The following is a 56,363-nucleotide window of genomic DNA, read 5'->3' on the forward strand; positions in this document are numbered from 1 at the left end:
AGGAGGGCGTCTTAAACGGAGCTCCTTTTAGCTACTTTAATATTGTATCTTCAAATCCTCCGATGATCTCCCTTTCTATTCAACGTTTTGAAGGGAGCCAAAAGGATACAGCGAGAAACATTTTGAACAGCAAAGAATTTGTGGTCCATATCGTTGATGAACAAAACGTTGAAAAAATGAATTTAACGGCCGCCAGCCTACCACCAAGTCAAAGTGAAGTTCAGTTAGCGGAGTTAACCCCCGTTGAAAGTATGAAAGTCTCGGTGCCGGGCGTGATAGAAGCAAAAGTGCGTATGGAATGTGTTCTGGAGTATTCATTAGAGTTGGGAGATAAGCACTCTGACGGATGCGATTTTATGATAGGCAGAGTCGTTCAATATCATATCGAAAGCGGCATCTATGAAAATGGAAAAATCGATCCAAGAGGCCTCGGCGCCATCAGTCGTTTAGCCGGGCATGATTACGCAAAGATTGGCGAAATCTTCACCAGAAAAAGACCGAAGTAATATAACCATCCATAATATCTCGAAATTGAGATTTATTAAATTGAAATGTTTTAAGTTTATTCTAGCAAGGAATAATAATGGCAGCGAAACACTTCAAGGGGGTGGTTCTTAAAAGGTTTGCCGAAAAGAAAACAAAAAAGCAGGTGTGAAAACATGGGATTTTTAGACAAACTATTTAGAAAATCAAAGGAGCTGGATCATATGTCAAATGTAAAATTAGCTGTAGTTTTTTATAGTATGGGCGGAACAAACTATCAATTAGCCAAATGGGCTGCAGAAGGTGCAGAAGAAGCAGGTGCTGAAGTCAGAGTTTTAAAAGTACAAGAATTGGCTCCGCAATCAGCCATTGAGGGAAATGAAGTGTGGAAATCCACTGTTGATGCAACAAAGGACATTCCAGTCGTATCCTCAGAAGATATAGAGTGGGCAGATGCTATTATATTCAGTACACCAACACGCTTTGGCAATATGGCATCCCAAATGAAACAGTTTCTAGATACACAAGGCGGACTTTGGGCAAACGGAAAGACAGTAAATAAGGTTGTAAGCGCAATGTCCTCCGCTCAAAATCCACATGGTGGTCAAGAAGCAACAATCTTGTCCTTATATACTTCAATGATGCACTGGGGAGCTATTATTGCTTCTCCTGGATACACTGATCCTGTCCTCTTCGGGGCTGGCGGAAATCCATATGGAACGAGTGTTACAGTCGATCAAAACGGGAAGATGATTGAAGACGTGGAAGCTGCAGTGAAACATCAAGCTAAACGCACAGTGACAGTAGCTGAATGGGTTAAAAAGGGCAATCAACAATAATTGAAATTTAATATTTTTAAAAGAGCCAATCATTTGGCTCTTTTTTTGTATGTGCCCAGCTGATAGTTGGTTCGGCATGCCGCTTCGTCTTCATTTGACTGCGAACACACCATGATATACGCGGCATAAAGAGTAAGATATCCGACATATCCTTTAACGATGCCATTGATTTCGCAATTGCAATGATAAAATTTTTTCTATTACATTTTAAAAAAATGAAACTTTAAGTTCATATGAACGTAAACATAAGTGAAATGATTTTATTTAGTCATACGATCAATCAACAAATGCAAAAGGGGTGAAACAAAAGTGAAAGTCATGATTGGTTCGATCATATTGCTATCCATTATAGGGTTTGGCGTATGGCTTATGTTAAGCCCGCTTTTTAAAAAAGTCGGAAGCGGGGCGAGCAAAATAAAGAAAACGCTGGAGGATGACAAAGATGAATGAAAAACAACCAAAGAAGAATAAAAACAAAACGCTGCTCGGCGGAATCATTGTCGCTGTTGCTTTAATTATCGGAGGATTCACAGCTTCCTTGTTCATCGAGAAAATTCCGAACGGATATGTCGGCGTCGTTTATTCTCCGAATGGCGGGGTGAAATCGGAAACGCTTGATCAAGGCTGGCATTTAGTCGGACTGTTTGACAAAGTCACAAGATATCCGGTGCGGATGCAGACTGTAAACAATCAGGATATTCAAGTGGCTACTTCTGACGGCAAAAACATCTCAATGGACATCGCCTACAACTATGTCGTTCAGCCTGATAAAGTCGTAGAATTGTTTAATAAATTCGGAGCGGTCGATATTGAATCAATCGAAAACAGCTACTTGAAAACAAGGCTGTGGGACGCTGCAAGAAAGTCGATTTCCAAATACTCCGTCATTGATACATACGGACAAAAATCATCTGATGCCGCCGCAGAAATCCAAAAAACATTTGCAGATGATATGAAGGGGCTCGGCTTTGTCATTGACGATTTAACACTCGGTGTGCCAAAGCCTGATAAAGCGACCCAGGAAGCGATTGACGCGCGCGTGAAGTCTTCGCAGGAACTGGAAAGAACGCAGACAGAGCTGAAGATCGCCGAAGCGGAAGCGAAAAAGAAAAAGATCGAAGCCCAAGGTATTGCCGAGTATAATGAAATTATTAAAAAATCGATGTCAGATGAAATGATCAAGTATCAATGGATCCAAAAATGGGACGGAAAAATGCCTAAAGCGACAGGATCGAATTCCCTGATCCAGATTCCGACTGATGAGAAAGGAAAATAAAACTAAAAAATCCCTTGCTAAGGGATTTTTTTCGTCTCGGTCGCCCGTATATAATAGTGTTAACAATCGCTTCTGGACAGGGGGGAGATGATGTTTGCTCCGGATGCCATTCTCCGTACGTGGAGAAGATTCGACGCTTTTCCGATGGAAACGCTGACAAAGGCATGGTTTTATCATCAGGGAGGGGATCAGAAACAGCGGAACGTCTCAATGATGAAGGAACACCACCAAGAGTACGGCATTGCCGGCAATTGCTTTGACCTTTCGATTTGGCTGCTGGACGAGTTTACAAAAGACGGAGTGGAAGCTTTTCCGATCGGCCGTTCGTTCAAAACAGAACGCGCGCATGCCGCAGTCATCGCGCTTGATGAAAGAGGACGGCGCTTTTTATGTGATCTGGGAGATCAATGGCTGCAGCCGATTCTGATCGACTGCGAATGTGAAGATTATACCAGTGAAAAGCTGGACGGTTTTTTCCCGGCAGCACAAATTCAAGTCAAGCCGACAACCGGCGGAGTTAAGGTTCTTTACCATCGGCCGAACGGAAAGGTGTCAACTCAAGACTACTCTACAGACCCTGTTGACATGTCCGTTTTTTGGGAGGCGGCTGAATACTCGCAAGCGGCATTGAAGCCTGCGCCATTACTGGAATGCAGAATTCCGTTTCAACATGAAATCGCGCATTGGGAATTCAGCGGCTGGGACATATATCTTAGCACGAGCAAAGGATTATACAGAGAAGCGAAGCCGGACACAATCGAAGGCTGGACTGAGAAAATCCATGATGTCACTGGATACGATAAAAATGTTATCAAGAAAGCGTTGGAGATTTATCAAACCCGCGCATGATCTTAAACCTTGAAAAAAACTCATTTTATACATATCATGTGGAAAGAGGAGAGGATAAGATGAGCCATTATGACCAGCAATACAATGCTATCATTCAAAAAATTATTGAATCAGGGATCTCCGATGAAGAATATCAGGTCCGGACGAAGTGGGATTCAGACGGAACGCCGGCTCATACACTGAGCATCATGAGCGAAAAAATGCGGTTTGACAATTCGGAAGTGCCGATTTTGACGACGAAGAAGGTGGCGTGGAAAACGGCCATCAAAGAGCTGCTTTGGATCTGGCAGCTGAAATCCAATGATGTCCAAGTTCTGAACGATATGGGGGTTCATATTTGGGATCAATGGCGGCTTGAAGACGGCACAATCGGAGCAGCCTACGGCTATCAATTAGCGAAGAAAAACAGAACGGTTAACGGGCAGAAAACCGATCAAGTGGATTATTTGCTCCATCAGTTAAAGCATAATCCGTCTTCACGCAGGCATTTGACCATGCTGTGGAATCCCGATGACTTGGACGGCATGGCTTTGACGCCCTGCGTCTATGAGACGCAATGGTATGTGAAAGAAGGAAAGCTCTCTTTGGAAGTAAGAGCGAGAAGCAATGACATGGCGCTTGGCAACCCGTTCAATGTGTTCCAATATAACGTCTTGCAGCGCATGATCGCCCAAGTCCTCGGTTATGAGCTGGGCGAATACATCTTCAATATCGGCGACTGTCACATTTATACCCGTCACATCGATAATTTAAACATTCAGATGAAACGCGAGCAATATGAAGCGCCGAAGCTGTGGATCAACCCGGACATCAAAAACTTTTATGACTTTACAATCGATGATTTTAAATTAATTGACTATAAGCACGGCGACAAGCTGACATTTGAAGTTGCCGTATAAACAGGCGGATTTTCCGCCTGTTTTTTTGTTGTGTGAATGAATCATTTTTAAAAAATACAACGATGAAAAAATTTGCATATCCGGCTGCCGCATGTTTCCTGATGGCAGCCGTGTATACGTTTAGAGCGGACGCAAAAAGCACATGCAGTTTTTCACGGGTATGACCCGAGCATTTAACTTACGTTTATTTACACAATCTAAACGTCTTTTTCACAAAGAGCCCGAAAAGCAAAAACAATTCTCTCTTAATCTGTTAGTGACACCAGCATATACAAGAGGAGGTTGTTTTTGTCATGATCAAAAAATGGGCGACTCATCTGCTGTTTTCCGCATTGGTGCTGCTTGGGCTTTCGGGAGGGGCTGCATATTCTTCTCAGCATGCCGAAGGCGTTGCAAGGTATGATGACGTATTGTATTTTCCGGCATCGCGCTATCCTGAAACCGGTGCTCATATAAGCGATGCGATCAAAGCGGGCCATTCAGATGTCTGCACAATTGAAAGATCTGGAGCGGATAAGCGCCGTCAGGAATCATTAAAAGGGATTCCGACTAAGCCGGGCTTTGACCGTGACGAATGGCCGATGGCCATGTGTGAAGAAGGAGGAAAAGGAGCGTCGGTCAGATATGTCAGCTCATCGGATAACCGCGGAGCCGGCTCCTGGGTCGGGAACAGGCTGAGCGATTACGCTGACGGGACGAGAATTTTGTTTATCGTTCGATAAAAGGGAGACAATGAAAAATGTTTCCTCAAGGAAACATTGTTGTTGACAAGAAAACTCGTTTGGGGGATAATGGTAATGTAAGCATATGATCAATCCCTCTGTTTCAGGCTCGCATCCTTCATTCCGTCTGGATGTGGGCCTGTTTTTTCGTGCGAAAAAAAACCGCCGACCGGCGGTTTTGCTGATGAGTCCGTTTTTTAATGAACCGTGCGGAATACGCCAATGACTTTTCCGAGAATCGTCACATTCTGGAGGATGATCGGTTCCATCGTCGGGTTTTCCGGCTGAAGGCGGATATGGGTTTCTTCCTTGAAAAACCGCTTAACAGTCGCTTCGTCGTCTTCGGTCATCGCAACGACGATATCTCCGTTGTTTGCGGTGTTCTGCTGTTTGACTATCACATAATCCTGATCAAGAATTCCGGCATCTATCATGCTTTCGCCCATGATCTCCAGCATAAAGACATGCTCATCCGGCGGCGCCAGGCGGTCTGGAAGCGGAAAGTATTCCTCAATGTTTTCGACTGCGGTAATCGGCGTACCGGCCGTCACCTTTCCGATGACCGGGACATTGACAACCTGGTTTTTCGGAATGTGAATTTCTTCCTCTGTATCGAGAATTTCGATCGCTCTCGGCTTCGTCGGATCCCTTCTGATCAATCCCTTCGTTTCAAGCCTTGCCAAGTGGCCGTGTACCGTTGAACTTGACGCCAGGCCGACCGCTTCTCCGATCTCCCTGACGGAAGGCGGATAGCCTTTGCGTTTCACTTCTTCTTTAATGAAACGCAAAATATCAAGTTGTCTTTTTGATAGCTTCGTCATTTTTTGCACCTCAAAACGTCGATTTTAGCTAGATTATAGCATGTTTTTCCTTTGAGTACAAACATAGGTTCGAAAAAAACGATTGACAGAAACATTTGTTCGTATGTATACTGAAATCATAAAACCGAACAAACATTCTGGGGTGATGGATATGAAAAGAGAATCATTGATTTTTGTCAGTCTGTTTACTGCTGTGATCAGCTGCTGTATTCTGTTTGTGTCTTTTGCCGGTAAAATCGAAGAAAGAAAGCAATATGTTAAAATAGAAGTGCAGGAAGGCGATACATTGTGGGAGCTGGCCGACCGGATCAAAGGCGGAAAACCCGCTGACAAACAAAAATTCATCGAATGGGTCGCCGATAAAAACAATCTGCCGACCTCCGTTATTAAACCGGGCGATGTTTTGGTCCTGCCGGTAGCCAAACAGCACTCCGATCAATATCAGCTTGCAGTTGTAGAATAAATGATTGAGGGGATTTCCATGAATGCGATTATTTACACCAGGGTAAGCACTGCGAAGGAGCAGCAGGAAACCTCATTAAAACGGCAGGCTGAAGAGCTCCAGTCGCTTGCCGCCGAGCACGGGATGAACGTCGTGAACGTCATTTCCGAACAGGCGAGCGGATATGAGATGGACCGCGACGGCGTCTTCGATCTGCTCGAGGAAATCAAAACATCAGACATTGACGCAGTTTTAATACAGGATGATACGCGACTTGGAAGAGGGAATGCCAAAATTGCCCTTCTTCACTGTTTATATAAAGAAGGCGTTCAAATCTACACGCTGGCTCACCGGGGAAAACTTGAGCTTTCCGAAGCGGATTCGATGGTTTTGGAGATTGTCGGCATTGTCGAAGAATACCAGCGGAAAATACATAACCTGAAAATTAAGCGGGGAATGAAGAAGGCGATCGAAAACGGCTACCGCCCGGAGAGGAATCTGAAACACCGCAATGAAGGCGGCGGGAGAGAGCGGATCGAAGCGCCTCTTTCAGAAATCGTCAGGCTCAGGGAGAACAAGCTGACGTTTGCGGAGATTGCAGCCGTGTTGAGAGGGTTCGGATACAGCATTTCAAAAGCAACCGTTCACCGCCGCTACCAGGAGTATAAGGACGGCCTTGCAGACTAATCTGTTGTCAAACGAAAGCGGATTTAGTAGTATGATGGATATATACCGAATCAAAGGAGTATCTTATGATTTCTAATGAAAAAATAGCCAGAATTAACGAGCTTGCCAAAAAAGCAAAGAGCGGATCTTTAACAGACGAAGAAAAAGCAGAACAGCAGAAGCTTCGCCAGGAATATCTTCAAGGCGTCCGCGCGTCTATGAAAAACACGTTGAAAACTGTGACGATTGTTGATCCTGAAGGTAATGATGTGACGCCTGAAAAGCTCAAACAGGAAAAAAGAAACCGCCGATTGCATTAATTTGGGGAATACGCCGATATCGTATTCCCTTTTTGTATATACTACAATTTAAAATGAAGGCAAAGATTCGTCATTTTTCACTGCTTTTGAGCTGAAATGGTTGTGAAAACCGATGGGTAGATTTATGATAAGAAAGTAGAGTCCATACAGGAAGGGGATCATAATGAAAACGATTGAATTAAAATCTGTCGCAACAATACGAACACTCTCCATAGACGCGATTGAAAAAGCTAAATCCGGTCACCCCGGCATGCCGATGGGGACTGCTCCGATGGCTTATGCGCTTTGGACAAAAATGATGAATGTCAGCCCTGAAAATCCGAATTGGTTTAACAGGGACCGTTTTGTGCTGTCCGCCGGACACGGATCAATGCTTCTGTACAGCATGCTTCACTTAAGCGGATATGACGTTTCAATTGAAGACCTCAAGAATTTCCGCCAATGGGGAAGCAAAACGCCTGGACATCCGGAATTCGGACATACTCCGGGTGTAGATGCGACGACAGGCCCGCTTGGCCAAGGAATCGGAATGGCTGTCGGAATGGCGCTTGCTGAACGTCACCTTGCGGAAACTTACAACCGTGACGACTATCGCGTCGTTGATCATTATACATACAGCATTTGCGGTGACGGAGACTTGATGGAGGGAATTTCATCGGAAGCGGCTTCGCTTGCGGGACATTTGAAACTCGGCCGTCTCATCGTGCTTTATGATTCAAATGACATTTCGCTTGACGGTGAATTAAACCGCTCATTCTCTGAAAATGTGAAGCAGCGTTTTGAAGCGATGAATTGGGAAGTGCTTTATGTTGAAGACGGCAATAACATTGCCGAGATTACGGCGGCCGTCGAGAAAGCGAAACAAAATGAAAAGCAGCCGACATTAATTGAAGTGAAAACAACGATCGGTTTCGGCTCTCCAAACCGCGCGGGAACATCCGGCGTTCACGGTGCTCCGCTTGGCTCAGAAGAGGCGAAATTAACGAAGGAAGCGTATGAGTGGACATACGAAGAAGATTTTTATGTCCCTTCTGAAGTGTACGAACACTTTAACGAAACAGTGAAAGAAGCGGGCAAGAAAAAAGAGGCGGAATGGAACGAGCTGTTCTCCGCATACAAGAAAGCCCACCCGGAACTTGCCGAAGAGCTTGAACTTGCGATGAAGGGCGAGCTTCCTGAAGGTTGGGATCAGAAAGTACCTGCGTATGAGAAAGGAAGCAGCCTTGCTTCGCGTGCATCCTCAGGGGAAGTATTAAACGGAATCGCACAACAAGTGCCGTTCTTCTTTGGCGGATCCGCTGACTTGGCCGGCTCCAACAAAACGACAATCAAAAACGGCGGAGATTTTTCAGCGAGAGATTACGCCGGCAGAAATATCTGGTTCGGTGTACGTGAATTTGCGATGGGAGCAGCTTTGAACGGAATGGCTCTCCACGGTGGCCTTCGCGTATTCGGCGGAACGTTCTTCGTTTTCTCCGACTATCTGAGACCTGCGATCCGTCTTGCTGCATTAATGGGGCTTCCTGTCACATATGTGTTTACACATGACAGCATTGCCGTCGGAGAAGACGGACCGACTCATGAGCCGATTGAACAGCTGGCATCACTTCGTGCGCTGCCGAACTTGTCCGTCATCAGACCTGCAGACGGAAATGAAACAGCAGCAGCCTGGAAACTGGCGCTTCAATCAAAAAGTCAGCCGACTGCGCTTGTGTTGACACGTCAAAACTTGCCGACAATCGATCAGTCTCCTGAAGCAGCTTATGAAGGCGTTGAAAAAGGTGGATATGTCGTTTCGAAAAGCCAAAACGAAAAACCGCAAGCGATCTTGCTTGCGAGCGGATCTGAAGTTGGCCTTGCGCTTGACGCACAAAGCGAGCTGAAAAAAGAAGGCATTGACGTATCCGTTGTCAGCGTTCCGTCTTGGGATCGTTTCGACAAGCAGCCGGCCGAATATAAAAACGCTGTCCTTCCAACTGATGTGACAAAGCGTCTCGCAATTGAAATGGGATCACCGCTCGGATGGGAGAGATATACCGGCACTGACGGGGACATTCTCGGAATCGACCATTTCGGTGCTTCAGCTCCCGGCGAAACGATCATGAAAGAATACGGTTTTACGCCTGCGAATGTAGTTGACCGGGTGAAAAAACTGTTAAATCGCTAATCGGGGCATATGAAAGAGAATGATCTGCGGATCATTCTCTTTTTTTCATTTCGACAAAATTAGTCGCTTCTTTTATCATCATCAGACAATTATTTCTAACCCCCTTTTGTATAATAGAAAGCATATATTCTTCGATACAGGGGGATGAGACAGTGATGGAACGCCATTATTATACGTATTTGATAGAAGAGGAATTTGCCAGCCATTATTTTGGAAGAGAGTCTGTCATGTTCAAGCTGTTTTACGATTATCATTGGACGAGCCCCGATCAAAAGTCTCCATTAGCCGCCAAGCAGATCGAGTTCATTACAAAACCGATTCCCGCAGCCCATATACACAAAAGAATGAAAATGAACCTCTGCCGGGAAGACTATACACAAGTTGACTATGTATACAGATTGATTGTTCCAAAAGGAAGCGCTTCTTTTATTATCAAAGACCGACATATTGAGATTTTGGCGAAGGGTCCATTCGATGCCGAAACGGTTTTCTTTGAGGTTTTGCGGAAAGTAAGTCCGTGTTTCCTTGCGATGGATTTTAATATGAAACGTTACGGCTGGCTGAACCCTGTGAAAGAAAGAAATTTTGTATAAAAAAAAGATTTTGGACTGTAGATGTTGTATAATAGCGTTTGGTTTAGTACACTTTATACGAGACAACATGAAGGAGGAAATTAAATGGATTTATGGGTTGTCATCCTAGTGGGCGTTTTAGCATTGCTCGCAGGTGTTGCACTCGGATTTTTTATTGCTCGTAAATATATGATGAACTATTTGAAAAAAAATCCGCCAATTAATGAACAAATGCTGCGCATGATGATGATGCAGATGGGTATGAAACCATCCCAGAAGAAAATTAATCAAATGATGAAAGCCATGGAAAATCAAACGAAATAATACGAATGCGATTATGACATAGAAGGAACATGGTTATAAAATAAAAAACCCGCTTCCGGGTTTTTTATTTTGATCTATGATTATTGTGTATGTCCGAGAGATAGTTTTTGGTATTCCAAAAGAAGGATATCCAGCTGCTGGCTGTGCTGAATGGTGATATGTGAAGTCATGCCGTTTGTCATGACGATTTTTAGCAGCTCTTTTCTTTTTTCCTCAATTTCATGAAGCAGATTTTCTTTCATCACAGGAATTTATCCTTTCTTCTGTAAAAATCATCTTTTTGTTGCCTACTAAATGTTATTATATCCATATATAGGTTCCTTTTCAATTCTGAAGGTGATAAGGGTAAATTGTCAAAATTGATTATATAAAGAAATTCGTGAAACCAACATCCTTTTTTGTGATATGTTAGGAAATTGAAATGTAATTGTCATATCAAATGATTTTCTTTCATAGTATTCCAAAAAATAGAAGGGAGAAAGAGATGGCTGATATCAACTATATTCTCGCTTTCGGTGCAGGGTTTCTATCGTTTATTTCGCCATGCTGCCTGCCGCTGTATCCCGCTTTTTTATCATATATTACAGGTGTCAGCATGAGTGAAATCCATTCTGACAGACTTATGTTTCAAAAAAGGAGCCTGATACATACAATCTTTTTCCTGATTGGCTTTTCGATGATCTTTGTGGCTCTCGGCTACAGCACATCGCTTGTCGGGTCCTTTTTTAAGGATTATCATCAGCTCATCAGGCAGCTTGGTGCGGTATTCATCATCTTTTTTGGATTTGTCACACTGGGGGTTTTTAAGCCTGAATTTTTAATGAAAGAAAGGCGCCTCCATTTTAAAAACAGGCCCGGCGGCCTGCTCGGTTCTGTCGGAATCGGAATGGCATTTGCTGCCGGCTGGACGCCCTGCACCGGTCCGATTCTTGCAGCGGTCATCACACTCGCCGGAACGAACCCGATGTCGGCCGTGCCTTATATGGTGCTTTATGCGCTTGGATTCAGCCTGCCGTTTCTGCTCCTGTCTTTTTTCATGACAAAGATGAAATGGCTTCGAAAGCATCAGCTCATCATCATGAAGATCGGCGGAATTGCAATGATTGCAGTCGGAATCCTGCTGTTCTTTGACTGGATGACGAAAATCATTATCGTACTGTCAGGCCTGTTCGGCGATTTCAGAGGCTTTTAGATACCTGGCTAAGGACCGCCTTGGTTTTTTGTTATAATAGGACTTATTCACAGCAAAATTGAATAATGATGTTGGAGGGGAGTATGACAAGGGTTTTAATTGTTGATGATGCAAAATTTATGAGAGATAAAATCAGAGAAATACTTGAAACAGAAGACTTGCAAGTCGCGGGTGAAGCCGGGAACGGGGAAGAAGCTGTTTTGCTTTATCAAGAGCTGCAGCCGGACTTGGTTATCATGGATATTACAATGCCTGTGAAAAACGGGATTGAAGCTTTAAAGGACATGATCCAGCTGAACCCGAAGGTGAAAGTGATCATGTGTACGGCCATGCGGCAAAAGCGAATCGTTGTTGAAGCGATCGAAGCCGGAGCCAAGGACTTTATCGTCAAGCCTTTCGAGGAGACGAAAGTCGTCGAAGCGATTCGCCACGTGCTGGGAAATCCTTGCAGCTGAAAAACCTGAACATGGTTTTTTTCTTCGTTTTGGAGTATAGTAACAAGTAGAGAAATTAGCTTTAGAAAAAGGGATGATATGTATGATGATCGTCGTTTCATCTATACTTGCCGTCGTGATGGCCGTCATTGTCATGGCTGTCAGAATCAAGTCATCTGAAAAACCGGCTACGGCCAAAAAAATTATACTGCCTCCGATTTTTATGAGCACCGGTGCTCTCATGTTTTTATTTCCGATGTTCCACGTGACCGGTGCCGAATTTTTGGAAGCTCTCACAGTGGGCATGATCTTTTCTATTTTCTTAATTAAAACCTCAAAATTTGAAATCCGCGATGATAAAATCTATATTAAACGCTCCAAATCGTTTGTGTTTATTTTAATTGCGCTGCTCGTCATCCGGATCGCGATGAAGAGCATATTAAGCACAACGATCGATTACGGCGCACTGAGCGGAATGTTTTGGATTCTGGCTTTCGGGATGATCGTTCCTTGGCGGATTGCCATGTTTTTATCGTTCAGAAAGCTTTCAAGCCAGATTGAAGCGTCAAATCACATACAGGTCAATTAAAACAAAACCTTTCCTTCTTTCAGGAAAGGTTTTGTTTATTTAAAAAGCTCTTGATAGGAAGAGTGATCAATGTTCTTTTCTTTTAAACGCTTTACGAGGAACTTATGGTCTTTTTTCGGTGTGGCCATAATATAGCCTCTGACGATTAAATCCCGGTCGATTGCACCTGCTTTTTCCTTTAATGCGAGTTCTCCGATCTTTCCGGCGATTTTCGCTTTTGCTACATCGCGAAACAGTTCGGGTACGGGAGAAACTAATTCTTCAAGCAGTTCTTTTTCTTCTTCATTCCACAAATGCCTTGTCTGTTCAATATAATAATCCTGCCAGTCCAGCTCAGATTTCCCATCTTCTTTAGGCAGCCTTTTTAAAAATTTTCGAAACATGAAAAAACCGCCGATTGACAAGAGGACGATCATGATGACGATCCAAGCGAGCATCAGCCATAAAAACCATCCTTCCAGCATCTCTCATCACTCCTTTGTCTATAACCTATTTTACATGAAGGCGTTTTAGAAGAACATAGAAAAAATAATATAAAATGGGACACCGGCCTGATCAAAAGAGGTGCTAGAACATAATCTATTGTATAGCAATTCCCTAATCGGCCATAGAGAATTGCTAGCGGATATTTGACGAACGAACGGAAAAAACCCGGATGGCAAAGTGTTTTACGCGCTGTCCGGGTTCTGCTTGTTGTGCATGTATGATATAAAAGGAATATGAAATGAAAGCGAAACTTCATCTTGGCTTGCTTCCTTATTGATTTTAACTGCAAGAATGCTGTTCTCGCATTCCGCTTCGATCTGTTTGTCATTCAAAAAGAAAGGAAGCATCAGCGATTTTTCGTAATGCTGTTCATCGGTTTTAACCGCAAGCTTGAAATCGTAGCCGGAAAACGTCATGTCAAGGTGCCGGGCATTCAAGCGGCTTAAATCTGCTTCGATTATATATTCAGTGCTCGTTTCATAAAGGTCGATCGGAAAAGTCTCATCATAGAGGAGAAAAGGGTCGTCAACAAACTGTTTCATCCATTCTTTATCAAAATCTGCGGAATCGAAACGTTTTGTATTTGTCATTTGATCATTCCTCCATACCTAGCCTTACCGTTAGATTATGCACAGCTGTGAATTCATGTGAAGGAGGCGATTCGAAGGGGGTTGCATCGCCAGAGAGGTAAAGTAAAAAACCGCGCCGTGAAAGACGCGGAAAATGTTACATATCGTGACTGGAATTATGTTTTTGTCTCGTATGGTTCCGGTTTTTAACTTTTTTGCTTCCGCTCAAAGGCTCTGGCTGCCCAGGCTGAGCTCCTTTCGGTGCGTTTTTGCGCATATCTTTGCCGTCGTTTTTATTTGTCAATGTCTTAACCTCCTAAGCCATTCATGAAGGATTTTTAGGATTTATTGATTGGTCTTCCGTTTTTTGTTGTTTTGGCGTTCCGCCTCAGTGAGAATATGCTGGTCATCTTCAATATATCCCGCGCCGTTTCCTTGGCGTTTAGCATTGTTCATTCCATTGATGACATGATTTGCTTTTCGTTTGGCCAATTTCGATCACCTCAGACTGTAGTATAGCCTTAGCGGGTGTATTGTATAAAAAAATGTATTTCCAGTAAAATAAACTTTTTTCCTTGTATAAGGCATTCTTATTGAATTTAATAAAAACATTGATATTTACTTATGTTTAAAATTGTTTTAAGATTAAATTGTGAGAAAATTGTGGTGAAATATGCCGATTTTTCTGGCGTATGATCTTGATCTTTAAAGGGGGATTTTGGAGAAATGGCGAATCAGCAACAAGTCGCAAAAAAAGACGCTTTTCAATCAAGAAAAACGTTTACAGTACAAGGCAAAACGTACAGCTATTATTCTTTAAAAGCATTAGAGGATCAAGGAATCGGAAACGTATCAAAACTGCCTTATTCCATTAAAGTTTTGCTCGAATCCGTTCTTCGTCAAGTAGACGGGAGAGTCATTACAAAGGAACACGTTGAAAACTTGGCAAAATGGGGCACTGCCGAATTAAAGGATATTGACGTTCCTTTCAAACCATCCCGCGTTATTTTGCAGGACTTTACCGGCGTTCCAGCCGTTGTAGACCTTGCTTCATTAAGAAAAGCGATGGCTTCAGTCGGCGGAGATCCGGATAAAATCAATCCTGAAATACCGGTAGACCTTGTCATCGACCACTCCGTACAAGTTGACAAAGCGGGTACGGAAGATGCATTGACAATTAATATGGACCTTGAATTCCAACGAAATGCAGAGCGTTACAAATTTTTAAGCTGGGCTAAGAAAGCGTTTAATAACTATCAGGCTGTTCCCCCTGCTACAGGTATTGTTCACCAGGTGAACCTTGAGTATTTGGCAAACGTTGTCCATGCTGTGGAAGAAGACGGCGAGATTGTCGCTTATCCTGACACGCTTGTCGGTACTGACTCCCATACAACGATGATCAACGGAATCGGCGTTCTCGGCTGGGGCGTCGGCGGAATTGAAGCTGAAGCGGGCATGCTCGGCCAGCCTTCATATTTCCCTGTACCTGAAGTAATCGGAGCGAAGCTTGTCGGAAAGCTGCCGAACGGCACGACGGCGACGGACTTGGCGCTTAAAGTAACACAGGTGCTGCGTGAAAAAGGCGTGGTCGGAAAGTTCGTCGAATTCTTCGGACCGGGTGTTGCAGAACTTCCGCTTGCAGACCGTGCGACAATCGCAAATATGGCTCCTGAATACGGCGCGACTTGCGGTTTCTTCCCTGTTGATGAGGAAGCATTGGAATACATGCGTTTAACAGGCCGTGATGAAGAACATATCAATGTGGTGAAAGAATATTGCCGTCAAAACGGATTGTTCTACACGCCTGATCAGGAAGATCCCGTTTTTACCGATATCGTTGAAATTGACTTGTCAAAAGTTGAAGCGAATCTTTCAGGTCCGAAGCGTCCTCAGGATCTCATTCCGCTGACTGACATGAAAGAGACATTCCACAAGCATTTGGCAAGCCCTGCAGGGAACCAGGGATTCGGTTTAAACGCGAGTGAGGCTGACAAAGAAATCAAATTTAAGCTTGAAAACGGCGAAGAAGCCGTCATGAAAACGGGTGCGATCGCGATTGCGGCGATCACCAGCTGCACAAATACATCAAACCCTTATGTCTTAATCGGTGCGGGCCTTGTTGCTAAAAAAGCGGTTGAACTGGGATTGAAAGTACCGAACTATGTGAAAACATCCCTGGCTCCGGGTTCAAAAGTCGTAACAGGCTACTTAGTCAATTCAGGCCTGCTTCCATATATGCGCGAGCTTGGATTTAACATCGTCGGATACGGCTGTACGACATGTATCGGGAACTCCGGACCGCTTGCGCCTGAAATCGAAAAAGCGGTTGCCGAAAATGACCTGCTGATTACGTCTGTCCTTTCCGGAAACCGTAACTTTGAAGGCCGGATTCATCCGCTTGTCAAAGGAAACTATCTGGCGTCTCCGCCGCTTGTCGTAGCCTATGCATTGGCGGGCACGGTAGATATTGACCTGAAAAACGAACCGATCGGCGTCGGAAAAGACGGTCAAAACGTATACTTCAACGATATTTGGCCGACGATGGACGAAATCAACTCCGTCGTGAAGCAAACCGTTACTCCTGAGTTGTTCAGAAAAGAATATGAGCGCGTGTTTGATGACAATGAACGCTGGAATGCGATTGAAACAACGGATGAAGCCCTGTATAAATGGGATGAAGAATCCACTTACATTCAAAACCCGCCGTTCTTTGAAAACATGTCAGTTGAGCCTGGTACGGTTGAACCGCTTAAAGGCTTGCGCATTGTCGGCAAATTCGGAGATTCTGTCACGACAGACCATATTTCTCCTGCGGGAGCGATCGGCAAAGACACACCAGCCGGAAAATATCTGCAGGAAAAAGGCGTTTCTCCTAGAGACTTCAACTCATATGGTTCAAGACGCGGAAACCATGAAGTCATGATGAGGGGAACATTCGCCAACATCAGAATCAAAAACCAGATCGCTCCGGGTACAGAAGGCGGTTATACAACGTATTGGCCGACCGGAGAAGTAATGTCCATCTACGATGCCTGCATGAAGTATAAAGAAGACGGCACAGGTCTGGTCGTCATTGCCGGAAAAGACTACGGAATGGGTTCTTCCCGCGACTGGGCGGCAAAAGGAACAAATCTGCTCGGCATCAAAACCGTCATTGCAGAAAGCTTTGAAAGAATTCACAGAAGCAACCTTGTGCTGATGGGCGTTCTTCCGCTTCAATTTAAAGAGGGAGAAAACGCTGAAACGCTCGGTTTGACCGGGAAAGAAACGATTGAAGTTGACGTGAGTGAGACGGTTCGCCCGCGGGATCTCGTTCAAGTCAAAGCGATTGCCGAAGACGGCACAGTCAAGTCGTTTGAAGCTGTTGTACGCTTTGACAGCGAAGTAGAAATCGATTATTACCGTCACGGCGGAATCCTGCAAATGGTGCTCCGCAATAAAATGAAACAGTAATTGAATGAGGAGAGAAAGCCTTTAGCTTTCTCTTCTTTTTTCAGCGTGATCCTGAATTGGAGGTTGCCGATGATGAAAAAATTGCTGGCTGCCGCGTTTCTTTTCGTTTTGGCCGGTCTTGCGGTATGGAACTTCACAGGGCAAAAGGAAGCCGAAATCGGCATTGCGAAAGGAGACAAGGCGCCTGATTTTACGCTTCCGTCTTTAAAGGATGGAAACGAAGTATCTTTATCAGACTTTAAAGGAAAAAAAGTGCTGTTGAATTTTTGGGCCACCTGGTGTAAACCGTGTGAAATAGAAATGCCTGCAATGGAAGAACTCCAAAACGAAAATCAGGACATTGCTGTTTTGGCCGTCAACTTTACCTCTTCCGAGAAAAACGAAGAGTCGGTCAAAACGTTTGCCGAAAGGCACGGTTTACATTTCCCTATCGTCTTAGATCGAACGGGCATCAATGCGAAATACGAGATTTTTTCGTATCCGACAACATTTATTATTGATGAAAACGGAATGATTCAAGATATCGTCCTTGGGACGATGTCGAAAAAGAATATGGAAGAAAAGCTGGGATTATAAAAAATCCCGGCTTTTTTGCTTATATCGCCCAAAAAATGGTGAAAATGAAAACAAGCTGGAGGTGATTCAACATGAAAAAAACGAAAAGGCGGACATTTGAAGAACTTGTCTTGGAAAACAAAAAGGAGCTCATGACCAACCAGGAGTTTCTTGATCGGCTGGAAGATAAGCTTGAAGAGAAATTTAAGCTGAAGTGACTTTTTAAAAATCGATTCATGTTTACGCTCCTTTTTGAGAATCCTAATGCTGAAAAGGAGGGATAGACATGCCGAGGGAACATGACAAACAGTCTAAATTTGCCCCAAGCCATCTTGGGACAAAACCGGTAGAATATAAGCGCAACAAAGGAAAAAAGATGCATGATAAATCAGGAGAAACGCCGATCATTATGCAGACAAAGGGCGAGTAAAGAAGAAAAGGAGGCAGAGACCCGCATGACACACCAAAAACATCATCCGGATGACAGATCAGACAACGTGGAGAAGCTTCAAGACATGGTGCAGAACACAATCGAAAATATCGAGGAGTCTGAGGAGCAGCTGTCTTTTGCCAACCAGGCGGAACAGGAGCAGATCCGCGAAAAAAATCAACGCCGAAATGAGAGCATTGAGGCGATGCGCAATGAAATCCATGACGAGGCGGAAGACCGCGAAAACGGATATCATCAATAAACCAGGGCGACCTGGTTTTTTTGCATGAAGCCGTCTGTCGTGTTTTTGCCCATTCTATATGCTAAGATTGGATTATATATATTGTGAAAAGGGAGTAGAGGAATTTGTACGTCTCAAAAAAAGAAATAGAAGTCCGCTATGCCGAAACAGACCAAATGGGCGTCGTCTATCACGCCAATTATTTGATTTGGATGGAGGTTGGACGGACGGCTTTAATTAAAGAACTCGGCTTCTCTTACGCCGAAATGGAGAAAGACGGCATCCTGTCGCCTGTCGTGGATATCAATGTCCGCTACGTCAAACCTCTTCGCTACGGTGAAACCGCGACGGTACATACATGGATTGAAGAATATAACGGCTTTAAAACGGTATATGGGTATGAAATCTTCAATTCCGCTGGTGAAACCGCTGTGAAGGCCACATCGTCCCATATTTGCGTTGACGGGGACAGCTTCAAACCGGTTCAGTTCCGTAAGCTTTATCCAAAGTGGCATGAAGCTTATGAAGAGGCCAAAAAGTAATGGCATTCGGTATTAAAAGAAACGAGCTGAACGAATGGAAGCGCGCCGTTTTAAACGGCGAAGTTGCGTTCCTCACGCATTACTGGCTCGATGACAGGTATCCGGATGTCAATACCGTGACAAAAGCCGGATGCGGCAACATTGATAAGCTTGCAGAGTGGGGCAAACAGTACGGACTGAAAAAAGAGTGGATCCATAAAAGAAGCAAATTTCCTCACTTTGATTTATTGGGAGAGAAGCAGATCGAGATTTTAAAACAAGAAAAGCTCTCAAGCCATATCAAGCGTTTCAGGCTCGAATAATCCGGTGTTTTAGAGAAACCCGGACACCCTTGAAACAAGCAAGGATTGTCCTTGCTTGTTTCATCCTGACGAGCAAACATTGAAGGAGAAAAAGTCGGAACGATATCTTTAGTTTCAAGATGTGTACCTTAGTGTTTTTCATGCCTTGATAAGGCCGCAGTCATTTTATTTTTCGTGAAAAAGTCCCTAAAACAAGAAGTTTTAGGGAGCAGAGTGAGCGTCTCATTGACTTTGATTGTTTAATTTGTGCAGGATGTCCTGATCTATTTGCTTCTCGCTTGCTTTTTCTTTGCTGGATATGATTTCTCTTCTGTCTTCCCAATGAATAATATAATACTGACCTTTCTGCATTTTTTCCTGAGAAGAGAGTTTTAGGTTTTTGGGTTTTCCATCTTTATCATAACCCGTAACATCATAGTTATAATTTATATATGTGTATCCATCACTTGTTTTTTCTTTAACGACTTTTGGATCTGTTGTAATTTTGACGTAATAAGCTTCCGTTGAATAATATCCGGAATATAAAAAATAGCCCCCGGCCAAAATCATCAGTCCTACCGTTAAAATCCCTAAAAACCATTTCATCTTTTATCACCTCGAACCCATCATATATAAAACCTCCAAACGAAACCATTGATTTATCTTACATATTCCTTTCACTGTTGTAAGTATTTAAAGTCCAAGCGCACCAAAAAAACAGCTACTTGAAGTAGGAAGAAGCATTGAGAAAAAAGAATCTGTTCACCATTAGATCTGATAAGGGTAAATTGAGGCTTTAGCATTTGAGAAAATCACTTTTCAGTTGTGGCTTGTTGCAGATAAAAGAAGGGGAGGTTTTTGCGAAATAGGGGGAAAATCGTTTTCCATTCTATCAATCGCTGTTATGCTGACTATTAAAAAGATATTTGAAGCATCAGTGCAGTGAAATTATATTTTCCAAGCAAAAAGACACCTTTTTGGTGAAGATGTCCTTCGAAAATACCCATCATAATCCATTGAGACTGCCATTTTTTAATCAATGAAAAAATTAAATGCGGTCAAAAGGATAGAAATACCCAATATAGTTCCCACGACAATGCTATGCCGTTTACGATTCATCACAACAACAGCGATATATTCACGGATCATGGCGTTCGGCCAATAATAAAAAGCGGTCTTTGAACCGATGCCATCGCTTTTCAAGCCTGCTCGTTTTGCATATAGGCTGGCACGGAACAGATGGAAATTGTTTGTTGTGAAGATGCTGTTATATTTGCCGTCTGTTAATGAGTCCATCAGTTGTTTGGAGAAAAGCATATTTTGATATGTATTTACAGAACGGTCTTCTTTCAAAGTGTGCTCTCCAGGTATCCCTTTTTTTATAGCATATCTTTGCATGGCTTCGGCTTCAGAAAGATTTTCATCAGGTCCTTGCCCGCCGGAGAAAATGATTTTTGGCGGAGAAGCAACAGCTGTCTGTTTCCAATAAAAATCGACAGCCTTATTGATCCTGCTTGCTAAAAGCGGGGGGACTGTATCGTTAATTAATCCACTCCCGAGAACGATGATGTAATCCTGATTAAGCTTCGGTCTGTTAAATTGATATAGAAAATAAGCTGTTAAGAAATTTGTTAAATGAAAAAAGAAATAGATCGTAATAAGCGATGATCCCGCAAACAATGGCTGAACATTTGGCGATAAAAAACGAGCGGGGTCAATCACGGATAATAGGAAAAATATGATAATGCCTAACCCGGAAATTAAAGTCAAACAATTAGACAATCGCCGTCCTTCTCTTTTGATAAGAATTCTCGCATTCAGAAATAACCCGATCATTAAAGCAAATAGACCAAACGTTAGGATAAAGAAAAAGATCAGCAGCGGTACAATGACGAACAGTCTGAAAAAACCGATTCCGACAACGTATGCCAGATAGTAGGATAGAACAAGAAATGAACAAAAAAATAGATTGAATAAAAAACCGTTGATGATCCTTCTTCGGTCCGTTAAATAAAAGATCAGAAAAACAGCTAGCAAAATAAAGGTTATCACACCGTAAACCATGTCAAACACCTCGATATCAATGACTCTGTATAATATGGGAAAATCCTTGCCGGTTTATTTTAGACGAACTGCATTTTAGATATACAGAATCTATACTCACTCGGTTATTCGGGAGGTGTACGCAGCGTACGGTGTGCAGCTGCCGCACACTCAGGCGAGCCAGTCTATGTGTTGGAAGGCTTTTTTCGGTACTTTAATTAAGATGAAAAATAAAAAAACTTGCAGAAAAACAAGAGTTTCTCTGCAAGCTTTATAAAATGCTCTTTTTTACTGATATTCAAAAACAGGCTCTTCCGAAGATTCGTTATAGGTGACAAGCAGATCATGGCCGTCGAAATACCATACATCGCTTTCTTCAACGAAAAACGTAATGCCGTCTTTTTCCGCGCTCACACCGATTTGCTGCGGCTCATCTTTTGAAACCCCAAGGGAGAAGCCTTTTTGAACATTGCTGCAGCCTCCGTAACGGACAAAGAAGCGAACCTGATCTCCTTCTTTTAAATCAAGCTCGTCCTTATACCATTTAAGCGCCTCTTCATTAATTTTCAAATTCACGGGCAAGCACTCCTTCATCATTTGTTTCAAAGCATGCTGAATCTATTTATAGTATATAACGATTTTGTCCGATCATGAAAATATAATGTTTTTCGGATAGGCTCATTTTTTGCCGGACATCCACTTGATTTTGGGCTCGGTTTTATCCATAATGCGTTTAATGTTCGTCCTGTGTCTGTATACGACAAACGCCGTTAGAAAGGCGACGACTGCCACCAATAAAAGATCTTTCGTAAACAGGCTGTAAACCGTTGTATACAAGCCGGTTAAAATGGAAGAAAGCGATACATATTTTGTGATATACAAAAACAGAAAGAACACAGCAATCATTGTGAGAAACAGAAAAGGCTGATAGCAAAGCAATACGCCTCCGGAAGTAGCGACAGCTTTTCCGCCTTTAAATTTTGCGAACACAGGGAACATATGCCCGATGACTGCGGCTACACCGGCCAACAAAGGGTGTACGCCGATGTGGAGGATGGTGGGCAGAAAGGCGGCGAGCGTCCCTTTCAAAATATCCGCAGCCACCACGATGGAGCCGGCTTTCACCCCAAGTGTCCGGAATGCATTGGTGGCGCCAAGATTGCCGCTGCCGTGTTCCCTGATGTCGATTCCTTTGGCGGCCTTTCCGACAATTAAGCCGGACGGAATGCTGCCGAGTAGATAGGCTAAAACAAATAATAAAGCAATTAACATTTCATTTCTCCTTTTTAGATGATCCCTTCTCTTTATTTTAACATGAGAGGCGCTTTTCATGACGGCTTTTCTTTAGAAGTACCGTATATATCATACAAGATAATGCGCCCTAATCATATGAAAATTTTGATTATCGCCTTTGATTTCGTGTAAACTGAACGTAAAAGGAGTGATCGCCATGGAAAACCCTTCTAAACAGGAAATCAAAAGCATTCTTGAAAACAGTAAACGAATCGCGGTAGTCGGCCTGTCCGACAATCCTGAAAGAACATCGTACATGGTATCAAAAGCGATGCAGGACGCGGGATATGACATCATCCCTGTCAATCCGTCCATAGATGAGGCGCTGGGCGTCAAGGCTGTGGCATCATTAAAAGACATTGAAGGACATGTCGATATCGTCAATGTGTTCAGAAGATCCGAACATTTGCCCGATGTCGCAAAGGAATTCCTGGAGATAGACGCAGATGTGTTTTGGGCGCAGCAGGGGCTTGTCAACGAAGAAGCTTATCGGCTTCTGAGCGAAAAAGGCTATACGGTGATTATGGATTTGTGTATAAAAGTGGCACACGCGTTAACAAAATCGGCATAAAAAAGACAAAAATCCTTGTTTATTCAAGGGTTTTTGTCTTTTTTATGCGAGAATATGTTTGCGAATTGCTGTGAAAAACGGCTACAATAAGTCTTGGACAGTTTTTTTAAGAATGATTTTCCAATTGCTGGTGGAAAAGCCTTGTCCTCCAGGGGGCGAATCGTGTAAAATGACGGCTGTGCAAAAAAACGGCATTCATTTTAACATTTTCCCGACAATGCTTGAAGCGATTGGAAAAGAATCGGATAATACTTTGCTTTACATGACAGAGTGTGTATTATTCTTTATAAGCAATGTTTGATTTTTGAAAGGGGTTTATGCATTTGGTTAAGAAACAGCAATTTGACTATAATGATGATTCCATACAGGTGCTCGAAGGCCTTGAAGCGGTCAGAAAACGCCCCGGTATGTACATCGGTTCGACAGACAGCCGGGGTCTGCACCATCTCGTATATGAAATCGTCGATAATTCCGTCGATGAAGTCCTTGCGGGCCATGGGAATCATATTATAGTAAAGATACATAAAGATAACAGCATATCGGTGCAAGACAGAGGCCGGGGAATGCCAACAGGAATGCATAAGCTCGGCAAACCGACTCCCGAAATTATTTTGACAGTGCTGCATGCCGGAGGAAAGTTCGGCCAAGGCGGCTATAAAACGAGCGGGGGGCTGCACGGCGTCGGTGCATCCGTTGTAAACGCCCTGTCTGAGTGGCTGACAGTCACAATTGAGCGGGACGGAAATGTTTACAGGCAGCGTTTTGAAAACGGCGGCAAACCGGTGACATCCCTTGATAAAATCGGAACGACCAAAAAGACCGGCACCCTGATTCATTTCAAGCCTGATCCTACGATGTTCAGCACAACGACTTTTAACTTTGAAACGCTTTCAGAGCGTCTGAGAGAATCAGCCTTTTTGTTAAAAGGATTAAAAATCGAATTGATCGATGAACGCGATCAAACAAAAGAAACGTTTTTATACGAAAACGGAATCGAAGCTTTTGTCGCTTATTTAAATGAGGAGAAAGACGCGCTTTCTGAAGTGGTCTCATTTGAAGGGGAGCACAACGGCATCGAGGTGGACTTCGCGTTTCAATTTAATGACGGCTATTCCGAAAACATCCTGTCATTCGTCAATAATGTCAGAACAAAGGACGGAGGAACCCATGAGTCCGGTGCGAAAACGGCGATGACAAGAGCATTCAACGAATATGCGAGAAAGGTGGCCCTTTTAAAAGAAAAGGACAAAAACCTTGAAGGAACGGACATCCGGGAAGGCCTGTCAGCCATCGTTTCCGTCCGGATTCCAGAAGAGCTTCTTCAATTTGAAGGACAGACAAAAGGAAAGCTCGGCACGAGTGAAGCAAGATCAGCCGTTGATGCGATCGTCTCCGAGCAGCTCGCATATTTCCTTGAAGAAAACAGGGAAACGGCAACATTGCTCGTCAAAAAAGCGATTAAAGCCTCCCAGGCAAGAGAAGCTGCGAGAAAAGCAAGAGAAGAGGCAAGAAGCGGAAAGAAAAGAAAGAAATCCGAAGCGACGCTCTCCGGCAAGCTGACGCCTGCACAATCAAGGAATCCGTCCAAAAACGAATTGTACCTCGTGGAGGGTGACTCTGCCGGAGGATCAGCAAAGCAGGGAAGAGACCGGAAATTCCAGGCTGTCCTGCCGCTCCGCGGAAAGGTTATCAATACGGAAAAAGCGAAGCTGGCCGATATTTTTAAAAATGAAGAGATCAATACGATTATTCATGCGATCGGCGGAGGGGTCGGCGCTGATTTTGACATTGAGGACATCAATTACGACAAAGTCATCATCATGACAGATGCGGATACAGACGGCGCTCATATCCAAGTGCTGCTCCTGACTTTTTTCTACCGCTATATGAAGCCGCTGATCGAGCACGGAAAAGTGTTTATCGCGCTGCCGCCGCTCTATAAAGTCAGCAAAGGGTCTGGCAAAAAAGAAATCATTGAATATGCTTGGTCTGATGAAGAAATGGACGACGTCCTCAAAAAAGTCGGAAGAGGATATGCGATTCAGCGCTATAAAGGTCTCGGCGAAATGAACGCTGACCAGCTTTGGGAAACGACAATGAACCCCGAATCAAGAACGCTTGTCAGGGTTAAAATCGATGACGCAGCCCGTGTGGAAAGGCGCGTGACGACATTGATGGGCGACAAAGTTGAGCCGAGAAGAAAATGGATTGAGAAAAACGTCGCTTTCGGACTTGATGAAGAAAGCAACATTTTAGAAAACGAGAATTTATCGGTCGCTGAGGAGGTTTAAATAAATGGCACAGCCAGAGATTTATCATGATTTACCATTGGAAGACGTGATCGGCGACCGTTTCGGCCGATACAGCAAATACATTATTCAGGATCGGGCGCTCCCTGACGCCAGGGACGGCCTGAAGCCTGTTCAAAGAAGAATCCTATACGCCATGCATGCGGAAGGGAACACGCACGATAAGAATTTCCGCAAGGCCGCAAAAACGGTCGGTAATGTAATCGGGAACTATCATCCTCATGGAGACAGTTCGGTCTACGAAGCGATGGTGCGGATGAGCCAGGACTGGAAGGTTCGCAACGTGCTGGTTGAAATGCACGGTAACAACGGAAGCATCGACGGTGATCCGCCGGCTGCGATGCGTTATACAGAAGCAAGGCTCGCAGCGATCGCTTCAGAGCTTTTGCGAGATATTGACAAAGAAACGGTCGAGTTTGTGCCAAACTTTGATGATACAAGCAAGGAGCCCGTCGTCCTTCCGGCGATGTTTCCGAACCTGCTTGTCAACGGATCGACAGGGATTTCCGCCGGGTATGCGACTGACATTCCGCCGCATCATCTCGGGGAAGTGATCGATGCCGTGATAAGGCGGATTGACTCGCCGAACTGCAGTGTGGATGACCTCATGGAGCTCGTAAAAGGACCGGACTTTCCGACCGGAGGAATCATTCAGGGTAAAGAAGGCATAAAAAAAGCCTATGAAACCGGAAAAGGTAAAATCATCATCAGGGGCAAAGCCGAGATCGAAACCATCAGAGGCGGCCGCCAGCAAATTGTCATTACTGAAATTCCGTTTGAAGTCAACAAAGCGAATTTAGTGAAAAAAATGGACGAATTCAGGATTGAACGGAAGGTCGAAGGGATTTCCGAAGTCCGTGACGAGACCGACCGGACAGGACTCAGAATCGTGATTGAGCTGAAAAAAGAAGCGGATGCACAAGGTATTTTAAATTTCTTGTACAAAAACTCGGATTTGCAGATTCCGTACAACTTTAACATGGTGGCTATTCATAACAGAAGACCGATGTTGATGAATCTCACATCAATTTTGGACGCTTATATCGGCCACCAAAAAGAAGTCATCACCAACCGTTCTCAGTATGAGCTGAAAAAAGCGAAGGAAAGGCATCATATCGTAGAAGGATTGATGAAAGCACTGTCCATTTTGGATGAAGTCATTGCGACGATCCGTTCCTCCAATGACAAGCGCGATGCCAAAAACAATCTGATCGAAAAGTTCGCATTTACAGAGCCGCAGGCTGAAGCGATCGTTTCATTGCAGCTGTACAGGCTGACAAACACAGATATTACGGCCCTCCAGGAAGAAGCAAAAGAACTCGACCAGAAGATCAAAGAGCTGGAAGAGATCCTTTCCAATGACAAGAAACTCTTGAAAGTGATCAAAGACAGCTTGAAAAAGGTGAAAAAAATCTATGCCGGTCAACGGCGCTCTGTCATCGAGGAGAAAATTGAAGAAATCAAAATCAATCTTGAAGTGATGGTGGCGTCTGAAGACGTTTATGTGACCGTGACGAAAGACGGTTATATTAAACGAACGAGCCAGCGGTCTTTTGCTGCATCAAACGGCCAGGACTTCGGCATGAAAGATACCGACCGTCTGCTCTGTCAGCTGGAAATGAATACGACAGACGTACTGCTCTTATTTACAAATAAAGGGAGCTATGTGTATTGTCCGGTTCACCAGCTTCCTGATATCAGATGGAAAGACTTGGGTCAGCACATCACAAATATCATATCGATCGACAGCGATGAATCCATCGTCAAGGCGATCCCTGTCAGAGAGTTTACCGAATCTGAATACCTGCTGTTCTTTACGAAAAACGGAATGGCGAAAAGAACTCAGCTGATGCAGTATAAAGCACAGCGCTATTCAAAAGCATTGGTCGCTCTTAACTTAAAAGACGACGATGAAGTGGTTGATGTTCATGTAACGGACGGAACGAAAGATTTGTTTATCGCGACACATTCCGGCTACGGTCTGTGGTTCTCAGAAGATGAGGTCAGCGTCGTCGGTGCAAGGGCGGCCGGTGTCAAAGGCGTCAATTTGAAAGACGGCGACTTTGTCGCCAGCGGGCAGGTTTTAGAGGAATCGGATGTGCTTGTGCTCGTGACCCAGCGCGGATCTATTAAGCGGATGAACCGCACTGAATTTGAAAAAACGTCACGGGCGAAACGAGGGGTTCTCATGCTGAGGGAATTGAAGAAAAAACCTCACCGCATCACTGGGCTGCTCGCATGCTCATATCATGCTCAAATCACGCTTCAAACCGAAAAAGGCATCACAGAGGAGATGCTTGTCAAAGATATCAAGCTTCATGACCGGTACAGCAACGGTTCTTTCATCATCGACGAAGATGAGGCAGGGGAAGTAACGGATGTATGGATCAGCAAACATGAACGGGAGTGAAATCGACCTGCGCCCAATTCTAGGGATATCACCACATGCCTATCAAGAATAGAGCCATTCTGCAAGACAACGAAGAATGCTGCAGAAAAAGAGCATGCCAGATAAACTTTACACAGGTTCATTTTTAAATGCTAGGCTACTTTCTTGTGATACAAGCTTTTTCCCGTATCGGTGAGATTGTAAGCGTCAAATACATGAAAATTCTCTGCTACTTAATTAATAACAGAGTAAAACAACCCAGTCCGCGTTCACGCCTTTAGTGCACATGGACTGGGTTTTCCTTGATCACACCAAGATTATTGTACATCTAACTCTTTTACGGTTTCACCTTCAATTAACACAGGCTGATAGTAGGTTTCGTTTGGTAAATCCTTCTTTCCTTGCAATTTCTTGATGACCCAATCAGCTGCATCGTGTCCCATTTGTTCTTGAGGATGTGTCAATGTTGTTAGTTTGATATTCGCATTTTTGGCAATATACGAATTGTCCTGTCCAATAATTGACAATTTGTCCGGGACAGAAATATTAAGTTGTCTGCATACATTTGCTACTTCCAATCCTACTTCGTCGTTATAGCAAACAATTGCAGTCAACACGTCTCTCTTTTCATTTAGAAACTTCTTCAGGTTTGTGTATAGTTCCAGCTTCGTCTCTGTATTGTACGAAAGCACATGCTCTGGTTGAAATCGTAATTTGGCTTCACCAAGCGCTTTTATATACCCCTTCATTCGATACTTTCCTTGTAAATCATCCATTTTTGAAATGAGACCAATTTGTGTATGTCCTTTTGATATTAATTCTTTTGTTGCGAGATAGCTGGACTGCACATCATCGAGACAAAGAAAAGGAACATCTAATTCTTCATAATAAGCATTGATCATGATGAAAGGAATATCCTGTTCCTTAAACGATAAATAGTAAGCAATATTGGGATTGTATAGATTACTTTTCGTAGGTTCAACAATTAAACCATCGACGCCAAATGACAACATCATTTCCAAAGCTTTTTTTTCTTGTTCGACATCATTATTTGTACTAGCTAATAGTAACGAATAATTAGCCTCATTCAATCTCCCTTCAATTCCGCGAATAATTGAGGGGAAAATGTAATCTGAAATGTAGGTCGTAATTACACCGATTATTTTATTATTGGAATTCCCTCCAGGTTTTGATTGATACTGATTACTTACATAAGTGCCAGACCCTTTTTCACTTCTTAAAAACCCCTCGTTCGCCAGCTCTAAAATCGCCTTTCGAACAGTGTGCCGGCTGACTTTGTATTCTTCTTGTATGGCGGATTCAGTAGGAATTTGTTCTCCTACCCTGTAAACTCCTGAAAGGATTTTACTTTTTATATCATTAATGATGACCTTATACTTTGGTTTCATTTCACTCACTTCTTTCATAGTTGTTCGCATTCTAATTTTTTTAATTGAATGATTTGTGTGGACATATTTTATCATGGCTTTCAATGAATGAAAAGATTTCACCTTATTTTCGTGAAAATGAATAAGTAATTCTAATTTTTTTCTTTAAATTTCAAGTTATACAAATGCTTTTTATTATAAGCATGAAGAGAAAAAGAATAGAAATATCGTTGTGATATTTATATGAACATATTATATTATTGATTGACAAATGTACGTACAAAAAATATACTAAGTCTGTAATTAAGTTAAGCGAAAAGGGAAATGCCTTCTTTCGAATAATATTGAAATCGCTATCAGAGGGGGGATAACGTGAAAGCGAATCAAGTAAACATCAAGCAGGCTATAACTGAAGGAGAAACATCGCTTGGAATTGAATTCGGATCCACACGTATTAAAGCAGTGTTGATTGATAGCAGTTTTGAAACAATCGCATCTGGAAGTTATGAGTGGGAAAACCGCTTGGAAGATGGATTTTGGACGTACAACTTAGTGGATATTATCACTGGGTTGCAAACAGCTTATAGTGAAATGAAGAATGATGTTGAACGAAATTATGGCATCACCATTCGCAAAATCGGTTCTATTGGATTTTCTGCAATGATGCATGGATATATGGCTTTTGACAACACAGGGGAGCTGCTTGTTCCGTTTCGAACTTGGCGTAACTCAACAACCGGTGCTGCAGCAAAAGAATTAACTGATAAATTTCAATTCAATATCCCTGAACGGTGGAGTATTGCTCATTTATATCAAGCGATATTAAATGAAGAGAAGCATTTGCCTCGCATTGATTATATCACCACTTTAGCTGGGTACATTCACTGGTTGCTGACTGGAAATAAAGCAATTGGCATTGGAGATGCTTCGGGCATGTTCCCAATTGATGAATCAACGCAAAATTACAATGAATCGATGCTCAAGCAGTTTGATGAACTGATTTCGAACAAAGGCTATCCTTGGAGGATAAAGGATATTCTTCCTGAAGTTTATATTTCAGGTGAGCAAGCAGGCGAATTAACCGAAATTGGCGCGAAAATTCTGGATCAATCAAAAAATTTACAGCCAGGTATCCCGGTTTGTCCGCCGGAAGGCGATGCTGGAACAGGAATGGTTGCTACGAATAGTGTGAGGAAACGCACTGGAAACATCTCAGTAGGAACTTCAGTTTTTGCCATGATTGTATTAGAGAAAGAACTTTCGAAAGTATATCCAGAAATTGATTTGGTAACAACGCCAAACGGCAGTCCGGTTGGAATGGTTCATGCGAATAACTGCTCAAGCGATTTGAATGCTTGGCTAGGGTTGTTTCGTGAATTTTTTGAGGCAATGGGACAAAAGGTTGAAATGAATAAATTATTCGAAGTGGTGTTGAATAAAGCATTGGAGGCTGACTCAGACGGCGGTGGCTTACTAAGCTACGGTTATTTCTCTGGTGAAAATATTACAGGACTAGAAAAAGGCCGGCCGTTATTTGTCCGCTCACCAGAGAGTCGTTTCGATTTAGCAAACTTCATGCGGACACACCTTTTTGCAGCTTTTGCAGCTTTGAAAATCGGAATGGATATTTTGACCAAAGAGGAAAATATTGATATTGATAGCATTTTAGCTCACGGCGGTTTATTCAAAACCCCTCTTGTCGGACAAAAAATTGTTGCAGCTGCAATGAATACGCCAGTATCAGTTATGGCAACTGCCGGAGAGGGCGGTGCGTGGGGAATGGCTATTCTTGCTTCTTACATGATGAACAAAGATCAACAAGAAAGCTTAGAAGATTTCCTCGACAAAACAGTCTTTGAAGAGGATGCCGGGCAAGAAATTTACCCTGATCAATTAGATGTTGAAGGATTTGAAGCATTTATCGAACGGTACAAAAAAGGTTTAATGATTGAGCAGGCCGCTGTGGATCATTTGATTTAATGAGTGGAAAGTGGAGGGGTTGACGTGCTAGAACAACTGAAAGAAGAAGTGTTACAAGCAAATTTGGACTTGCCTAAATACGGACTTGTGAAATACACATGGGGAAATGCAAGTGCCATTGACCGTGAAACTGGTTTATTCGTTATCAAACCTAGTGGTGTTGATTATGAAACAATGAAAGCTAGTGATATGGTGGTTGTTGATTTAGATGGCAATATTGTTGAAGGAGAGCTGAGACCTTCATCAGATACAGCGACTCACGCGGTACTTTATAAGCATTACCCTGAAATTGGAGGAATTGTACACACTCATTCAACTTGGGCGACAATCTGGGCTCAAGCAGGCCTTGATGTTCCGGCGATGGGGACCACTCATGCAGACACATTCTATGGTTCCGTGCCATGTGCCCGATACTTGACACAAGAGGAGGTTGATCGAGGTTACGAAGTAGAAACAGGTAATGTCATTATCGAAACATTTGAAGAGCGCGGGTTAGATATTTTAGCTGTTCCCGGTGTCTTACTTCATGGTCATGGTCCATTTACTTGGGGCAAAGATGTAAAATCAGCAGTATTGAATAGTGTGGTGTTGGATGAAGTCGCGAAAATGAATTTATTTACCCGAGAATTAAATCATTTTGCAAAAGAATTACCACAATGTATTTTAGATAAACATTATTTACGAAAACACGGTAAAAATGCTTATTATGGTCAAAAGTAAAATCAATTCTATCAAACTATTCATTTAAGAAAAGAGGGTTATGATGTTAACACAAGGAAAAAAAGAATTCTGGTTTGTCGTAGGTTCACAACATCTTTATGGGGAAGAAGCGCTTGAAGAAGTCAGAGCGCACGCGCAAGCCGTGACTGATGCATTAAATGAAAGCGCTGTATTGCCATACCCGCTTGTATTGCAAGATTTAGCTGTTAGTGCAGATAAAATCACAAGCATCATGAAAGAAGTGAACTATCGTGACGAAGTTGCCGGTGTTATCACTTGGATGCATACTTTTTCACCTGCAAAAATGTGGATTCGCGGAACAAAATTATTACAAAAACCGTTACTTCATTTAGCGACACAATTTAATGAAAGTATTCCATGGACAACGATTGACATGGACTTTATGAACCTAAACCAATCTGCTCATGGGGACCGTGAATATGGTTTTATCAATGCCCGTTTGCAAAAACAAAATAAAGTTGTCGTAGGTTATTGGGAACGCCCTGAAGTGCAACAGCAAATTGCGGAATGGATGGACGTAGCGGTTGCTTATAACGAAAGTTTCAACATCAAGGTCGCCCGATTTGGTGACAACATGCGTAACGTTGCTGTTACTGAAGGGGATAAGGTTGAAGCACAAATTCAATTTGGCTGGACAGTTGATTACTTTGGCATTGGTGATCTTGTTCAATACGTGAATGCGGTTACAGATGAAGAAATTAATCGATTGTTTGCTGAATATGCAGACCTTTATGAATTTGATTATGGTACTTACAGTCAGGAAGATTGGGAGAAGAGCGTAAAAGTACAAGCAAGCTATGAAATCGCCATTAAACGTTTCCTGGATGATGGTGGTTATAATGCCTTCACAACTAACTTTGAAGATTTATATGGGATGAAACAACTTCCGGGTCTTGCCGTCCAACGTTTGATGGCCCAAGGATATGGCTTTGCTGGTGAAGGAGATTGGAAAACTGCAGCGCTCGATCGTTTACTCAAAGTGATGAGCCGTAACCAATCAACCGGCTTTATGGAAGATTACACATATGAATTAGCTGCCGGTCAAGAATCAATCCTTCAATCACATATGCTTGAAGTTGACCCATCTTTAGCAAGCAACAAACCGAAAATTATCGTATCTCCATTAGGTATTGGTGATCGTGAAGACCCGGCACGCTTAGTGTTCGACGGAAAAGCAGGAGATGGTGTGGTTGTTTCAATGGCAGACTTTGGTACGCATTACAAACTGTTGATTAACGAAGTTTCTGCATTTGAACCAACTGTTCCGGCACCAAACCTTCCGGTGGCACGGGTGCTTTGGGAAGTGAAGCCTAACTTTCAGGATGGAGTGAAAGCGTGGCTTGAAAACGGCGGCGGTCACCATACAGTTGTTTCATTGAATTTAACAACAGACCAAATGATCACTTATGCAAAGCTGGTTGACCTGGAATATGTAGTAATTAAGTAATGCCTCTAACCTCCGAGGAGGCTCTGCTTCCTTGGAGGTGAAAAATAGGGATATCAGATATCAAAATATTCATGATTTTGTAAGCGTTATCGTTATGTTCCGGAAAAATTAAAGCGTTTAATAATAGGCGAATAAAACCATGAGGTTTAGTGAGAAATCCCACCAATATCCTAGCATGTATTTGCAGTTTGGAAACACTTTAATGATTTCTGAAAAAGCCATCGATAATTTTGGTGGCTGGATTACACAATATAATTTCAACCTTGAGGAGGGAACTTAAATGGTTAATGAAAAGAAAATCTCAAGTGGCTTCATTTATTTTTTCGGGGCTTTTGCCGGCATTCTTTTCGGTTATGATATCGGCGTTATGACGGGTGCTTTGCCTTTTCTGCAACACGATTGGAACCTTCAAGACAACGCCGGGGTTATTGGCTGGATTACTTCTTCGGTCATGTTAGGCGCTATTTTTGGAGGCGCCCTGGCCGGACAACTTTCTGATCGTTTGGGACGTCGCAAAATGATTTTAATTTCCGCTGTCATTTTTGTTGTTGGATCCATTTTGTCAGGAATAGCACCTCATAATGGGGTATTGTTTTTAATTGTTTCTCGGGTTTTATTAGGATTGGCCGTTGGTGCTGCTTCTGCATTGGTCCCGGCCTATATGTCGGAAATGGCGCCTGCACGTTTACGCGGACGGCTGTCAGGAATTAATCAAACCATGATTTGTTCTGGGATGTTGCTTTCTTACATTGTTGATTTTCTATTGAAAGATTTGCCGGAAACAATGGCATGGCGGTTGATGCTTGGTTTGGCTGCCGTACCTGCTGTGATCTTATATGTTGGAATGTTAAAGTTACCTGAATCACCTCGTTTTTTAATCAAGAACAATAAACTTGATGAAGCACGCAAGGTGTTGAGCTATATTCGCTCTAACAAAGGAGAGATTGATTCTGAAATAGCACAAATACAAGAAACTGCCAGAGAGGAAACAAAGGCAAATCAAAAAGCATCATGGGCTACACTCTTAAGTAATAAATATCGTTTTTTATTAATTGCCGGTGTGGGTGTTGCCGCTTTTCAACAATTCCAGGGTGCTAACGCAATTTTTTATTACATTCCTTTGATTGTAGAAAAAGCAACAGGGAATGCGGCAAGTTCAGCGTTGATGTGGCCGATTATTCAAGGTGTTATTCTCGTGCTAGGTTCATTGCTATTCATCATGATCGCTGATAAATTTAATCGCCGTACTTTATTAACAGTAGGCGGAACCGTTATGGGGCTGTCCTTTATTTTGCCGGCAATATTGAATATATTAATTCCTAATGCAAATCCGATGATGATGGTTGTCTTTTTAAGTATCTATGTAGCACTTTATTCATTCACGTGGGCTCCTTTAACTTGGGTCATCGTTGGAGAAATTTTCCCTCTGGTCATTCGCGGGCGCGCGTCTGGAATAGCTTCATCATTTAACTGGATCGGCTCTTTCTTGGTTGGATTGCTATTTCCTATTATGACCGCTTCGATGTCCCAAGAAGCTGTGTTTGCAATCTTCGGTGTTATTTGTTTACTTGGAGTTGTATTTATCCGGACACGCGTCCCTGAAACTCGAGGTCGCAGTTTAGAGGAAATCGAAAAAAATGGAGGAAATAAACAAATTGGCGGAAAAAGCGCGCAAATAAACCTATGAGGCTTGGAGTGGAATCGAAAGGAGCTACCTTGGGTGGCCGCTTATCGCAGGGGAAATCTTCGCACCAGTTCATTTTGAAACAGGGCGTTTCAAAAGGGAAGACGCTCTTTGGTCCAAATTTTTAAACGGGGTGTGATTGCACGAACCGTGACCATATCAGCTCTAGCTTGTTATTTCAATATGGAGGTGGAAAACTCCGCCCTCCATATTGAATATGATTTTAAAATTAATTAAATACCATTCCGCCATCAATGATAAGAGACTGGCCGGTCATATAATCTGAATCCGGCCCTGCAAGATAAGAAACGCATGCCGCTACATCTTCCGGCTCTGATAAGCGTTTTAATGCAATATTTTTAGCGAATTGTTCCATTCCCCATTCAAATGGCTTGCCTGCTTCATCAGCGGTTTGCTGTGCAATCCCCATCATCATAGGCGTTTTTACGATACCCGGACAAAAGGCGTTAACCGTAATGCCTAATTCAGCTAGATCTTTTGCCGCCGTTTGCGTAATCCCGCGAACAGCGAACTTTGTTCCGCCGTAAACTGCCAAGCCCGGGTTACCGACTTGACCGGCTTGAGAAGAAGCATTAATGATTTTCCCGCCGTGTCCAAGTTCTTTAAAGGCTTTTACAGCTGCTTGAATTCCCCAATAAGTACCGCCGACGTTAACATCATAGATTTTCCGATAATCTTCATATGTAATGCTTTCAATAGGTGTGGTTGGTCCAAGACCTGCATTATTGATCACCACATCAAGACCGCCGAGGCGTTTAACCGTTTCATCGACTGCTTTAAAAACATCGTCCCGATCAGCAACATCCACTTTAACTGCAATTGCCTTACCGTTATGCTGGTTAATGTCCTCAGCAACTTGTGTTGCAGTTTCTACATTATAATCGGCAACTGCAACAGCGAACCCATCCTCCGCCAAGCGTTTGCAGATTGCTTCGCCAATTCCTTGGCCTCCGCCAGTAACAAAAGCAATTTTTCCAGATACTTTACTCATATGAACATCTTCTTTCTATAAGTAATTGGTATTTAATTGGTACAGAAACATTATATCTTATATTTGTAGATTTGAAATAAAATCCCGGCAGTTGTTGAAAAAATGTTTAAAATTTTTCGAAAAAATTTAATTGTTTTTGAAGAAGATGGAAAAGCTGTATTTAAGTATAATAGGATTGTTCCGCTTTTACTGCACATCACAAGACGAAGGAAGACCAAATGAAAAGGCATGAATCCGTGCAGTGCCGGACTCATGCCAATCAAACTGTTTCATGAATTTTATTGTCTAGCTTTTTCAAATCGCTTCAAATTCAGCTGTCCTGGCGATTGAAAAGGTCGGTAATCGCGTGCATGAATTCAATTCCTTGAAAAACAAACAAATTGATTGCTGCTAATGAAAATAGTCCAATAATCACCGTTCTTATAATAAATAACATGTTAAAACCTCCCGTTTTTTTTCGTATGGTTATGGTTTTAAAACATGCGCTTTATCGAAATAAGAAGAGTGATAGAACACCGCGAGCATAAATGCCTTCAGATGCTCTTTCCGCCTGTTCATCATGAACGCCTGGCCGGAAGCCGCAGCTAAGATGAAGAGAAGGATGGATTCAGCTCCGAAGCCGAGTGAATTCCACAATGATTTCGCCTTTTCTTCACCATATTTGCCGGCTGTCAGTTCATGGAGTTCGTCTCCTGAAACAGCGGCTTTTTGCGTATGGTGATTTGCCGGCATCTGGGGCATTGAGAACGAATGAAGGCTCGCAATGACTAAAAAGAATATGGACAGTTGCAGAAACAATGTCTTTTTCATTTGATCTCATCCCCTTAGTATCTCATCATCTTAGCATATTTTATGTTATAAGAAAAGATGATTATTTTGTGACAGTTGGCAAATATTTATTGACAATATGAGATTTTTCGCAACGCACTTGGAATGAAAGCGCATTTTTATATATGAATAAAGATGATACTCTGCTATAATGAGCATTGGGACTAAAGTAATAATGATGTTAACAGCCTTTATGTTTAAAAGACAGAAAATTCTATCTAGTTTTTCTTGTGTCATTATTATGATATAATCCTATCATGTTAGAAAACTTAACATCAAAACAAAATTCGTTTGTTTCAGGAGGGTGCTATGGAAGAAATTTTAAGCGAAATCATCAATGTCCCGAGCCGTTTTATTTGGACTTATTTAGTCTATATATTAATAGGAATAGGCCTGTTCTTTACTTTTAAATTGAAATTCGTTCAATTCCGCTATTTCTTCGAGATGTTTCGTATCGTCGGACAAAAGGAGGAGAAAGGAAAAGGCGTCTCGTCTTTGCAGGCTTTCTTTATTTCCGCCGCTTCGCGTGTCGGCACGGGAAACCTGACCGGTGTCGCGCTTGCTGTTGCAACAGGAGGACCTGGAGCGGTCTTTTGGATGTGGGTTGTCGCACTTGTCGGTATGGCTTCCAGCTTTGTGGAAAGTACGCTGGCTCAAGTGTACAAGGTCAAAGACGGCGATCATTTCAGAGGGGGTCCTGCTTATTATATGGAAAAAGCGCTGGGCGCCAGATGGATGGGCATTATCTTTGCCGTTTTGATTACGATTACATTCGGATTGATCTTTAATGCGGTGCAAGCCAATACGATCGTCGGTTCGATGGAAGGGGCTTTCAACCTTGATAAAACAACGGTCGGAATTGTTTTGGCGGTATTGACCGGATTTATCATTTTCGGCGGTTTGAAACGCGTTGTGACAGTTTCGCAGTTGATCGTTCCGGTTATGGCGGTCATTTATCTTGGACTTGCTTTATTTGTCGTGCTGACGAATATTTCTCAAATACCGGCCGTTTTCGCGATGATTGTGAAAGATGCTTTCGGGATCGAGCAGATTGCAGGGGGTACGCTCGGTAGCATCATTATTATCGGTGCGAAGCGCGGCTTGTTTTCAAACGAAGCCGGAATGGGAAGCGCGCCGAACGCAGCGGCGACTGCCAATGTCTCTCACCCGGCGAAGCAAGGTTTTATCCAAACGCTTGGCGTATTCTTTGATACGATGGTTATCTGCAGTGCGACAGCCTTTATGATTCTGCTGTTCAATCTGACGCCGGGCAAAGAGCTTGACGGCATTCAAATTACACAAGCAGCCATGCAGCATCATGTCGGAAGCTGGGCGCCTGCGTTTGTCGCAGTGGCGATTTTCCTGTTCGCTTTCAGCTCAATCGTCGGAAACTACTATTATGGTGAGACGAACATTGAATTTATTAAAAAGAGCAAGACGACGCTTGCCGTTTACCGTACAGCTGTTGTCGCAATGGTCATCTTCGGATCTGTATCCGGTTTTCAGCTTGTGTGGGACATGGCGGATTTATTTATGGGATTAATGGCGATCATTAACCTGATTGCGATTCTGCTTCTTTCCGGAATTGCCGCGAAAGTGCTGAAAGACTATACTGATCAGCGTAAAACAGGGAAGAACCCTGTCTTTAAGGCAAGCTCGATTCCAGGTCTGAAAAACACAGAGGCTTGGGAAGACGAGAAGGAAACATTGCAATCGAAATAAACAATATGAAAAAAGGCGTCCTTGGGGCGCCTTTTTCTTGTTTTTTTACTGACAGCTGAATGAGGTAATCTCGTTCAAGTCAATACCGAAGTAAACCCAGCGGAATTGACGCGGTCTCCAGCGGTAGCCCGCAATCGAATAACGTCCGACGAAAACCGGGTAGAACCAAAAGCGGCTGCCGTTTCTTAAGCGGATGAATGTATATTTGAACAGGCATCTTCTGATTCCGCCGGGATCAACGGCAAATACCGAAGGGCCGGTGTCTTGCGGAAATTGGCTCGGCGGCGGGGGGAGAAACTGCTGTTGCTGCTGTCCTCCAACTCCTGGAGGCGGCCCCGGCGGAAATTGCTGGCGATACGGATCATATAGTGAAGGATCGTATGGATACAATAAAAACGCTCCTTTCTGATGGTTTGCTTTATCGTATGATTGATAGGGAATAAGGGTAGCTTGCCTATAGAGAAAAAAATCCCTAAAGCCGTTTTGGCTTTAGGGAAAATGTTTAAATGCTTTTGCGGGGCGCCCGTTTTCGGTAAACAACATAGCTTCTTGTCAAATATTTTAGCGGCATGCTGAATACGTGGACGAGCCGAGTAAACGGCCAGACGATGAAAATGACGTAGCCCATCATAATATGAAGCTTAAACCAGAGGGGCACGCTCGCCATAAGTCCGGCATCAGGCTTGAATAAGAAAATGTTGCGAAACCACGGGCTGATTGTTGTCCGATAGTCGAATCCTTTTGAATCGATGTTCAAGAAGGTTGCCGCAAGCCCAGTCGTCATGACGAATAACAAAGCGACCAGCGTGATGAAATCACCGGCAGAGCTCGTTTTTCGAATTCGTTTGTCCGTGAATCTGCGGTAGGTCAATATGATAAGTCCTGACAGCGCGGCGATGCCCGCGGGCAGTCCGAAACCGATCGCGATTTTATGGTACATATGCTCTGATACGCCGAGCGCCTGATAAAGGCTTTCCGGAATTAAAATTCCCATCACATGCCCGCCGATGACAAAAAAGATTCCCCAGTGAAAAAGGCTGCTGCCAAGCGCTAATTTTTTCTTTTCGAGCATCTCGCTTGATTTGGCCGTCCAGCCAAACTGATCATGTTGATAGCGGTATATATGCCCTCCGATAAAAATGGTGATGACGATATAGGGGAGGATGACCCACAGTATTTGTTCGATCATGGCTGTACATTCCTTTCAACACCAATTTCCTCTAAAATCATCGTTAATCCGTCTAATAACGGCGTATAGATGCTTTCATTCTCTGAAAGCTGCAATCTTAATTCTTCCAGGTTCGCTGCGTATTTTTGGAATACAGCCGCAGCTTTTTCATGATCGGCGACTGCAGCAAATTCAAGCATGAGCGGTAGATAATCCGGCAGCTCTTTGTCTGTCGGCTGAAAACCGGACTGCTGATACAGATCTTTCAGCTGCAGCAATTCAATTCCGCGCTCCCTTTGTTCACCGGAGTTGAAATAGGTGACATAAAGGTTCGTTTTTTTGCCGAAATCAAACGTATATACGTACGTTTCGATCAATTCCTCAGACGAATAGGAAGCCGCGCTTTCCAAAAAGGCAAGCAGATGCCCTTTCAGCGCTTCATGTTCGATTTCGCCGATGATCTGCTGCCATTCGGAACGTTCTTTTCTCCACTCTTCATCAGGGTAGGAGAGGAGGTGAGAAAGAGCGGCAAAAACGGTTTGTTTGTCTGTTCCATTCATGAAGCTTCCCTCCAGTGTTATATGTTTTGGCAAGAGCCGGGTCCTCCGGCAAACGATAATCCGCAGCTTCCTTGTTCCATGTACAGATCCGCGACTTCTTCGCGATGGGTTTGCGGAATGACAAAGCGGTCATCGTATTTGGCGATCGCAAGCAGACGGTACATATCTTCAATCTGCTCTTCAGTCAATCCGGTATCTTGAATCAGGGCTGAATCGATCTGTTTGTTTGTTTGAGTCGCTCGCATGTACATACGCATCACAGACATTTTCTTTAATGTCGTTCTTATATGGTGTGTATCACCGGCAGTCAGCAAATTGGCCAAATATTCGATCGGAATCCGCATTTCATCAATTGCAGGGAAGATATCTTCAGCTGATTGGGCCGTTCCTTTTCCTTCAAACATATTCATAATCGGACTGAGCGGCGGAATATACCATACCATCGGCAATGTCCGGTATTCAGGATGCAGCGGCAGAGCGATTTTCCAATCGATGATCATTTTGTAGATCGGAGATTTTTGCGCTGCTTCGATCCACTCCAGCGGAATGCCTTGAGCTTTTGCTTCTTCTGCGACAGCGGGATCATTCGGATCAAGGAAAATTTCCAGCTGGGAGTGATATAGATCTTTTTCATTTTCGGCTGAAGCCGCTTCTTCGACTTTATCTGCATCATAAAGCATGACTCCGAGATAGCGGATTCTGCCGACGCATGTCTCAGAGCAGATTGTCGGCAGTCCTGCTTCAAGACGAGGGAAGCACAATGTGCATTTTTCCGCCTTGTTCGTCTGCCAGTTGAAATACACTTTTTTATAAGGGCATGATGATACACAGTGTCTCCATGAGCGGCACGCATTTTGATCGACGAGAACGATCCCGTCTTCTTCGCGTTTGTACATCGCTCCCGACGGACAGGAGGAGACGCAGGAAGGATTGATGCAGTGTTCGCATATCCTTGGCAGATACATCATAAAGACGTCTTCAAATTCAGTCTTGATCGATTCTTCCATTTTTTTGACGTTTGGATCTTGAAGGCCTGTAATGTGGCCGCCGGCAAGATCGTCTTCCCAGTTCGGACCCCATTCAAGGTTCATGAAGTCTCCCGTAATGGAAGACTTCGGCCTTGCAACAGGCTGGTGTTTTTTCTCCGGACTGTTTGTCAGCGTTTCATAATCATAGTTCCAAGGTTCATAGTAGTCATCGATCGTCGGCTGGTACGGGTTGTAGAATAAATTCATGAGCCGCGTTGTTTTGGCGCCTGATTTGAGCTGAAGTTTGCCTTTTTTCAGCTCCCAGCCTCCTCTGTATTTATCCTGGTCCTCCCATTGTTTAGGGTAGCCGATGCCCGGTTTTGTTTCGACGTTGTTGAAGTACATATATTCTGCACCGGAACGGTTTGTCCATGTGTTTTTGCATGTGACGCTGCATGTATGGCAGCCGATGCATTTATCAAGGTTCATTACCATACCGATTTGAGCTTTAATCTTCAAGCCAATCGACCTCCTTCAATTTTCTGATCACGACATTGAGGTCGCGCTGATTTCCTGTCGGCCCGTAGTAGTTGAATCCGTAGCTGAGCTGGCCGTAGCCTCCGATCATCTGCGTCGGCTTGACATGGATGCGGGTCGGACTGTTATGGGTTCCACCGCGGTTATTCGTCAGCTTTGTTCCCGGTACATTGATATGCCGGTCTTGGGCATGGTGCATAAAGGCCATTCCTTTTGGAATCCGGTGTGATGTCACGGCCCGTGCGACGACGACTCCGTTTCGGTTGAAGCATTCGATCCAGTCGTTGTCCTGAATGTCGGTTTCTTCCGCATCGTCTTTATTCATCCAGACTGTCGGCCCGCCTCTGAAAAGGGTAAGCATCGGCAGGGAATCAAAATACATGCTGTGAACCGACCATTTATTATGCGGCGTTAAATAGTTTAAAACGATTTCTTTTCCTTCCTGATCCGGACGCTTGTTCAAGAAAGGGCGGTGGATCAGGATCGGCTTGAATGTCGCCATGTTCTCGCCGAATTCCGTCATCATTTCATGATCAAGGTAAAAAGACTGTCTGCCGGTCAGCGTTCTCCACGGAATCAGTTTTTCAACGTTCGTTGTAAACGGAGAATAGCGCCGTCCGCCTTTTTCAGAACCGCTGAAAGCAGGGGAGGTGATCACCGTTTTCGGCTGAGCCGAAATTTGCTCAAATGTAAAGCATTCCTCTTCCCGTTCTTCAGCTAAGTCTTTCAACTCAAGATTCGTTATTTTTTCAAGCGATTCCCACGCTTTAACGGCTACTTTCCCGTTTGAAGTGGAAGAGAGGGTCAATACCGCTTCCGCAGCCTGTCTTGCATCACTGATGTCAGGACAGCCTTTGGCGATCGTGTCGTCTTTTACGACGCCGAGCGTTTTTTTGAGGGAGTCATATTCCGCTTCAACAGACCAGTTCATACCTTTCGTACCAAACGGCTGTTTGACAACATTCGGCCCAAGCGATGTCATCTTATTGAAAATCTGCTTGTAATCCCGTTCCACAACATGAATTTGCGGCATTGTTTTGCCGGGAACGGCAGGGCAGTCGCCTTTGCTCCAATCTTTGATTTTCCCGAGCGGCTGCGCCATTTCCTGTGGAGTGTCATGGAGAAGAGGAGTCGCAACAGCCTCTTTTACAGGTTCCATGTCCATTTCTTCAGCCAGATTGGAAACCGCTTTTGCCAATGCTTTGAAAATATCCCAATCAGACTTTGCTTCCCACGGCGCGCTGATTGCCGGGTTAAACGGATGGATGAACGGATGCATATCCGTGCTGCTGAGATCGTGTTTTTCGTACCAGGTGGCCGCAGGGAGCACGATGTCTGAATAAAGGGCTGTTCCCGCCATCCGGAAATCGAGATTGACCAGTAAGTCGAGTTTGCCTTCAGGCGCTTTGTCACGCCATGTGATTTCTTCGGGACGGATGCTGTCCTGATCATCGTTCATCAGTCCGTTAGTCGTGCCGAGCAAGTGCTTCAGAAAATATTCATGACCTTTGCCGGAGCTCGAGATTAAGTTGGCTCTCCAGACAAATAGATTTCTCGGGAAGTTCTTTTCATTGTCAGGATCTTCAATCGAAAACTTGAGATTTTTCTCCTCAAGCTGTCTGGCGATATAGCTTCCGACTTGCTGAGCGTTCTCAGCGCCTGCTTTTTCTGCTTCTTTATACAGATCAATACCGTTTTTCTCAAACGTCGGATACGATGGAAGCCATCCGAGTCTTGCCGCCAGCACATTGTAATCGGCGTGGTGCTTGTAGCGCGATGTTTTTGCGATAGGGGAAGCAAGCCCGCTAATTTCCTGATCTTCATAGCGCCACTGGTCGGTAGCGAAGTAGAAAAATGATGTTCCGTTTTGCAGTTTGGCAGGACCTCCCCAGTCTTTTGCCGTCGCGATCGTCTGCCATCCTTCGGCCGGCCGGAGTTTTTCCTGGCCGACATAGTGGGCCCAGCCGCCTCCGTTAACCCCTTGAGCTCCGACGAGAAGCACAAGGTTCAGCACAGCTCTGTAAATGGTGTCTGAATTGAACCAATGGTTAATCCCGGCGCCGACAATGATCATTGAACGGCCCTCTGTGTCAATCGCATTTTGCGCGAATTCCCTTGCGATCTTGATCACCATTTCACTTTTAATGCCAGTAATCGGCTCTTGCCAAGCCGGTGTAAACGGTTCAGGATCATCAAATGATGCCGGCGTCTGTCCGTCAATTCCGCGGTTGACGCCATAGTTGGCGAGCGTCAGGTCGAAAACGGTAGAAACAAAAACTTCCTCGCCGTCCAGAATCATTTTTTTGATCGGAAGCGGTCTTTCAAGCACTTTATTGCCGTCATGTGAGAAGTAAGGAATGTTGACCGTGCCGATCATATCTTCGTGTCCAAGCATGGAAAGCCGAGGTGTAATCGGTTTTTCTGAATCCTCATCAACCATGCGCAGATTCCATTTTCCTTGGCCGTCCCAGCGGGAGCCCATCGTGCCCTGCGGAATCGCAAATCCATCTGTGTCTTCATCCCAAACGGCAGGCTTCCACTCATCATGCTCTGTCGCACGCCCGATATCTTTAGCATGGAGGAAGCGGCCTGCTGTGAACGTTCCGTTTTCCTCTTTCAAAGTCACCAAAAACGGGAAATCGGTATATTGTTTTGCATAATCAATAAAACGCTCCGTCTTCTGGTTGACATAAAAGTCTTGCAGAATGACGTGGCCCATCGCCATGGCCAGTGCGCCGTCCGTTCCTTGTCTGATGCTCAGCCAATCATCGGAAAACTTTGAGGACTCGGCAAAGTCCGGACTGATCGAAATCACTTTTGCTCCTTTATAGCGGGCTTCGGCTAAAAAGTGAGCGTCAGGCGTTCTGGTAAGCGGCACATTAGAACCCCATGTCATGATGTAGCCCGAATTGTACCAGTCGCTGCTTTCCGGAACGTCGGTTTGATCTCCCCAAATTTGCGGTGAAGCAGGAGGGAGGTCGGCATACCAGTCATAGAAGCTCAGCATCGGCCCGCCGATCAGGGACATAAAGCGTGACCCTGCTGCGTGGCTGAGCATCGACATGGCTGGAATCGGCGAGAAGCCGACATTGCGGTCAGGACCGTATTTGGCAATGGTGTACAGAAGGGAAGCCGAAATCAGCTTCAGGACTTCGCTCCATTCGGCGCGGACAAATCCGCCTTTTCCGCGCGCCTGTTTATAGGCCTTTGCTTTTTCAGGGTTTTCGATAATTGATTTCCATGCTTCCAGCGGATTTTTGCTGCTGTTTAGCGCCTCGCGCCACATCTGGATCAGCACACCGCGTACATACGGATATTTCACGCGGAGCGGGCTGTATATATACCAGGAAAAGCTCGCTCCCCTCGGACAGCCGCGCGGTTCAAAGTCCGGCATATCAGGGCCAGTCGAAGGGTAATCGAGTCGCTGCCCTTCCCATGTGACGATTCCGTTTTTGACGTAGATATTCCAGCTGCAGGAGCCTGTACAGTTCACCCCGTGGGTAGAGCGAACCACTTTATCATGCTGCCATCTATTTCTGTATACATCTTCCCAATTCCGGTCTTCATAAGTGGTTTGGCTGTGTTGATTGGAATGGCGTTCAATAGGAGAGAAATAATTTAATCTCCTGAAAATGGGACTCTGTTTCTTTTTTTTCATTGCTGGTTCACTCCTTCTGAGTCAGTGATGCTACCCTCACTATATATGGAGGAGGCGCTGGACCTTGTTAAATTTGTCACATGGTTTCGGGTTTTCACAAATTTGTCACATTTTCAAGAGGGGGAGAGGGAGGACAAAAAAACAGCCTGCATGGAAGCGGGCTGTCGAATGGGTCAATTGCTCGTGTTCAAAATTCTTTTTTCCCCGGTAATCTCTTGAATCGGGGCGATGTTCTGGGTGAATTCCAAAGTTCCGATATAGCGGCCGTTTTCATCGCGTACGGCAAAATAGCGGATGAACACGTATTTGTCTTTAAATTTGATCCAAAAGTCTTCAACGTCTTTTTTGCCTGATTTAAAGTCGTCAAGAAGTTTGTTGACGATGTGGACGCTTGCCGGCGGATGGCAGTTTTGGACGGTCCGGCCGATTACGGCTTTTGTCCTTGCGAAAATCCGTTCCTTTCCGTGTGAAAAATAGCGGACCACATCGTTTTCATCGATGAAGGTGATATCGACCGGAAGATGGTTCATCATGTGCTCAAGCTGGGCCACGGACAGAATACCAGTAGGGAGCCTGACATATCCGTCAGCCGCCTCTTCTGTTGTTTTGAGCTGATGGCGTTCAGGCTTCCACACCGTTTCCGGAGCAGTCAGGCAATATCCGATCTCGTCGCTTTCAGCCGCGATTTTCAGCCATTCGTCTTCTGTCAGCGTTCTGAGCGCCATCGGCAAGAGGATATTTTCTTCTTTATAAATCATTTCCGTGCCTTCTTGAATGATAAACGTTAGCTCGCGGATGACTTCATCTTTTTTGTCCGGCGTATACTCTTCCAACAAACGCTTCACTTCTTTGATGCTCTTGCGGATAAAATCATCGACAGCCCACATCACTTGGCTGGGCCCAGTAATTCCGTACTTTTCTAAATAGGGGAAGAGAAGATTTTCTTTTCTGCTGTAATGTTTGTCGACATCGGCGAGCAAGTTTAAGTCTGTGAGCAGCTTGAGAATGTTGTCGCGGTGATCTTCTTTTTCAAAACGTTCCAAATGAAGCTGCATTTTAAAGTTCAAAAGGAGGTCGATTTCTTTATTTTCTTTCATAAAAGTATGAACGGGATGGCCTGGCTGCTTATCGGCGTCAGCGCGGTGAATGTCTTCAATCGATCCTTTAAACACAGCGGCGTGAACGGAACAAAGCTCTTGAATTTCTTCGGGGGTAATGCCTTCTTCCTTCATTAACGCCTGTTCCAGCTGAGCGATTTCTTCAGCATTGACTGAACCGAACACCTTTTCAAACCGTTTTTTGACGTCGGCAAGCGGTTTTCCTTTATGAAGGTCGATGATGATTTCTTTCAGAAGCTGCTTTTTTTCCTCTGGCAGACCTTGCTGCGTTTCCCGGTTGTTAATCATTTCGCTCATTGTTTTTCTCCTTTCCAAACGGGGTCAAATCCGTGCGCTTTCAATATGTCTAAGACAAGCGGCCATTCGATTTGCATCATTCGCGCGCCTTTCGGAATCGTCATGATACGCCCGGCTGTTTCCAGCATGCCGGGCTTCGTTATGTTTTTAAACCCGGCTTCCTTCATCACGGCTTTTAGTTCAGGATGCAATGTGCAAAGTTCGTATACGGAATCGTTCAAATCAATTTTTTTATTATGCAGAGGGATCACATCCTTTGATAGTGATGATCATTCTCATCTATACCGTAATACAAGTATGCTGAAAAAAATGTGACGTACATCACATTTTTCAGCGCAAAGCCTTCGGAATATAAGTACAGCTCGGGTCGCTTTCCAGATAATCGCCTGTCAGAGCATAGGCACGTGAGCGCGAACCGCCGCACACATGGCGGAATTCACAGACGCCGCATTTTCCTTTAAATCCGTCCGGATTTCGCAAATCCTTAAAGATCGGTGATTCGCGATAAATCTCAGCCAGCGGCTGTTCGCGGATGTTTCCGGCTTTAAACGGCAGGAGTCCGCTTGGATATACATCGCCGATATGGGAGATAAACATAAAGCCGTTGCCATCGTTCACACCTTTCGGAGCCCGGCCCAATCCGCCGATCGCATCCATTTTCCCTTTCTGCAATGCGTGTTCATAGCGGATTTTCATGTTGGGGTCTTTCGCTTCCCGCATTTTTTGTTGAATAACGACCCGTCGGTAGTGCTGGGCTGCTGTCGTTTTGATGTCAAAAGGCGCTTCTTTTGCCAAACGGCTGAGCCAAAGAAAGACTTTTTCATGGTCCACCGGCGAAATCATATCTTCCCGCTTCGCGCGGCCTGTCGGGACGAGAAAAAATACACTCCATAATACACAGTTCAATTCTTCGATCAGCTTTGCCATTTCATCCAAGTAATCGATGTTATAAGCGGATATAACGGTATTAATCTGCAGAGGCAGATGGCATTCATGAATGTAGCGTATGGCCTTCATGGTCAGGTCAAAGGAACCGTCCGTTCCTCGAAAATGATCATGAATCTCTCGGGTTGGGCCGTCCAAGCTGAACGCCCATCGGGATAAGCCGATTTCTTTTGCTGATTGAATCGCTTCTCTTGTCACATTCGGCGTAGCACTCGGGGTCATGGAGACGCGAACCCCTTTTTGGACGGCATACTCAATAATGGCGAATACGTCGTCTCTCATTAAAGGGTCACCCCCTGTCAGCACGAGGAGGGGATTGTCCATCGCATGAATTTGATCAATTAAATCTTTTCCCTCTTTCAGGGTGAGCTCCCGCGGATCGCGTTTATTTTGAGCCGATGCCCGGCAATGAAGGCACTTGAGCTCGCACGCTCTTGTCAGCTCCCAAATGACGATAAACGGAGACTTGTCGAAATCGCAATGTATCATCTTTCATCTGTCCTTTCGTTTGCATTCATGTGTATCGTAGCGGAAATGAAAAAGAAAAAAAGTTAAGTAGATCACATTTAGAAAAGGAAGGGAAAGAAGGGGGAGGCCCTTCTCACGCGTCGTCTTCTGCGGAGGAGTTGAGGTAACGCAAAAAAAGCTGGTAGGAAAAATACAAATTCTGCTGAAGCAGCATGAGAAAGTTCGTCTGTAATTGGCGGTTATAAGTCATCATTTTTTTGAAAGTATGAAATGGAATTTCAAGTACGGCGGTTTCTGCGGCAGTGTTGACTGAAATAAACGGAGATACGAAAGGTTCGCCTTTTTGATCAATAGGGAAAACATCGCCTTTTTCCCACTCGGCGATCGTTCGGGATTCTTCTGGAAGTCTTCTGTCAGAAAAATGAACTTCCCCTTTTAAAACAAAATAGACGGATTGCGAATGAAGGAACGATCGCGAATGCTGAGATGGCTGGATATCGATCACCTTCCCGTTTTTCAGCAGCCTTTTGATGATCGGAAGGGGTACCCCGAGAAACATAGGAAGATTTTTCAGAAACAATAAGTAGTCAAACCGGTCCATGGTATATCCTCCTTCTATATATTAGCATTTAGTATAAAGCGCCGGGCTGGAGGGCGCAGTGATTTATTTCACACGCCTGTATGCAAAATGTCACTGTGTAAAAAAGACGAAACTTTTATAATGTAATAGAAAAGAAGGGAGGATGCGTGATGAAAGTGTTCATACCGAAGCAGCACGGCGCCTGGGCGATGCTTGTCATCCCGTTTGTTCTCGGCATGTTCGCCGGGGGCGCGGATGTAAAGCATATTCCGCTGTTCTGCGGATGGCTGTTTCTATATCTAGCGGCATTTCCGGCTACGATGATGGTGAAGAAGAAAAATATCGTTTACTATCAAAAATGGGTTCTCATCTACGGCATTCCGGCCATCGTTTTCCTGCTTATTTCGGTCTGGCTGGAGCCGCGGCTCGTTTTTCTCGGGCTGCCGCTGTTTCCGCTCTTTCTCATCAATCTTTATTATGCGAAAAGAAACAACGACAGGGCGCTTTTAAATGATATTGCTGCCATCCTTGTTTTCAGCGCGGGCGGGCTTGCAAGCTTCTGGATGGGAGCGGGGAAGCTTGATGATGAAGCATTGTTTGTTTTTATCCAGTCCGTTTTGTTTTTCACAGGGAGCGCCTTTTATGTCAAGTCGATGATCCGCGAAAAGAAAAACAATCGGTTTAAACTTTATTCATGGGGATACCACATATTCCTGCCGTTCATCTCGCTGGCCGCGGGGGCAGGATGGGCCGTGCTTGGTGTAGTGCCGAGCAGTTTCAGAGCGTGGTTTTTACATGGAAGGAAACTGTCGATTAAGACAATCGGAATCTCAGAGCTGGTGAATGCCTGTTTCTTTATGGCCGTGTTGATCGTTTTTCTGCTGCAAACGTAAAAAACAAGGACACTGTGCTTCATGTCCTTGTTTGTTTTCGTTTTTTCAGTCGATATTGCAGATGTCGAGCGGGCAGTTTTCACAGTCGATTTCGCGTTTTAAATAGTTGAGCTGATGAATGACGATTTTTCCCGAGTCCTCAATTGAAATGACACCGTTCTTCCGGAGGTCGCTCAGCATGCGGTTGATGCTCTCCCTTGCGGCGGCACAGAATTTCGCCAGATCCTGGTTCGTCAGCACAATATTGATGAGAATCCCGTCGCTTCTTGTGATGCCGTAGCTGTTTGCGAGACGGATCAAGGTGGAGTAGAGCGCGCCTTTTTTACCATTCAGCAAAAGGTCGCGGATTTTCGATTGAATCTTTCGCAAATGCGTGCTCATCCATTTCATAAACTCAAACGTCAGTGCACCGTTTTGTATGAGTTCTTTTTCAAGCTTATCTTTATTGATGACCAACACTTCGCCATCAGAGAGGATCTTTGCGCTCAGCATATATTTCGCATCTTCTGTAAAAAGCGTAAGCTCCCCGACAATATCATTTTTTTTGCACATTCTGAGTGTCAGTTCTTTGCCATCGGACGTCAATTTGCCGATTTGGACAAGTCCCGACTGAATAAGATACAGTTCCTCCGCATCCATCCCTTCTTGAAAAAGGAATGTGTCCTGCCTGATTTTTCGTCGTGTACTGATTGATTCCAGCAAGTGATGCAGATCGTCTGAGAGCAAATCTGTGTCTGATTTTCTAACAGAAATATTCATTGAGCGTCACCCCTTTAGCAGTTCTTATTTTAACGTTAAATAAGGCTGAGTGACCTTTTAAATATAAACAATATTGTGAACTTATGAATAAAGTCCCAAAAAAGAGCCTGAGCACATCAGCTCAAGGCTCCTTTTGCAGGAAAGGTTTATAAATGGTTCGTCTTCGTTTTGGTCGATGTTTTGCTCACTTCCTGAAAATACATCCAGACCACGATCACAAAGCTGGCAAGGGCTGCTTCTGACAGCGCCATGAATCCGATCGCATAATGGCCGGTTGCCTGAAAAACGCTTGACAGGATGAGTGGCGGGAAGAATCCTCCCAAGCCGCCCATCGCTGATACAATCCCATTGACGATGCCGGCCTGATTTGAAAAATAAAGCGGCACGAGCTTAAAGATGATCCCGTTTCCAAGACCGGCGCATACGGCAACGGTTAATACCCCAAATCCGTAAAGTCCGAGGCTGGGCGAAAAGGCCAATAAAATCCCTGACAAGGTACAGCCGGCAAATACATACATCAACAGCTTCAGCGGGTTGAATTTGTCCGCGAGCCAGCCGCCAACAGGCCTCAGAAAAGTTGCGACAGCGATAAATCCGGCGGTTCTAAGCCCTGAATCAACGGGATCAAGCCCGAAGTGATTAACAAGAAAGTTCGGAAGATAAATCGTAAACGCGACGAAAGATCCGAATGTAATGAAGTAAAACAAGCTTAAAAACCATAATGTCTGATTTCGGTAGACTGCCTTCATTTGCTCTGTTACAGAAACCGTCACTTTTGTTTCTTTTCGATCTCCAAGGATAAAGTTCAATAAAGCGAATACGGCGACTAACACGATGTACATCCGCACCGTATTTTCCCACCCGGCTGTCTTTGCTACGACAGGAGCGGCAAACGTGGTAATCGCTGTACCGACGTTCCCGGCGCCGTAGATCCCATTGACAAACCCGTGTTTTTCTTTAGGGTAGTATTTCGGCAATGATGTGACCCCGATGGAAAAGACCGCTCCGCCGATGCCGAGGAAGAATCCGCCAAGGATCAAGTCGAACAGCGAATCGGCTGTGCTGATCCAAAAAATCGGGAACAGAAGCAGCACAAAGCTGATCATGAACGTGATTCTCGCACCGAATCTGTTTGTGTAGTATCCCAGCGGAATCCTCAGAAGCGAGCCAAGTATGACCGGAATGGCCGTGACAAGGGATATCTCGCTGTCTGTCAGGGCGATGTCCTGCTTAATGTGGGGCATTAAAGAGGAAATCAACACCCAAACCATAAATCCTGCGACTAAACTAAATGACTGCAGCGGTAATTGTATTTTTTGACGATTTACCATTGCGTTTTTGCTCCTTTCAAAGGGAAAAATGAATAAATCAATCAGCATGTTTATCTTACAAAAAGTCTTTTAAAAACATTGTGAATTACGTCACACGGTCATTCGTTTGATTCGTGTTTAATATCGGTAAGTGAGGGATAGTAAACGGATGTAAAAAATAAATGGTTCATTTGCGGACTTTTTCGTTTATCATGAAAATAAAAAAAGGAGTGCCGCTTTTATGTTTATAAAGCTTACGCAAGAAGAAAAACAAGCGATCATCGAGGAAATCAAACGCTTTTATGTTGAAGAGAGGGGAGAAGAGGTTGGAGATATCGCGGCGATTCAAATGTTTGAATTCGTAAAGGAAAAGCTGGGCCCTTACTTTTATAATCAGGCGCTGAAGGACAGCCGCAGAGTCGTGGAAGAGAAGGCAGCGGCGATTGAAGAAGAGCTCTTTGCGCTGGAGCGCCGTGTGTGACAACGCGCTCTCCTTTAGCAAAACCGAAGGGATTGAAAGACCAATGGAGTTTCTGAAGCAATTTATGATTTTCAGCGGGCTGAATGATGAAGAGTTCAAACAAATCGAGCAAATCGCGGTCAAGCGCACCTATCAGCCGAGAATGTTTGTTTTTATGGAAGGGGAAGAGAGGGAAGCGGTATTCTTCATTAAATCCGGTCTTGTTAAAGCCTTTAAAATCGATGAAGACGGCAATGAGCAAGTGATTTCGATTCTGCAAAGCGGGGACATGTTTCCCCATGTCGGCTTTTTTGACCGCTCCCCATACCCGGCAACAGCCGAAGCCGTTCAGGAAACCGAGTTGATCGTAATCCGCATCGCTGATTTTAATGAACTTTTGATGAAATATCCGGAAATGACAATAAAAGTGATGCAAATCATGGGGAAAAAGATTCTCGATTTGCAAGAGCGGATCCAGGGTTTTATTTCAAAAGATGTCCAGCACCGCTTGACGCATGTATTAATGAAGCTCGCTGCAGAACACGGCATTCCTCAAGAAAAAGGGGTCTACATCAGCCTGCCCATTACCAATCAGGATTTTGCGAACATGGTCGGAACGTCAAGGGAAACGATTAACCGCACATTAAATGAAATGAAAAAGAAAAATCTGCTGACAGCTGACAGGAGCGGAATTTTCATACATGATACAGACTGGCTGAACGGCTGCAATTGAAGGATAAGATGAAGGCTTTCCATTGAACAATAGATGGAAAGCCTGTTTTTATTTTGTTCACAAATCCGCCATTATTTAAGTGATCTGGTTCACAACCGGTGTGCTGCATATCCAGTATCTTAGGACATGCAAAATCAAAAAAGGAGTGAACCGCAATGGAAGTTCAAAGAAAGACGGTGCCCGTTAAAAAAGCATCGAAAAACGGTTTTTTGAAATCTGTTCTCGTCTTTACTTTAATCGTTAGTTTTTCGGTGCTGCTTTTGGGAGGCTATTGGATCTTCAAAGGACTTGCACCAAGACCAGTTGAAGTGTCCGGGCCAAACGGAGAGGTGCTCATGACCAAATCGTCCATTTCAGGCGGTCAGGCCGTATTTCAAAAATACGCGCTGATGGATTATGGCACGATTTTGGGGCACGGATCTTACATGGGGCCTGATTACACGGCCGAAGCCCTGAAAATCTATACGGAAGGGATGCAGGATTTTAAGGCGGAGGCACGATACGGCAAGCGCTTTAAACAACTTTCAGATGAAAAGCAGTCCACCATCCGGAATCAAGTCATCCGCGAAATGAGAAAAAACCGTTATAATCGCGCGTCAGATACATTGAAGCTGACAGATGCGCAGGTTTATGGATTGCAGCAAGTGCGTGATCATTACCGCAATGTCTTTACAAAAGGAGACGGCTGGGGGCTTGAGCCCGGTTTAATTAAAGAAAGCCACATGCCTAAACGCGACAGAGCGTGGGTTGACAGCGAAGACCAAATCACGCAGATCTCCGATTTTATCTTCTGGACGGCATGGCTTTCCAGTACATTAAGGCCTGGCGACGACATTACGTACACGAACAACTGGCCGTATGATGAAGATGCCGGAAACACGATGTCATTTGCCGCCGTTTGGTGGAGCGGCGCAAGCGTCACCATCCTGATTTTATTTGTCGGCATTATTTTATTCGTGTTTTACCGTTACAAGCTTGGAATGAAAGAGGCTTATCAGGAAGGGGCGTTTCCGGTATTTGATCTGGATAAACAGCCGCTTACGGCATCACAGGTTAAAACCGGAAAATATTTCGCCGTTGTGTCGCTGCTGTTTTTTGTTCAGGCCATGTTCGGAGCTTTGCTTGCCCACTATTATATTGAGCCGGACAGCTTTTTTGGGATCGATTGGATCAGGGATATGTTGCCATTCAGCATATCTAAGGGATTTCACCTCCAGCTGGCGATCTTCTGGATTGCGACTTCATGGCTCGGTATGGGCATTTATGCAGCGCCGCTTGTCGGAGGCCGCGAGCCGAAAAGGCAGGGGCTGCTTGTCGATATTCTGTTTTGGGCGCTGATCGTCCTTGTCGGCGGAAGCATGGCTGGCGAATGGCTCGGAGCGAAAGGCCATTTAGGAAACAACTGGTTCTTATTCGGCCACCAAGGAATGGAATATATTGAACTCGGCCGCTTCTGGCAGGTCATTCTCGCACTCGGCATGCTGATATGGCTGTTTATCGTTTTCAGAGGCATTAAGAGCGGCCTCAAGCGGGAATCTGATAAAGGCGGTTTGATTCATCTGCTGTTTTATTCTTCGATCGCTATTCCGCTGTTTTACGGTGCAGCCTTTTTCTTTAATCCCGGCACAAATATTACAATGTCGGATTTTTGGCGGTGGTGGATTATCCATCTTTGGGTGGAAGGGATTTTTGAAGTCTTTGCCGTCGTGGTCATCGGCTTTTTGCTCGTGCAAATGAACCTGGTTACGAAAAAATCGACCGTCAGAACGCTTTATTTTCAACTGACGATCCTGCTGGGGAGCGGTGTCATCGGGATCGGACATCATTACTATTACAACGGTTCTTCCGAAGTTTGGATCGGCCTCGGTTCCGTCTTCTCATGCCTGGAAGTGATTCCTCTTACCCTGCTTGTATTGGAAGCTTATGAACAATACAAGATGATGAAAGACGGCGGCCATCATTTCCCGTATAAAGCAACGTTCTGGTTCTTGATTTCAACGGCGATCTGGAATCTGGTCGGTGCAGGGGTATTGGGCTTTTTGATCAATCTGCCTGCTGTCAGCTATTTTGAGCACGGCCAGTTCCTGACACCTGCCCACGGGCACGGGGCGATGATGGGCGTGTACGGCATGTTTGCCATTGCTGTCTGGCTGTATACGCTGCGCAATATCGCCAAAAAAGAAGCGTGGAATGATAAATGGCTGAAAATAGCCTGCTGGTCGCTGAACATCGGCTTGTCCGGAATGGTGTTTATCAATTTGTTGCCGGTCGGTTTTCTTCAATTGAAAAAAGCGTTTGAAGACGGGTACTGGAGCTCAAGGGCGCCTGAGTTTTTACAGCAGGATACGGTGCAAACGCTGCTGACTTGGAGGGCTGTGCCGGATACGATCTTTTTAGCCGGAATCGTGATTTTGGTCATATTCAGCATCAGAGCATTATTCCATCTCCGCAAACCGACGCATCAGGAAGGAGAAGCGCTTCCAGTTAAAGACATTGCTTCAGATGAATAGATAAACAAAAAGACAGAGGAAGTGAAATCCTCTGTCTTTTTGTTTTATTGATTGGCTTCCGCTTCAAGCCGCGGGAACAAAATATTGTTTTCCAGGTGAATGTGCTGAAAAAGATCTGTTTCCAATTCATCAAGCTTTAAGTAAGTCAGTGTATATGTTGTGCATGCCCCTTCAGGAAGGGTATAGTCATTGGTCACTTTTCTCAGTTCCTTCAAGATGCTGCCTGCGGCTTCATGCTCTTGTTCAAGGACGTCGATCGCCTGAACCGCTTCTGCCAGGCTGTCCATTGATCGCGTCTCTTCATAGGCCGTCACTTTCGGGAAAATGAGTTCCTCTTCCTGAAAGAGATGGTGTTCCAGTTCAGTTTTCAGCTGATGGAACAATTGATGGACCTGGGCGAGTTCCGGATGATGGATGCCGTGAACCCGGTAGACTTTTGTGACAAAGCCTGATAGTTCAGGAAGCACCTCATACAGGTAAGCATGGTGCGTATGAATCACATGGTCGATCAGCTGTGAATACGGGGCTTCACTCCAGTTCGTCTCTTTTGCGTTCAATGCCTTTGTCTCTTGATATAATGTATTGATTTTTGCTAAGATCTCTTCTTCATTTAAATCCTGTTCTTTTATCGCTTCACCGATCGGGCGGTTGCCCCCGCAGCAAAAGTCGATGCGATATTCTTTCAGCAACCGGCTGGCTCTTGGAAAACGCGTAACAATATCACCTGTTTTTGTGTTTTGATCAAATACTGCTTCCATTTGTAAAACCTCCTGAAGTGTTTTTATGCTATGGGTTAAATGTAACGGGTTCACCGATGGAAAATCGTGATCTACATCACAT

General features: G+C 44.3%; 61 protein-coding genes (1 of these 61 cut by a window edge). 35 read left to right on the forward strand and 26 right to left on the reverse strand.

The genetic code is table 11. The features are described from left to right. The 7 genes from MHB72_RS10785 to MHB72_RS10815 all read left to right on the forward strand — a co-directional run. Positions 1 to 506 carry the 3' portion of a flavin reductase family protein gene (locus MHB72_RS10785; protein ID WP_020451585.1) on the forward strand. 103 nt of this gene lie to the left of the window's left edge, so only the last 506 of its 609 coding nucleotides appear in the window; the start codon falls outside the window, past its left edge; the stop codon is at positions 504 to 506. A gap of 201 nt (positions 507 to 707) precedes the next feature. Next, on the forward strand, positions 708 to 1,322 hold the full coding sequence (wrbA, locus tag MHB72_RS10790) for an NAD(P)H:quinone oxidoreductase (RefSeq protein ID WP_020451586.1): 615 nt from the start codon (positions 708 to 710) through the stop codon (positions 1,320 to 1,322). 309 nt (positions 1,323 to 1,631) lie between these two features. Then, positions 1,632 to 1,772 carry a hypothetical protein gene (locus tag MHB72_RS10795; protein ID WP_023857597.1) on the forward strand — a complete coding sequence of 47 codons (141 nt, stop codon included), beginning with the start codon at positions 1,632 to 1,634 and terminating at the stop codon, positions 1,770 to 1,772. Beyond that, the gene (locus tag MHB72_RS10800; protein ID WP_020451587.1) at positions 1,765 to 2,598 is read left to right on the forward strand and encodes a prohibitin family protein; all 834 of its coding nucleotides are present in this window, start codon (positions 1,765 to 1,767) and stop codon (positions 2,596 to 2,598) included. Before MHB72_RS10795 ends, MHB72_RS10800 begins: the two co-directional genes overlap by 8 nt. A gap of 87 nt (positions 2,599 to 2,685) precedes the next feature. Continuing rightward, a complete protein-coding gene (locus MHB72_RS10805) occupies positions 2,686 to 3,447 on the forward strand; it encodes a hypothetical protein (protein ID WP_103750446.1) in 762 nt (253 codons plus the stop codon). A 59-nt stretch (positions 3,448 to 3,506) separates the two neighbouring features. After that, positions 3,507 to 4,346 (forward strand): thymidylate synthase, encoded by an 840-nt coding sequence (locus MHB72_RS10810; RefSeq protein ID WP_075213301.1) that lies wholly within the window; start codon positions 3,507 to 3,509, stop codon positions 4,344 to 4,346. Positions 4,347 to 4,639: 293 nt separating this feature from the next. Then, positions 4,640 to 5,068 carry a NucA/NucB deoxyribonuclease domain-containing protein gene (locus MHB72_RS10815; RefSeq protein ID WP_254122143.1) on the forward strand — a complete coding sequence of 143 codons (429 nt, stop codon included), beginning with the start codon at positions 4,640 to 4,642 and terminating at the stop codon, positions 5,066 to 5,068. A 197-nt stretch (positions 5,069 to 5,265) separates the two neighbouring features. Here MHB72_RS10815 and lexA read toward each other — a convergent pair whose 3' ends face one another. Further along, the gene (lexA, locus tag MHB72_RS10820; RefSeq protein WP_020451591.1) at positions 5,266 to 5,889 is read right to left on the reverse strand and encodes a transcriptional repressor LexA; all 624 of its coding nucleotides are present in this window, start codon (positions 5,887 to 5,889) and stop codon (positions 5,266 to 5,268) included. Positions 5,890 to 6,040: 151 nt separating this feature from the next. Between lexA and yneA the strand changes: the two genes are divergently transcribed. The 6 genes from yneA (at position 6,041) to MHB72_RS10850 (ending at position 10,380) form a co-directional block, all read left to right on the forward strand. Then, positions 6,041 to 6,352, forward strand: coding sequence for a cell division suppressor protein YneA (gene yneA / locus MHB72_RS10825; RefSeq protein ID WP_020451592.1), 312 nt, complete (start codon positions 6,041 to 6,043; stop codon positions 6,350 to 6,352). Between the two features lie 18 nt (positions 6,353 to 6,370). Then, complete coding sequence (locus MHB72_RS10830) at positions 6,371 to 7,018, forward strand: YneB family resolvase-like protein (RefSeq protein ID WP_216920674.1); 648 nt, start codon at positions 6,371 to 6,373, stop codon at positions 7,016 to 7,018. 65 nt (positions 7,019 to 7,083) lie between these two features. Beyond that, entirely contained in the window at positions 7,084 to 7,317 is a 234-nt protein-coding gene (locus MHB72_RS10835) for a DUF896 domain-containing protein (RefSeq protein ID WP_020451594.1), read from the forward strand. A gap of 163 nt (positions 7,318 to 7,480) precedes the next feature. Then, positions 7,481 to 9,484 (forward strand): transketolase, encoded by a 2,004-nt coding sequence (tkt, locus tag MHB72_RS10840; RefSeq protein WP_216920676.1) that lies wholly within the window; start codon positions 7,481 to 7,483, stop codon positions 9,482 to 9,484. A gap of 155 nt (positions 9,485 to 9,639) precedes the next feature. Next, entirely contained in the window at positions 9,640 to 10,077 is a 438-nt protein-coding gene (gene sirA, locus MHB72_RS10845) for a sporulation inhibitor of replication protein SirA (RefSeq protein ID WP_020451596.1), read from the forward strand. Between the two features lie 84 nt (positions 10,078 to 10,161). After that, on the forward strand, positions 10,162 to 10,380 hold the full coding sequence (locus MHB72_RS10850; RefSeq protein WP_003182236.1) for a YneF family protein: 219 nt from the start codon (positions 10,162 to 10,164) through the stop codon (positions 10,378 to 10,380). An 80-nt stretch (positions 10,381 to 10,460) separates the two neighbouring features. Here MHB72_RS10850 and MHB72_RS10855 read toward each other — a convergent pair whose 3' ends face one another. Then, positions 10,461 to 10,622, reverse strand: coding sequence for an aspartyl-phosphate phosphatase Spo0E family protein (locus tag MHB72_RS10855; RefSeq protein WP_020451597.1), 162 nt, complete (start codon positions 10,620 to 10,622; stop codon positions 10,461 to 10,463). A gap of 242 nt (positions 10,623 to 10,864) precedes the next feature. Here MHB72_RS10855 and MHB72_RS10860 point away from each other — a divergent pair, with 242 nt between their 5' ends. From MHB72_RS10860 to MHB72_RS10870, 3 genes are all read left to right on the forward strand, one after another. Continuing rightward, positions 10,865 to 11,572 carry a cytochrome c biogenesis protein CcdA gene (locus MHB72_RS10860; protein ID WP_020451598.1) on the forward strand — a complete coding sequence of 236 codons (708 nt, stop codon included), beginning with the start codon at positions 10,865 to 10,867 and terminating at the stop codon, positions 11,570 to 11,572. Between the two features lie 83 nt (positions 11,573 to 11,655). Next, on the forward strand, positions 11,656 to 12,027 hold the full coding sequence (locus tag MHB72_RS10865; RefSeq protein ID WP_020451599.1) for a response regulator: 372 nt from the start codon (positions 11,656 to 11,658) through the stop codon (positions 12,025 to 12,027). Between the two features lie 73 nt (positions 12,028 to 12,100). After that, positions 12,101 to 12,595 (forward strand): CcdC family protein, encoded by a 495-nt coding sequence (locus MHB72_RS10870; RefSeq protein ID WP_020451600.1) that lies wholly within the window; start codon positions 12,101 to 12,103, stop codon positions 12,593 to 12,595. Positions 12,596 to 12,630: 35 nt separating this feature from the next. Here the strand turns inward: MHB72_RS10870 and MHB72_RS10875 are convergent, their stop codons facing one another. The 4 genes from MHB72_RS10875 to sspO form a co-directional block, all read right to left on the reverse strand. Then, positions 12,631 to 13,059, reverse strand: coding sequence for a DUF2621 family protein (locus MHB72_RS10875; RefSeq protein ID WP_020451601.1), 429 nt, complete (start codon positions 13,057 to 13,059; stop codon positions 12,631 to 12,633). Between the two features lie 204 nt (positions 13,060 to 13,263). After that, the gene (locus tag MHB72_RS10880) at positions 13,264 to 13,671 is read right to left on the reverse strand and encodes an Hsp20/alpha crystallin family protein (protein ID WP_020451602.1); all 408 of its coding nucleotides are present in this window, start codon (positions 13,669 to 13,671) and stop codon (positions 13,264 to 13,266) included. A 136-nt stretch (positions 13,672 to 13,807) separates the two neighbouring features. Beyond that, positions 13,808 to 13,954 carry a small acid-soluble spore protein P gene (locus MHB72_RS10885; protein ID WP_003182250.1) on the reverse strand — a complete coding sequence of 49 codons (147 nt, stop codon included), beginning with the start codon at positions 13,952 to 13,954 and terminating at the stop codon, positions 13,808 to 13,810. Between the two features lie 41 nt (positions 13,955 to 13,995). After that, positions 13,996 to 14,142, reverse strand: coding sequence for a small acid-soluble spore protein O (gene sspO, locus MHB72_RS10890; protein ID WP_020451603.1), 147 nt, complete (start codon positions 14,140 to 14,142; stop codon positions 13,996 to 13,998). A gap of 234 nt (positions 14,143 to 14,376) precedes the next feature. Here sspO and acnA point away from each other — a divergent pair, with 234 nt between their 5' ends. From acnA to MHB72_RS10925, 7 genes are all read left to right on the forward strand, one after another. Beyond that, complete coding sequence (gene acnA, locus MHB72_RS10895; protein ID WP_023857591.1) at positions 14,377 to 17,103, forward strand: aconitate hydratase AcnA; 2,727 nt, start codon at positions 14,377 to 14,379, stop codon at positions 17,101 to 17,103. 69 nt (positions 17,104 to 17,172) lie between these two features. Then, entirely contained in the window at positions 17,173 to 17,679 is a 507-nt protein-coding gene (locus MHB72_RS10900) for a redoxin domain-containing protein (RefSeq protein WP_075213276.1), read from the forward strand. A 71-nt stretch (positions 17,680 to 17,750) separates the two neighbouring features. Further along, entirely contained in the window at positions 17,751 to 17,876 is a 126-nt protein-coding gene (locus MHB72_RS10905) for an FbpB family small basic protein (RefSeq protein ID WP_023857590.1), read from the forward strand. 68 nt (positions 17,877 to 17,944) lie between these two features. Next, positions 17,945 to 18,088 carry an acid-soluble spore protein N gene (locus MHB72_RS10910; protein ID WP_003182261.1) on the forward strand — a complete coding sequence of 48 codons (144 nt, stop codon included), beginning with the start codon at positions 17,945 to 17,947 and terminating at the stop codon, positions 18,086 to 18,088. A gap of 25 nt (positions 18,089 to 18,113) precedes the next feature. Beyond that, a complete protein-coding gene (gene tlp / locus MHB72_RS10915; protein WP_023857589.1) occupies positions 18,114 to 18,350 on the forward strand; it encodes a small acid-soluble spore protein Tlp in 237 nt (78 codons plus the stop codon). 104 nt (positions 18,351 to 18,454) lie between these two features. Then, the gene (locus tag MHB72_RS10920; RefSeq protein WP_020451607.1) at positions 18,455 to 18,871 is read left to right on the forward strand and encodes a YbgC/FadM family acyl-CoA thioesterase; all 417 of its coding nucleotides are present in this window, start codon (positions 18,455 to 18,457) and stop codon (positions 18,869 to 18,871) included. Then, positions 18,871 to 19,173 (forward strand): hypothetical protein, encoded by a 303-nt coding sequence (locus MHB72_RS10925; RefSeq protein WP_020451608.1) that lies wholly within the window; start codon positions 18,871 to 18,873, stop codon positions 19,171 to 19,173. The genes MHB72_RS10920 and MHB72_RS10925 overlap by 1 nt, the downstream gene beginning before the upstream one ends. 222 nt (positions 19,174 to 19,395) lie before the next feature. Here the strand turns inward: MHB72_RS10925 and MHB72_RS10930 are convergent, their stop codons facing one another. The 4 genes from MHB72_RS10930 to plsY all read right to left on the reverse strand — a co-directional run bounded on the left by MHB72_RS10930 (position 19,396) and on the right by plsY (position 22,467). Beyond that, the gene (locus MHB72_RS10930) at positions 19,396 to 19,758 is read right to left on the reverse strand and encodes a YxeA family protein (RefSeq protein ID WP_130569491.1); all 363 of its coding nucleotides are present in this window, start codon (positions 19,756 to 19,758) and stop codon (positions 19,396 to 19,398) included. A 426-nt stretch (positions 19,759 to 20,184) separates the two neighbouring features. Beyond that, on the reverse strand, positions 20,185 to 21,216 hold the full coding sequence (locus MHB72_RS10935; protein ID WP_128822463.1) for a YdcF family protein: 1,032 nt from the start codon (positions 21,214 to 21,216) through the stop codon (positions 20,185 to 20,187). A 267-nt stretch (positions 21,217 to 21,483) separates the two neighbouring features. Then, positions 21,484 to 21,771, reverse strand: a complete 288-nt coding sequence (locus MHB72_RS10940; RefSeq protein WP_020451611.1) for a HesB/YadR/YfhF family protein — start codon at positions 21,769 to 21,771, stop codon at positions 21,484 to 21,486. Positions 21,772 to 21,873: 102 nt separating this feature from the next. Then, complete coding sequence (gene plsY / locus MHB72_RS10945) at positions 21,874 to 22,467, reverse strand: glycerol-3-phosphate 1-O-acyltransferase PlsY (protein ID WP_023857586.1); 594 nt, start codon at positions 22,465 to 22,467, stop codon at positions 21,874 to 21,876. A 178-nt stretch (positions 22,468 to 22,645) separates the two neighbouring features. Between plsY and MHB72_RS10950 the strand changes: the two genes are divergently transcribed. The 3 genes from MHB72_RS10950 to parC all read left to right on the forward strand — a co-directional run bounded on the left by MHB72_RS10950 (position 22,646) and on the right by parC (position 27,778). Further along, the gene (locus tag MHB72_RS10950) at positions 22,646 to 23,059 is read left to right on the forward strand and encodes a CoA-binding protein (protein WP_075754574.1); all 414 of its coding nucleotides are present in this window, start codon (positions 22,646 to 22,648) and stop codon (positions 23,057 to 23,059) included. A 323-nt stretch (positions 23,060 to 23,382) separates the two neighbouring features. Next, a complete protein-coding gene (parE, locus tag MHB72_RS10955) occupies positions 23,383 to 25,350 on the forward strand; it encodes a DNA topoisomerase IV subunit B (RefSeq protein WP_216920678.1) in 1,968 nt (655 codons plus the stop codon). A 4-nt stretch (positions 25,351 to 25,354) separates the two neighbouring features. Beyond that, on the forward strand, positions 25,355 to 27,778 hold the full coding sequence (gene parC, locus MHB72_RS10960; protein ID WP_216920680.1) for a DNA topoisomerase IV subunit A: 2,424 nt from the start codon (positions 25,355 to 25,357) through the stop codon (positions 27,776 to 27,778). A gap of 296 nt (positions 27,779 to 28,074) precedes the next feature. Here parC and MHB72_RS10965 read toward each other — a convergent pair whose 3' ends face one another. Next, positions 28,075 to 29,166: a GntR family transcriptional regulator gene (locus MHB72_RS10965; protein ID WP_020451616.1), complete on the reverse strand. Its 1,092-nt coding sequence runs from the start codon at positions 29,164 to 29,166 to the stop codon at positions 28,075 to 28,077. Between the two features lie 351 nt (positions 29,167 to 29,517). Between MHB72_RS10965 and MHB72_RS10970 the strand changes: the two genes are divergently transcribed. The 4 genes from MHB72_RS10970 (at position 29,518) to MHB72_RS10985 (ending at position 35,000) form a co-directional block, all read left to right on the forward strand. Beyond that, complete coding sequence (locus tag MHB72_RS10970) at positions 29,518 to 31,125, forward strand: xylulokinase (protein ID WP_216920682.1); 1,608 nt, start codon at positions 29,518 to 29,520, stop codon at positions 31,123 to 31,125. 24 nt (positions 31,126 to 31,149) lie between these two features. Continuing rightward, a complete protein-coding gene (locus MHB72_RS10975) occupies positions 31,150 to 31,845 on the forward strand; it encodes an L-ribulose-5-phosphate 4-epimerase (protein WP_039072737.1) in 696 nt (231 codons plus the stop codon). Positions 31,846 to 31,888: 43 nt separating this feature from the next. After that, positions 31,889 to 33,313, forward strand: a complete 1,425-nt coding sequence (araA, locus tag MHB72_RS10980; RefSeq protein WP_020451619.1) for an L-arabinose isomerase — start codon at positions 31,889 to 31,891, stop codon at positions 33,311 to 33,313. Between the two features lie 280 nt (positions 33,314 to 33,593). After that, the gene (locus MHB72_RS10985) at positions 33,594 to 35,000 is read left to right on the forward strand and encodes a sugar porter family MFS transporter (protein ID WP_020451620.1); all 1,407 of its coding nucleotides are present in this window, start codon (positions 33,594 to 33,596) and stop codon (positions 34,998 to 35,000) included. Positions 35,001 to 35,226: 226 nt separating this feature from the next. On the opposite strand, the gene MHB72_RS10990 is transcribed toward MHB72_RS10985, so the two are convergent. The 3 genes from MHB72_RS10990 to MHB72_RS11000 all read right to left on the reverse strand — a co-directional run bounded on the left by MHB72_RS10990 (position 35,227) and on the right by MHB72_RS11000 (position 36,819). Then, positions 35,227 to 36,009 carry a (S)-acetoin forming diacetyl reductase gene (locus MHB72_RS10990; RefSeq protein ID WP_020451621.1) on the reverse strand — a complete coding sequence of 261 codons (783 nt, stop codon included), beginning with the start codon at positions 36,007 to 36,009 and terminating at the stop codon, positions 35,227 to 35,229. A 310-nt stretch (positions 36,010 to 36,319) separates the two neighbouring features. Then, complete coding sequence (locus tag MHB72_RS10995; RefSeq protein WP_020451622.1) at positions 36,320 to 36,445, reverse strand: hypothetical protein; 126 nt, start codon at positions 36,443 to 36,445, stop codon at positions 36,320 to 36,322. A gap of 29 nt (positions 36,446 to 36,474) precedes the next feature. Further along, entirely contained in the window at positions 36,475 to 36,819 is a 345-nt protein-coding gene (locus MHB72_RS11000; RefSeq protein WP_020451623.1) for a hypothetical protein, read from the reverse strand. Between the two features lie 327 nt (positions 36,820 to 37,146). Here MHB72_RS11000 and MHB72_RS11005 point away from each other — a divergent pair, with 327 nt between their 5' ends. Beyond that, positions 37,147 to 38,559, forward strand: coding sequence for an alanine/glycine:cation symporter family protein (locus tag MHB72_RS11005; protein WP_020451625.1), 1,413 nt, complete (start codon positions 37,147 to 37,149; stop codon positions 38,557 to 38,559). 45 nt (positions 38,560 to 38,604) lie between these two features. On the opposite strand, the gene MHB72_RS11010 is transcribed toward MHB72_RS11005, so the two are convergent. The 9 genes from MHB72_RS11010 to MHB72_RS11050 form a co-directional block, all read right to left on the reverse strand. Further along, complete coding sequence (locus tag MHB72_RS11010; protein ID WP_020451626.1) at positions 38,605 to 38,949, reverse strand: hypothetical protein; 345 nt, start codon at positions 38,947 to 38,949, stop codon at positions 38,605 to 38,607. Between the two features lie 112 nt (positions 38,950 to 39,061). After that, positions 39,062 to 39,748, reverse strand: a complete 687-nt coding sequence (narI, locus tag MHB72_RS11015) for a respiratory nitrate reductase subunit gamma (protein ID WP_020451627.1) — start codon at positions 39,746 to 39,748, stop codon at positions 39,062 to 39,064. Next, positions 39,745 to 40,287 (reverse strand): nitrate reductase molybdenum cofactor assembly chaperone, encoded by a 543-nt coding sequence (gene narJ, locus MHB72_RS11020; protein WP_023857572.1) that lies wholly within the window; start codon positions 40,285 to 40,287, stop codon positions 39,745 to 39,747. Before narJ ends, narI begins: the two co-directional genes overlap by 4 nt. 17 nt (positions 40,288 to 40,304) lie before the next feature. Further along, positions 40,305 to 41,774, reverse strand: coding sequence for a nitrate reductase subunit beta (narH, locus tag MHB72_RS11025; protein ID WP_020451629.1), 1,470 nt, complete (start codon positions 41,772 to 41,774; stop codon positions 40,305 to 40,307). Then, complete coding sequence (locus MHB72_RS11030) at positions 41,764 to 45,450, reverse strand: nitrate reductase subunit alpha (RefSeq protein ID WP_020451630.1); 3,687 nt, start codon at positions 45,448 to 45,450, stop codon at positions 41,764 to 41,766. The genes narH and MHB72_RS11030 overlap by 11 nt, the downstream gene beginning before the upstream one ends. 173 nt (positions 45,451 to 45,623) lie before the next feature. After that, positions 45,624 to 46,865: a DUF438 domain-containing protein gene (locus MHB72_RS11035; protein WP_216920684.1), complete on the reverse strand. Its 1,242-nt coding sequence runs from the start codon at positions 46,863 to 46,865 to the stop codon at positions 45,624 to 45,626. Then, positions 46,862 to 47,092, reverse strand: a complete 231-nt coding sequence (locus MHB72_RS11040; protein ID WP_256163899.1) for a DUF1858 domain-containing protein — start codon at positions 47,090 to 47,092, stop codon at positions 46,862 to 46,864. The genes MHB72_RS11035 and MHB72_RS11040 overlap by 4 nt, the downstream gene beginning before the upstream one ends. A gap of 103 nt (positions 47,093 to 47,195) precedes the next feature. After that, positions 47,196 to 48,299, reverse strand: a complete 1,104-nt coding sequence (locus tag MHB72_RS11045; RefSeq protein WP_216920686.1) for a TIGR04053 family radical SAM/SPASM domain-containing protein — start codon at positions 48,297 to 48,299, stop codon at positions 47,196 to 47,198. 112 nt (positions 48,300 to 48,411) lie between these two features. Continuing rightward, entirely contained in the window at positions 48,412 to 48,879 is a 468-nt protein-coding gene (locus tag MHB72_RS11050; RefSeq protein ID WP_020451634.1) for a Crp/Fnr family transcriptional regulator, read from the reverse strand. A gap of 149 nt (positions 48,880 to 49,028) precedes the next feature. On the opposite strand from MHB72_RS11050, the gene MHB72_RS11055 reads away from it, so the two are divergent. Then, complete coding sequence (locus MHB72_RS11055) at positions 49,029 to 49,751, forward strand: YwiC-like family protein (RefSeq protein WP_216920688.1); 723 nt, start codon at positions 49,029 to 49,031, stop codon at positions 49,749 to 49,751. Between the two features lie 45 nt (positions 49,752 to 49,796). Here MHB72_RS11055 and MHB72_RS11060 read toward each other — a convergent pair whose 3' ends face one another. Together MHB72_RS11060 and MHB72_RS11065 are read right to left on the reverse strand one after the other, a co-directional pair. After that, the gene (locus MHB72_RS11060; RefSeq protein WP_020451636.1) at positions 49,797 to 50,510 is read right to left on the reverse strand and encodes a Crp/Fnr family transcriptional regulator; all 714 of its coding nucleotides are present in this window, start codon (positions 50,508 to 50,510) and stop codon (positions 49,797 to 49,799) included. 146 nt (positions 50,511 to 50,656) lie between these two features. Beyond that, positions 50,657 to 51,841 (reverse strand): nitrate/nitrite transporter, encoded by a 1,185-nt coding sequence (locus MHB72_RS11065; protein WP_020451637.1) that lies wholly within the window; start codon positions 51,839 to 51,841, stop codon positions 50,657 to 50,659. A 220-nt stretch (positions 51,842 to 52,061) separates the two neighbouring features. Here MHB72_RS11065 and MHB72_RS11070 point away from each other — a divergent pair, with 220 nt between their 5' ends. The 3 genes from MHB72_RS11070 to MHB72_RS11080 all read left to right on the forward strand — a co-directional run bounded on the left by MHB72_RS11070 (position 52,062) and on the right by MHB72_RS11080 (position 55,523). Then, on the forward strand, positions 52,062 to 52,301 hold the full coding sequence (locus MHB72_RS11070; protein WP_216920690.1) for a DUF2164 domain-containing protein: 240 nt from the start codon (positions 52,062 to 52,064) through the stop codon (positions 52,299 to 52,301). Between the two features lie 43 nt (positions 52,302 to 52,344). Further along, positions 52,345 to 53,013, forward strand: a complete 669-nt coding sequence (locus tag MHB72_RS11075; protein WP_023857565.1) for a Crp/Fnr family transcriptional regulator — start codon at positions 52,345 to 52,347, stop codon at positions 53,011 to 53,013. 155 nt (positions 53,014 to 53,168) lie between these two features. Next, positions 53,169 to 55,523 carry a nitric-oxide reductase large subunit gene (locus MHB72_RS11080; protein ID WP_216920693.1) on the forward strand — a complete coding sequence of 785 codons (2,355 nt, stop codon included), beginning with the start codon at positions 53,169 to 53,171 and terminating at the stop codon, positions 55,521 to 55,523. A gap of 44 nt (positions 55,524 to 55,567) precedes the next feature. On the opposite strand, the gene ric is transcribed toward MHB72_RS11080, so the two are convergent. Then, positions 55,568 to 56,281 (reverse strand): iron-sulfur cluster repair di-iron protein, encoded by a 714-nt coding sequence (gene ric, locus MHB72_RS11085; RefSeq protein WP_075213281.1) that lies wholly within the window; start codon positions 56,279 to 56,281, stop codon positions 55,568 to 55,570. Between the last annotated feature and the right edge of the window lie 82 nt (positions 56,282 to 56,363).

The organism is Bacillus sp. FSL K6-1284, from assembly GCF_038002625.1.
GTDB lineage: Bacteria > Bacillota > Bacilli > Bacillales > Bacillaceae > Bacillus > Bacillus paralicheniformis.

What these genes read in the sequence shown, in the direction of transcription:
- MHB72_RS10800 (WP_020451587.1), top strand. Translation starts at nt 1,765, where the DNA reads ATGAATGAAAAACAACCAAAGAAGAATAAAAACAAAACGCTGCTCGGC.
- wrbA (WP_020451586.1), top strand. Translation starts at nt 708, where the DNA reads ATGTCAAATGTAAAATTAGCTGTAGTTTTTTATAGTATGGGCGGAACA.
- MHB72_RS10870 (WP_020451600.1), top strand. Translation starts at nt 12,101, where the DNA reads ATGATATGTATGATGATCGTCGTTTCATCTATACTTGCCGTCGTGATG.
- araA (WP_020451619.1), top strand. Translation starts at nt 31,889, where the DNA reads ATGTTAACACAAGGAAAAAAAGAATTCTGGTTTGTCGTAGGTTCACAA.
- MHB72_RS11035 (WP_216920684.1), bottom strand. Translation starts at nt 46,865, where the DNA reads ATGAGCGAAATGATTAACAACCGGGAAACGCAGCAAGGTCTGCCAGAG.
- ric (WP_075213281.1), bottom strand. Translation starts at nt 56,281, where the DNA reads ATGGAAGCAGTATTTGATCAAAACACAAAAACAGGTGATATTGTTACG.
- MHB72_RS11050 (WP_020451634.1), bottom strand. Translation starts at nt 48,879, where the DNA reads ATGGACCGGTTTGACTACTTATTGTTTCTGAAAAATCTTCCTATGTTT.
- MHB72_RS10935 (WP_128822463.1), bottom strand. Translation starts at nt 21,216, where the DNA reads ATGGTTTACGGTGTGATAACCTTTATTTTGCTAGCTGTTTTTCTGATC.
- MHB72_RS10990 (WP_020451621.1), bottom strand. Translation starts at nt 36,009, where the DNA reads ATGAGTAAAGTATCTGGAAAAATTGCTTTTGTTACTGGCGGAGGCCAA.
- narJ (WP_023857572.1), bottom strand. Translation starts at nt 40,287, where the DNA reads ATGAATGGAACAGACAAACAAACCGTTTTTGCCGCTCTTTCTCACCTC.
- tkt (WP_216920676.1), top strand. Translation starts at nt 7,481, where the DNA reads ATGAAAACGATTGAATTAAAATCTGTCGCAACAATACGAACACTCTCC.
- sirA (WP_020451596.1), top strand. Translation starts at nt 9,640, where the DNA reads ATGGAACGCCATTATTATACGTATTTGATAGAAGAGGAATTTGCCAGC.
- MHB72_RS10835 (WP_020451594.1), top strand. Translation starts at nt 7,084, where the DNA reads ATGATTTCTAATGAAAAAATAGCCAGAATTAACGAGCTTGCCAAAAAA.
- MHB72_RS10995 (WP_020451622.1), bottom strand. Translation starts at nt 36,445, where the DNA reads ATGTTATTTATTATAAGAACGGTGATTATTGGACTATTTTCATTAGCA.
- MHB72_RS10865 (WP_020451599.1), top strand. Translation starts at nt 11,656, where the DNA reads ATGACAAGGGTTTTAATTGTTGATGATGCAAAATTTATGAGAGATAAA.
- MHB72_RS10950 (WP_075754574.1), top strand. Translation starts at nt 22,646, where the DNA reads ATGGAAAACCCTTCTAAACAGGAAATCAAAAGCATTCTTGAAAACAGT.
- MHB72_RS10815 (WP_254122143.1), top strand. Translation starts at nt 4,640, where the DNA reads ATGATCAAAAAATGGGCGACTCATCTGCTGTTTTCCGCATTGGTGCTG.
- MHB72_RS10930 (WP_130569491.1), bottom strand. Translation starts at nt 19,758, where the DNA reads ATGAAATGGTTTTTAGGGATTTTAACGGTAGGACTGATGATTTTGGCC.
- MHB72_RS10965 (WP_020451616.1), bottom strand. Translation starts at nt 29,166, where the DNA reads ATGAAACCAAAGTATAAGGTCATCATTAATGATATAAAAAGTAAAATC.
- MHB72_RS11060 (WP_020451636.1), bottom strand. Translation starts at nt 50,510, where the DNA reads ATGAATATTTCTGTTAGAAAATCAGACACAGATTTGCTCTCAGACGAT.
- MHB72_RS10830 (WP_216920674.1), top strand. Translation starts at nt 6,371, where the DNA reads ATGAATGCGATTATTTACACCAGGGTAAGCACTGCGAAGGAGCAGCAG.
- acnA (WP_023857591.1), top strand. Translation starts at nt 14,377, where the DNA reads ATGGCGAATCAGCAACAAGTCGCAAAAAAAGACGCTTTTCAATCAAGA.
- MHB72_RS11000 (WP_020451623.1), bottom strand. Translation starts at nt 36,819, where the DNA reads ATGAAAAAGACATTGTTTCTGCAACTGTCCATATTCTTTTTAGTCATT.
- MHB72_RS11030 (WP_020451630.1), bottom strand. Translation starts at nt 45,450, where the DNA reads ATGAAAAAAAAGAAACAGAGTCCCATTTTCAGGAGATTAAATTATTTC.
- MHB72_RS11070 (WP_216920690.1), top strand. Translation starts at nt 52,062, where the DNA reads ATGTTTATAAAGCTTACGCAAGAAGAAAAACAAGCGATCATCGAGGAA.
- MHB72_RS10925 (WP_020451608.1), top strand. Translation starts at nt 18,871, where the DNA reads ATGGCATTCGGTATTAAAAGAAACGAGCTGAACGAATGGAAGCGCGCC.
- lexA (WP_020451591.1), bottom strand. Translation starts at nt 5,889, where the DNA reads ATGACGAAGCTATCAAAAAGACAACTTGATATTTTGCGTTTCATTAAA.
- MHB72_RS10910 (WP_003182261.1), top strand. Translation starts at nt 17,945, where the DNA reads ATGCCGAGGGAACATGACAAACAGTCTAAATTTGCCCCAAGCCATCTT.
- MHB72_RS10810 (WP_075213301.1), top strand. Translation starts at nt 3,507, where the DNA reads ATGAGCCATTATGACCAGCAATACAATGCTATCATTCAAAAAATTATT.
- MHB72_RS11055 (WP_216920688.1), top strand. Translation starts at nt 49,029, where the DNA reads ATGAAAGTGTTCATACCGAAGCAGCACGGCGCCTGGGCGATGCTTGTC.
- plsY (WP_023857586.1), bottom strand. Translation starts at nt 22,467, where the DNA reads ATGTTAATTGCTTTATTATTTGTTTTAGCCTATCTACTCGGCAGCATT.
- MHB72_RS11075 (WP_023857565.1), top strand. Translation starts at nt 52,345, where the DNA reads ATGGAGTTTCTGAAGCAATTTATGATTTTCAGCGGGCTGAATGATGAA.
- MHB72_RS10850 (WP_003182236.1), top strand. Translation starts at nt 10,162, where the DNA reads ATGGATTTATGGGTTGTCATCCTAGTGGGCGTTTTAGCATTGCTCGCA.
- MHB72_RS11080 (WP_216920693.1), top strand. Translation starts at nt 53,169, where the DNA reads ATGGAAGTTCAAAGAAAGACGGTGCCCGTTAAAAAAGCATCGAAAAAC.
- MHB72_RS10875 (WP_020451601.1), bottom strand. Translation starts at nt 13,059, where the DNA reads ATGCTGGAAGGATGGTTTTTATGGCTGATGCTCGCTTGGATCGTCATC.
- MHB72_RS11065 (WP_020451637.1), bottom strand. Translation starts at nt 51,841, where the DNA reads ATGGTAAATCGTCAAAAAATACAATTACCGCTGCAGTCATTTAGTTTA.
- tlp (WP_023857589.1), top strand. Translation starts at nt 18,114, where the DNA reads ATGACACACCAAAAACATCATCCGGATGACAGATCAGACAACGTGGAG.
- MHB72_RS10805 (WP_103750446.1), top strand. Translation starts at nt 2,686, where the DNA reads ATGATGTTTGCTCCGGATGCCATTCTCCGTACGTGGAGAAGATTCGAC.
- MHB72_RS10860 (WP_020451598.1), top strand. Translation starts at nt 10,865, where the DNA reads ATGGCTGATATCAACTATATTCTCGCTTTCGGTGCAGGGTTTCTATCG.
- MHB72_RS11005 (WP_020451625.1), top strand. Translation starts at nt 37,147, where the DNA reads ATGGAAGAAATTTTAAGCGAAATCATCAATGTCCCGAGCCGTTTTATT.
- yneA (WP_020451592.1), top strand. Translation starts at nt 6,041, where the DNA reads ATGAAAAGAGAATCATTGATTTTTGTCAGTCTGTTTACTGCTGTGATC.
- narI (WP_020451627.1), bottom strand. Translation starts at nt 39,748, where the DNA reads ATGATCGAACAAATACTGTGGGTCATCCTCCCCTATATCGTCATCACC.
- MHB72_RS10900 (WP_075213276.1), top strand. Translation starts at nt 17,173, where the DNA reads ATGATGAAAAAATTGCTGGCTGCCGCGTTTCTTTTCGTTTTGGCCGGT.
- parC (WP_216920680.1), top strand. Translation starts at nt 25,355, where the DNA reads ATGGCACAGCCAGAGATTTATCATGATTTACCATTGGAAGACGTGATC.
- MHB72_RS10985 (WP_020451620.1), top strand. Translation starts at nt 33,594, where the DNA reads ATGGTTAATGAAAAGAAAATCTCAAGTGGCTTCATTTATTTTTTCGGG.
- MHB72_RS10880 (WP_020451602.1), bottom strand. Translation starts at nt 13,671, where the DNA reads ATGACAAATACAAAACGTTTCGATTCCGCAGATTTTGATAAAGAATGG.
- MHB72_RS11045 (WP_216920686.1), bottom strand. Translation starts at nt 48,299, where the DNA reads ATGATACATTGCGATTTCGACAAGTCTCCGTTTATCGTCATTTGGGAG.
- MHB72_RS10855 (WP_020451597.1), bottom strand. Translation starts at nt 10,622, where the DNA reads ATGAAAGAAAATCTGCTTCATGAAATTGAGGAAAAAAGAAAAGAGCTG.
- MHB72_RS10905 (WP_023857590.1), top strand. Translation starts at nt 17,751, where the DNA reads ATGAAAAAAACGAAAAGGCGGACATTTGAAGAACTTGTCTTGGAAAAC.